The 53,058-nt window shown below is 71.9% G+C and carries 48 protein-coding genes and 4 pseudogenes; 31 read left to right on the top strand and 21 right to left on the bottom strand.

Going from position 1 to position 53,058, the window contains the following annotated elements:
* From HF519_RS32280 to HF519_RS09695, 4 genes are all read left to right on the top strand, one after another.
* Positions 1-269, top strand: a 269-nt coding sequence (locus tag HF519_RS32280) for a hypothetical protein (protein WP_211169798.1), incomplete at its 5' end; no start/stop codon positions are given.
* Between the two features lie 57 nt (positions 270-326).
* Positions 327-662 carry a YggT family protein gene (locus HF519_RS31180; RefSeq protein ID WP_312860018.1) on the top strand — a complete coding sequence of 112 codons (336 nt, stop codon included), beginning with the start codon at positions 327-329 and terminating at the stop codon, positions 660-662.
* A gap of 186 nt (positions 663-848) precedes the next feature.
* Positions 849-1,457 carry a transposase gene (locus tag HF519_RS32790; RefSeq protein ID WP_169412335.1) on the top strand — a complete coding sequence of 203 codons (609 nt, stop codon included), beginning with the start codon at positions 849-851 and terminating at the stop codon, positions 1,455-1,457.
* Positions 1,458-1,727: 270 nt separating this feature from the next.
* On the top strand, positions 1,728-3,008 hold the full coding sequence (locus tag HF519_RS09695; protein ID WP_169412337.1) for a serine hydrolase domain-containing protein: 1,281 nt from the start codon (positions 1,728-1,730) through the stop codon (positions 3,006-3,008).
* Positions 3,009-3,087: 79 nt separating this feature from the next.
* Here HF519_RS09695 and HF519_RS31190 read toward each other — a convergent pair.
* A pseudogene (locus HF519_RS31190) lies at positions 3,088-3,844 on the bottom strand (IS256 family transposase); the annotation flags it as partial.
* 320 nt (positions 3,845-4,164) lie between these two features.
* Between HF519_RS31190 and HF519_RS09705 the strand changes: the two are divergent.
* The 8 genes from HF519_RS09705 to HF519_RS09740 all read left to right on the top strand — a co-directional run bounded on the left by HF519_RS09705 (position 4,165) and on the right by HF519_RS09740 (position 9,924).
* A complete protein-coding gene (locus HF519_RS09705) occupies positions 4,165-4,920 on the top strand; it encodes an ATP-binding protein (RefSeq protein WP_211169800.1) in 756 nt (251 codons plus the stop codon).
* A gap of 7 nt (positions 4,921-4,927) precedes the next feature.
* Positions 4,928-6,295: an ATPase domain-containing protein gene (locus HF519_RS09710; protein ID WP_169412339.1), complete on the top strand. Its 1,368-nt coding sequence runs from the start codon at positions 4,928-4,930 to the stop codon at positions 6,293-6,295.
* The gene (locus HF519_RS09715) at positions 6,258-6,596 is read left to right on the top strand and encodes an STAS domain-containing protein (protein ID WP_498072982.1); all 339 of its coding nucleotides are present in this window, start codon (positions 6,258-6,260) and stop codon (positions 6,594-6,596) included. Before HF519_RS09710 ends, HF519_RS09715 begins: the two co-directional genes overlap by 38 nt.
* A gap of 541 nt (positions 6,597-7,137) precedes the next feature.
* Positions 7,138-7,998 (top strand): MEDS domain-containing protein, encoded by an 861-nt coding sequence (locus tag HF519_RS09720; RefSeq protein ID WP_312860019.1) that lies wholly within the window; start codon positions 7,138-7,140, stop codon positions 7,996-7,998.
* A gap of 77 nt (positions 7,999-8,075) precedes the next feature.
* On the top strand, positions 8,076-8,243 hold the full coding sequence (locus HF519_RS09725; RefSeq protein ID WP_169412342.1) for a hypothetical protein: 168 nt from the start codon (positions 8,076-8,078) through the stop codon (positions 8,241-8,243).
* A gap of 192 nt (positions 8,244-8,435) precedes the next feature.
* Positions 8,436-8,753, top strand: coding sequence for a CoA transferase (locus HF519_RS09730; protein ID WP_169412343.1), 318 nt, complete (start codon positions 8,436-8,438; stop codon positions 8,751-8,753).
* A gap of 8 nt (positions 8,754-8,761) precedes the next feature.
* Positions 8,762-9,277: a nucleoside hydrolase gene (locus tag HF519_RS09735; RefSeq protein WP_246242959.1), complete on the top strand. Its 516-nt coding sequence runs from the start codon at positions 8,762-8,764 to the stop codon at positions 9,275-9,277.
* Between the two features lie 59 nt (positions 9,278-9,336).
* Positions 9,337-9,924: an LOG family protein gene (locus HF519_RS09740; RefSeq protein ID WP_169412347.1), complete on the top strand. Its 588-nt coding sequence runs from the start codon at positions 9,337-9,339 to the stop codon at positions 9,922-9,924.
* Between the two features lie 147 nt (positions 9,925-10,071).
* Here the strand turns inward: HF519_RS09740 and HF519_RS31195 are convergent.
* Together HF519_RS31195 and HF519_RS09745 are read right to left on the bottom strand one after the other, a co-directional pair.
* Positions 10,072-10,209, bottom strand: a pseudogene (locus HF519_RS31195) (fumarylacetoacetate hydrolase family protein); the annotation flags it as partial.
* Between the two features lie 146 nt (positions 10,210-10,355).
* A pseudogene (locus tag HF519_RS09745) lies at positions 10,356-10,721 on the bottom strand (transposase); the annotation flags it as partial.
* 410 nt (positions 10,722-11,131) lie between these two features.
* Here HF519_RS09745 and HF519_RS09750 point away from each other — a divergent pair.
* The 4 genes and pseudogenes from HF519_RS09750 to HF519_RS09765 form a co-directional block, all read left to right on the top strand.
* Positions 11,132-11,479: pseudogene (locus HF519_RS09750) on the top strand (ATP-binding protein); the annotation flags it as partial.
* 189 nt (positions 11,480-11,668) lie between these two features.
* Positions 11,669-13,735, top strand: coding sequence for a DUF4236 domain-containing protein (locus HF519_RS09755; protein ID WP_281358476.1), 2,067 nt, complete (start codon positions 11,669-11,671; stop codon positions 13,733-13,735).
* A 269-nt stretch (positions 13,736-14,004) separates the two neighbouring features.
* Positions 14,005-14,649, top strand: a complete 645-nt coding sequence (locus HF519_RS09760; protein ID WP_169412351.1) for an ATP-binding protein — start codon at positions 14,005-14,007, stop codon at positions 14,647-14,649.
* Positions 14,650-14,799: 150 nt separating this feature from the next.
* The gene (locus HF519_RS09765) at positions 14,800-15,150 is read left to right on the top strand and encodes an IS110 family transposase (protein ID WP_169412353.1); all 351 of its coding nucleotides are present in this window, start codon (positions 14,800-14,802) and stop codon (positions 15,148-15,150) included.
* 329 nt (positions 15,151-15,479) lie between these two features.
* On the opposite strand, the gene HF519_RS09770 is transcribed toward HF519_RS09765, so the two are convergent.
* The 4 genes from HF519_RS09770 to HF519_RS09785 all read right to left on the bottom strand — a co-directional run bounded on the left by HF519_RS09770 (position 15,480) and on the right by HF519_RS09785 (position 21,090).
* Entirely contained in the window at positions 15,480-17,813 is a 2,334-nt protein-coding gene (locus HF519_RS09770; RefSeq protein WP_312860020.1) for a UvrD-helicase domain-containing protein, read from the bottom strand.
* Positions 17,814-18,207: 394 nt separating this feature from the next.
* A complete protein-coding gene (locus tag HF519_RS09775) occupies positions 18,208-19,548 on the bottom strand; it encodes a permease prefix domain 1-containing protein (protein WP_169412355.1) in 1,341 nt (446 codons plus the stop codon).
* Positions 19,549-19,551: 3 nt separating this feature from the next.
* The gene (locus HF519_RS09780) at positions 19,552-19,911 is read right to left on the bottom strand and encodes a PadR family transcriptional regulator (protein ID WP_169412356.1); all 360 of its coding nucleotides are present in this window, start codon (positions 19,909-19,911) and stop codon (positions 19,552-19,554) included.
* A 294-nt stretch (positions 19,912-20,205) separates the two neighbouring features.
* Positions 20,206-21,090 (bottom strand): endonuclease/exonuclease/phosphatase family protein, encoded by an 885-nt coding sequence (locus HF519_RS09785; protein ID WP_169412358.1) that lies wholly within the window; start codon positions 21,088-21,090, stop codon positions 20,206-20,208.
* Between the two features lie 640 nt (positions 21,091-21,730).
* On the opposite strand from HF519_RS09785, the gene HF519_RS32285 reads away from it, so the two are divergent.
* The 3 genes from HF519_RS32285 to HF519_RS09800 all read left to right on the top strand — a co-directional run bounded on the left by HF519_RS32285 (position 21,731) and on the right by HF519_RS09800 (position 24,385).
* The gene (locus HF519_RS32285) at positions 21,731-22,360 is read left to right on the top strand and encodes a D-alanyl-D-alanine carboxypeptidase (RefSeq protein WP_169412360.1); all 630 of its coding nucleotides are present in this window, start codon (positions 21,731-21,733) and stop codon (positions 22,358-22,360) included.
* Positions 22,324-23,325, top strand: a complete 1,002-nt coding sequence (locus HF519_RS09795; protein ID WP_169412362.1) for a D-alanyl-D-alanine carboxypeptidase — start codon at positions 22,324-22,326, stop codon at positions 23,323-23,325. Before HF519_RS32285 ends, HF519_RS09795 begins: the two co-directional genes overlap by 37 nt.
* Before the next feature lie 277 nt (positions 23,326-23,602).
* Positions 23,603-24,385: an FkbM family methyltransferase gene (locus tag HF519_RS09800; RefSeq protein ID WP_211169803.1), complete on the top strand. Its 783-nt coding sequence runs from the start codon at positions 23,603-23,605 to the stop codon at positions 24,383-24,385.
* Here the strand turns inward: HF519_RS09800 and HF519_RS09805 are convergent.
* From HF519_RS09805 to HF519_RS09835, 7 genes are all read right to left on the bottom strand, one after another.
* Positions 24,339-25,670, bottom strand: coding sequence for a dihydrofolate reductase family protein (locus HF519_RS09805; protein WP_169412366.1), 1,332 nt, complete (start codon positions 25,668-25,670; stop codon positions 24,339-24,341). The genes HF519_RS09800 and HF519_RS09805 overlap by 47 nt on opposite strands.
* Positions 25,671-25,791: 121 nt before the next feature.
* Positions 25,792-26,409: a histidine phosphatase family protein gene (locus HF519_RS09810; RefSeq protein WP_169412368.1), complete on the bottom strand. Its 618-nt coding sequence runs from the start codon at positions 26,407-26,409 to the stop codon at positions 25,792-25,794.
* 69 nt (positions 26,410-26,478) lie between these two features.
* Positions 26,479-27,408 carry a lysylphosphatidylglycerol synthase transmembrane domain-containing protein gene (locus HF519_RS09815; protein WP_211169804.1) on the bottom strand — a complete coding sequence of 310 codons (930 nt, stop codon included), beginning with the start codon at positions 27,406-27,408 and terminating at the stop codon, positions 26,479-26,481.
* 38 nt (positions 27,409-27,446) lie between these two features.
* On the bottom strand, positions 27,447-28,304 hold the full coding sequence (locus HF519_RS09820; RefSeq protein ID WP_312860021.1) for a class I SAM-dependent methyltransferase: 858 nt from the start codon (positions 28,302-28,304) through the stop codon (positions 27,447-27,449).
* A gap of 41 nt (positions 28,305-28,345) precedes the next feature.
* Positions 28,346-29,431 carry a glycosyltransferase family 4 protein gene (locus tag HF519_RS09825; RefSeq protein ID WP_211169806.1) on the bottom strand — a complete coding sequence of 362 codons (1,086 nt, stop codon included), beginning with the start codon at positions 29,429-29,431 and terminating at the stop codon, positions 28,346-28,348.
* A gap of 23 nt (positions 29,432-29,454) precedes the next feature.
* Positions 29,455-29,853 (bottom strand): 6-pyruvoyl trahydropterin synthase family protein, encoded by a 399-nt coding sequence (locus tag HF519_RS09830; protein ID WP_169412370.1) that lies wholly within the window; start codon positions 29,851-29,853, stop codon positions 29,455-29,457.
* A gap of 20 nt (positions 29,854-29,873) precedes the next feature.
* Positions 29,874-30,854: a zinc-dependent alcohol dehydrogenase gene (locus tag HF519_RS09835; protein ID WP_169412372.1), complete on the bottom strand. Its 981-nt coding sequence runs from the start codon at positions 30,852-30,854 to the stop codon at positions 29,874-29,876.
* Positions 30,855-30,923: 69 nt separating this feature from the next.
* On the opposite strand from HF519_RS09835, the gene HF519_RS09840 reads away from it, so the two are divergent.
* The 3 genes from HF519_RS09840 (at position 30,924) to HF519_RS32290 (ending at position 33,711) form a co-directional block, all read left to right on the top strand.
* The gene (locus HF519_RS09840) at positions 30,924-31,676 is read left to right on the top strand and encodes a CDP-alcohol phosphatidyltransferase family protein (RefSeq protein WP_169412374.1); all 753 of its coding nucleotides are present in this window, start codon (positions 30,924-30,926) and stop codon (positions 31,674-31,676) included.
* Positions 31,677-31,717: 41 nt separating this feature from the next.
* On the top strand, positions 31,718-33,439 hold the full coding sequence (locus HF519_RS09845) for an alkaline phosphatase family protein (RefSeq protein WP_246242961.1): 1,722 nt from the start codon (positions 31,718-31,720) through the stop codon (positions 33,437-33,439).
* A 146-nt stretch (positions 33,440-33,585) separates the two neighbouring features.
* Positions 33,586-33,711 carry a hypothetical protein gene (locus HF519_RS32290; protein ID WP_281358477.1) on the top strand — a complete coding sequence of 42 codons (126 nt, stop codon included), beginning with the start codon at positions 33,586-33,588 and terminating at the stop codon, positions 33,709-33,711.
* A 134-nt stretch (positions 33,712-33,845) separates the two neighbouring features.
* Here HF519_RS32290 and HF519_RS09850 read toward each other — a convergent pair whose 3' ends face one another.
* The gene (locus HF519_RS09850; protein WP_169412376.1) at positions 33,846-34,790 is read right to left on the bottom strand and encodes a LysR family transcriptional regulator; all 945 of its coding nucleotides are present in this window, start codon (positions 34,788-34,790) and stop codon (positions 33,846-33,848) included.
* 102 nt (positions 34,791-34,892) lie between these two features.
* Between HF519_RS09850 and HF519_RS09855 the strand changes: the two genes are divergently transcribed.
* From HF519_RS09855 to HF519_RS09870, 4 genes are all read left to right on the top strand, one after another.
* The gene (locus HF519_RS09855; RefSeq protein ID WP_169412378.1) at positions 34,893-35,993 is read left to right on the top strand and encodes a maleylacetate reductase; all 1,101 of its coding nucleotides are present in this window, start codon (positions 34,893-34,895) and stop codon (positions 35,991-35,993) included.
* The gene (locus tag HF519_RS09860; RefSeq protein WP_169412380.1) at positions 35,990-36,901 is read left to right on the top strand and encodes a dioxygenase family protein; all 912 of its coding nucleotides are present in this window, start codon (positions 35,990-35,992) and stop codon (positions 36,899-36,901) included. The genes HF519_RS09855 and HF519_RS09860 overlap by 4 nt, the downstream gene beginning before the upstream one ends.
* Positions 36,898-38,736, top strand: coding sequence for an FAD-dependent oxidoreductase (locus tag HF519_RS09865; protein WP_312860022.1), 1,839 nt, complete (start codon positions 36,898-36,900; stop codon positions 38,734-38,736). The genes HF519_RS09860 and HF519_RS09865 overlap by 4 nt, the downstream gene beginning before the upstream one ends.
* A 467-nt stretch (positions 38,737-39,203) precedes the next feature.
* On the top strand, positions 39,204-40,010 hold the full coding sequence (locus HF519_RS09870; protein ID WP_169412382.1) for a VldE C-terminal domain-containing protein: 807 nt from the start codon (positions 39,204-39,206) through the stop codon (positions 40,008-40,010).
* Here HF519_RS09870 and HF519_RS09875 read toward each other — a convergent pair.
* Positions 40,007-40,822, bottom strand: a complete 816-nt coding sequence (locus tag HF519_RS09875; protein ID WP_169412384.1) for a shikimate 5-dehydrogenase — start codon at positions 40,820-40,822, stop codon at positions 40,007-40,009. The two genes, HF519_RS09870 and HF519_RS09875, sit on opposite strands and share 4 nt — an antisense overlap.
* A 14-nt stretch (positions 40,823-40,836) precedes the next feature.
* Here HF519_RS09875 and HF519_RS09880 point away from each other — a divergent pair, with 14 nt between their 5' ends.
* Positions 40,837-41,904 carry a DUF3616 domain-containing protein gene (locus HF519_RS09880; protein ID WP_169412386.1) on the top strand — a complete coding sequence of 356 codons (1,068 nt, stop codon included), beginning with the start codon at positions 40,837-40,839 and terminating at the stop codon, positions 41,902-41,904.
* 335 nt (positions 41,905-42,239) lie between these two features.
* Positions 42,240-42,962: a VldE C-terminal domain-containing protein gene (locus HF519_RS09885; protein ID WP_169412388.1), complete on the top strand. Its 723-nt coding sequence runs from the start codon at positions 42,240-42,242 to the stop codon at positions 42,960-42,962.
* A 31-nt stretch (positions 42,963-42,993) separates the two neighbouring features.
* Here the strand turns inward: HF519_RS09885 and HF519_RS09890 are convergent, their stop codons facing one another.
* Positions 42,994-45,075 carry a PhoX family protein gene (locus tag HF519_RS09890; protein WP_312860023.1) on the bottom strand — a complete coding sequence of 694 codons (2,082 nt, stop codon included), beginning with the start codon at positions 45,073-45,075 and terminating at the stop codon, positions 42,994-42,996.
* Positions 45,076-45,193: 118 nt separating this feature from the next.
* On the bottom strand, positions 45,194-45,634 hold the full coding sequence (locus tag HF519_RS09895) for a hypothetical protein (RefSeq protein WP_312860024.1): 441 nt from the start codon (positions 45,632-45,634) through the stop codon (positions 45,194-45,196).
* Positions 45,635-45,775: 141 nt separating this feature from the next.
* On the opposite strand from HF519_RS09895, the gene HF519_RS09900 reads away from it, so the two are divergent.
* Together HF519_RS09900 and HF519_RS09905 are read left to right on the top strand one after the other, a co-directional pair.
* Positions 45,776-47,119: a calcium:cation antiporter family protein gene (locus tag HF519_RS09900; RefSeq protein ID WP_169412390.1), complete on the top strand. Its 1,344-nt coding sequence runs from the start codon at positions 45,776-45,778 to the stop codon at positions 47,117-47,119.
* 89 nt (positions 47,120-47,208) lie between these two features.
* On the top strand, positions 47,209-48,234 hold the full coding sequence (locus HF519_RS09905; protein ID WP_169412392.1) for a 6-phosphofructokinase: 1,026 nt from the start codon (positions 47,209-47,211) through the stop codon (positions 48,232-48,234).
* 383 nt (positions 48,235-48,617) lie between these two features.
* Here the strand turns inward: HF519_RS09905 and HF519_RS09910 are convergent, their stop codons facing one another.
* The 3 genes from HF519_RS09910 to HF519_RS09920 all read right to left on the bottom strand — a co-directional run bounded on the left by HF519_RS09910 (position 48,618) and on the right by HF519_RS09920 (position 51,059).
* Positions 48,618-49,577: an AIR synthase related protein gene (locus HF519_RS09910; protein ID WP_169412395.1), complete on the bottom strand. Its 960-nt coding sequence runs from the start codon at positions 49,575-49,577 to the stop codon at positions 48,618-48,620.
* A gap of 20 nt (positions 49,578-49,597) precedes the next feature.
* On the bottom strand, positions 49,598-50,224 hold the full coding sequence (locus HF519_RS09915) for a cupin domain-containing protein (protein ID WP_169412397.1): 627 nt from the start codon (positions 50,222-50,224) through the stop codon (positions 49,598-49,600).
* A 124-nt stretch (positions 50,225-50,348) separates the two neighbouring features.
* Positions 50,349-51,059 (bottom strand): LuxR C-terminal-related transcriptional regulator, encoded by a 711-nt coding sequence (locus tag HF519_RS09920; protein ID WP_169412399.1) that lies wholly within the window; start codon positions 51,057-51,059, stop codon positions 50,349-50,351.
* Positions 51,060-51,243: 184 nt separating this feature from the next.
* Between HF519_RS09920 and HF519_RS09925 the strand changes: the two genes are divergently transcribed.
* The gene (locus tag HF519_RS09925) at positions 51,244-52,725 is read left to right on the top strand and encodes a helix-turn-helix domain-containing protein (protein ID WP_169412401.1); all 1,482 of its coding nucleotides are present in this window, start codon (positions 51,244-51,246) and stop codon (positions 52,723-52,725) included.
* The last annotated feature ends 333 nt before the right edge of the window (positions 52,726-53,058 follow it).

Below are 53,058 nucleotides of genomic sequence, written 5' to 3' on the forward strand. Positions count from 1 at the left end.
ACCAGGACCCGCTCTCCGACGAGCAGCTGGCCGTCGGCCGTGCGACGCCCGAGGACGTCGACGGGTCACTCCGGCCGGGGCCGGTCTTCGACGGTCGCCCCAAAAAGCTGAGCGCGATGACCTCGGCGTGCCGTACGAGCCGCTCGATCACGGCCGCGGCGCCGATCGCGTCGCCGAGAGAAGCAGCGACGCGTTCGTTGCGGGCCGAGACGAGTCGGAAGAACAGCCCGGCCGCTCCCGGGTTCGAAGGGGATGTGCTGGGCGGCTGACCTCGTCGACAATCAGCCGGGGTAGCGGCCCGTTCTCAGATGCCGCTCAGGTACGGGGTGGACGATGGGGGCATCGGGGTCGACCAGCCCGGAAGCCGCCGGCGGAGGAGGCCCGATGTCCGCGATCGGCTCGCTGCTGGGCCTGTACTGCTGCTGTTCGGGCTGGTCATGCTGGCCCGGCTCATCGGCGACTGGGCAGGGGTCTTCGGTGATCCGCGCGCCGGCTGGCTGAGCGGCGTGCGACGGGTTACGCACGGCCTCACCGAGCCGGTCATCGCGCCGGTCCGGTGGGTGCTCAGGCCGGTCCGGGTCGGGTCGGTGTCGATCGACCTGGCCTTCACGGTGGTGTTCGTCGCCGTCTGGATCCTGCGGTCGGTCGCGCTCTCGCTCTGACCTCAGCGGCTGCGGCCGGGGCCGGACCGCGGTCGATTCACGACTGCGGAGGGGGCGGCCGGGACGGCCCGGCTGACTTGTCGCCGTGGGCGGGTTCCTTGCTCGAGGCCGCGCCCGGTTCTCGATCACCGCCCGGCTCACCCCGACGGTGGTCGCCCGATCACCGGCATCGACGAGCAGGCGTGGGTGCCGATCCGGTATCCGAACGCAATCTACGACGAGCACGAGCAGCGGTGGGTCTCCGACGCCGAGGTCGCCGAGACCACCCTCACCGCGTTCCCCGGCCGCCGCCGCCGCGAGCAGGTCACCGCCCGGTTGATCGTGCGCCGGGTCCGCCGCCTCAACCCCGCGACCGTGCCGGCCGGGCAAACCGGCAAGCAGGGTGAGCTGTTCGCGGTCTACCGCTACCACGCGGTGTTCACCGACAGCGCCGAGCCGATGCTGGCCGCCGAGGCCACCCACCGCGACCACGCGATCGTCGAGCAGGCCATCGCCGAGCCCGAGAACGGCCCCCTGGCGCACCTGCCGTCGGGGGTGTTCACCGCGAACGCGGCCTGGCTGGTCTGTGCGGCGATGGCGCACAACCTCACCCGCGCCGCCGACGCACTGGCCGGTGGCCGCCACGCCCGTACCCGGACCGGCACCATCCGCGCCCAGCTGATCCACACCCCGGCCCGGCTCGCGCACTCCGCGCACCGGCAGGTCCTGCACCTACCCCGGGACTGGCCGTGGGAGCCCGGGCTCGACGAACTGTTCCGCCGCGCCCTGCACGACCCCCTCGCCACCGCCGCCTGACCGTCGCCATCACGGGCCCGACCGGAGATCACCAGTGGAACGGCCGGGTAGACCGGCAGCTCACCTACGCCCGCTGCCGGCGCCCGACAGACAGAGATCAATCACACCCCGACGCATCATCAACGGTGGATCCAGGCTGAGCCGAGACCATGGCTGTGATCAGCACGCTTCGTGTCGCCCGCGCAGCTCCCAGCTTCAGAACGAAGAGCCCGCAAAAAATGCTCGACGGCAACATTCTGATCGAGCGTGTGCCGTAACAGCATTGACCGCATGAACTTGATTCGACCCTTCGCCATCGTAGCTCTGAGCATCGGAATGCTCGCAAGCTGTACATCGGCGACCAACACCCCGGCTCAGTCGTCCCCACCGAGCGCACATCCGACCACGACGGCCGCGTCGGCTGACCCCGCGCAGGCGGCGGCGGTCGACAAGGTCGTGCAGGACGCGATGAAGGCACGACACCTGCGGGCAGTCATCGTGCGGGTGACCACCGACGGCAAGGAGATCATCACGAAGGCCTACGGCGAGTCGATGACGGGTGTGCCCGCGACGATCGACATGCATTTCCGGAACGGCGCCATTGCCATCTCCTACGTCTCCACCCTGCTCCTCATCCTGGTTGACGAGAAGAAGGTGAGCCTCGACGACAAGATCTCGACATGGGTTCCGGAGATCCCGCACAGCGATGAGGTCACACTCGGTCAGCTCGCACACATGACCAGCGGCTACACCGATTACGTGATCGGGAACGAGGAAGTCGACGTCATGCTCTACACCGACCCGTTCCGCCAGTGGGCGCCCGAGGAACTCCTGAAGACAGTGACGTCGAAGCCTCTCCTGTATCCGCCGGGCACGAACTGGAACTACGCCCACACCAACTATCTGATCCTCGGGTTGGCGCTAGAAAGGTTGACCGGGAAGAGGATGTCGGACCTCATGCAGGAGAAGGTGCTGGGTCCGCTGAGATTGACGAACACCACCGATCCCGGTCCCGGAACGCCCGCCATCCCTGAGCCAGCGCTCCACGCCTTCACGTCCGAACGTCGATCTCAGTTGGGCATCCCAGCGGGCACACGCTTCTACGAGGAATCCACCTATTGGAATCCCTCGTGGACGATCACCCGGGGCGCCATCCAGACGACGGACATCTTCGATGTGAACGAGACAGCGGTCGCGATGGGAACCGGCAGACTGCTGTCTCAGGAGTCGTACAGAAAGATGATCTCGACTGACCTGCGCGGCGCGACGACGGCCCTACCCGGGTGCGCGACCTGCTTCCCCCAGAGCGAGGCCTATAGCTATGGGCTCGGCATCGTCACGACCGGCAACTGGCTCATGCAGAACCCGCTGTTCTCCGGCGAGGCCGGGGCCTTCGCATACCTGCCCTCGAAGAAGGTCGCGATCGCCCTCGCGCTCACCTTCGCCGAGGATGCGTTCGCTCCGGACGGGAGCTACAAGAGTGAAGTTGGCAGCAACGCGGTCGATCCGGTCTGGCGGGAGATAGCCACCGTTGTCGCGCCGGACGACCCGCCGCCTCCAATGACGTCGTAGCTTCAGCTCATCAGGCAGGCGTGCGCGTGGGATCCAATCCGGCGCCACCCGACCTTGCTGGTCCGACGCCGAGGACGCCCAGGAAGAACACATCCCGCACGCCGCGGTTGGGCAGGTCGGTCAGCACGCTCACCCAGAACTTGGCGCCTTCCCCGCCCGTGCCCGCCCACAGGCCCAGGACGTCCTTGCGGCCGTCGATGGTGACCCCGATGGCGGCGTAGACGGGTCGGTTGGCGACCTACCTGTCCCGGACCTTGACCATGATGGCGTCGATGAACACCGCCACGTAGACACCGTCCAACGGGCGGCACGCTCACTCCGCCATCTCACCCAGGACCGTGTCGGTGATCCGGGAGACGGTCTCCTTCGACACCGACGCCCCATAGATCTCGGCGAAGTGCGCGGAGATCTCCCCGGTGGTCAACCCCTTCGCACACAACGACAACATAATCTCGCCCACATCGGTGAGCCAACGTTGCCGCTTGCGCACGATCTGCGGAGTGAACGTGCCCTCCCGATCCCGCGGCGCCTCGATGACCACCTCGCCCGCCGCATCCGAGATCACCGTCTTCGGCCGCGACCCATTCCGCACATTCGTCGACCCGCGACCCGACTCGGCACGATTCTTCTCGTGCCCGAGATGCTCGGTCAACTCCTCGTTCAACGCCGTTTCCAGCACACGCTTGGTAAACAGCTTCAAACAGCCCGTTCGGACCGCTCAGTTCCAGCCCGCGCTGGCGGGCCTCGGCCACCATCGCCGCCGCGGCCGCCTGCTCCGGCGACAGCGCCGGCCGGACCCCTGCTCACCCTCGCGGACTCACAAACTCGGATGTCATCGCTCACAGTTCCCATCCCGCCGGGCCCCAGTCTCGGGCCGGAAACACCGTTTGATCGACAGTCCCGACAGTCACGACAGTCACGACAGTCCCGACAGTCACGGCAATCTCGGCAGCCCCGGCAATCCCGGCAGTCCCGACGAGCCCGGCGAACGGCGCGGGATCATGCCTCCCGGCGCTCCTGCGGCACGGCTGGTGAACCGCGCGGGAGCGGGGACCGCGGGTACCGGTGGCTGTCTCGGGCTCGGCCAGCGGGCTAGCCTGGGGAGTGACCGAAAGGGTTCGCGGTGATGACGTCCGCATCGACTGGCCCGGTGCCGATGAGCGTGACCGAACAGGTGTTCCCGGCGAAGCCGGTGATGCTGCGGGACATCCGCGCCTTCGTCGCCCGGCTGGCGAGCGCGGCCGGGATCCGGGATGTGGAGCTGCACCAGATCGTGCTGGCCGCGAACGAGGCGGCGACGAACGCGATCGAGCACAGCGGCAGCGATGTGGTGCGCGTGGGGTGGGAGCACGGCGACCATGGCGTGTGGATCTCTGTGGCGGACGAGGGCGTGTTCAAAGCCATCGGTGGCACAGCCGAGGGCGGTGGGTGGGGCATGAATGTGGTGCTCGCGCTGGCCGAGGAGGTGACGGTGCGGGCGGGCCGGCCCGGCGAGCGCGGCACCCTCGTCCGGTTCCACGTCCGTAGCCGGCCGCCGGTGGGCGGTGGGCCGGTTCGGGTGCGGCTGCTCGTCGTCGACGGTGACCGGTTCTCCGGCCGGTCGTTGTCCGCGTTTCTGACGGCCGAGGGGTACGAGGTCTCCCTCGCCGCGTCGGTGCCGGCTGGCCGGGAGGCCCTGGCGGGCCGGCCCGGCCTGGTGATCGTTGATGTGATGACCTCGAATGGGTTGGCCGCGGGGCTGTGCGAGGAGATCACGCGGACGGAGGTCCCGGTGCTGGCGCTGTCGGTCCTCCCACCGCCTGCGGCGTTGCGGTCGGACCGGTTTGTGCGCAAGCCGGCGCATCCCCTAGAGGTGTTGGCCGTTGTCCGGCAGCTGCTTGCGGACGTCGCGTCGGACCCGGTCCGTGCCTAGCCGAAGGTTGGCGAGCGGGCAGCCGCGACTCGACGCGATCCTGGGCGGCGGGCTCATTGATCCCTCGATTGCCCTGGTCGCGGGGCTGCCGGGCAGTGGCAAGACCGTGCTCGCGCAGCAGTACGCGTTCGCGAACGGCACCGATGAGCGGCCGGCGGTGTATCTGAGTACCGTCGCGGAACCGCTGAGCAAGATCCTCTACTTTGCTGAGGGTCTGTCCTTTTTCGACGCCGGCCGCATCGGCCACTCGGTGGTGTTCGACGACCTCGGCGGTAGCCTGGACGCCGAGGGTCTTGCTGGCGTGCTCACCCGGATCACCGAGCTCGTTGAGCGGCAGCCCTGTTCGGTGCTGGTCATCGACAGTTTCCGGGCGCTGCGGTATCAGTCGCGCAACGCGGGCGAGTTCGAGGGCTTCATCCATGAGCTGGCCGGGCGTCTGACCGCGATGGGCACGATGGCGCTGTGGCTGGGCGAGTACAGCCAGGACGAGTTGGCGTCGCGTCCGGAGTTCGCCATCGCCGACGCCGCGATCGTGTTGGCGACCGAGGAAAACGGGCAGCGGGAGAGCCGCGCCCTGCGGGTGCTGAAACTGCGCGGCAGCGGTTTCCGCTCCGGCGCACACGCCTACCGGATCGGCGTCGACGGCGTCGAGGTGTTCCCCCGGCTCAGCGACGTCGACGACACCCGGTACGAGTTGGGCCGACAGCGCGCGAGTTCAGCCATCCCCGCGCTCGACCAGTTGCTCGGCGACGGATACTGGCCTGGTTCGGCGACCCTGGTCATCGGCCCGGCCGGGTGCGGGAAGACCGTGATGGGGTTGCAGTTCATCTTCGGCGGGGCCCGTGCGGGGGAGCCCGGAGTGTTCGCCTCGTTGCAGGAGAACCGCGTCCAGGTCGAACGGATGATCCACGGATTCGGATGGAATCCCGACGACCCGGGCGCGGTGGTGCTGTGCGACTCATCGAACGACATCTACGTCGACCAATGGTTCTACCGGCTGCTCGACACCCTGGAATCCGTCCGGGCTCGCCGGGTGGTGATCGACAGCCTGGGTGAGCTCGCGGCGGCCTGCCCCGATGACAAGCGGTTCCGCGAGTTCGTCTACTCGCTGCTCAACCGCTGCTCGCGCGCGGGTGTCAGCGTCCTGGTCACCGTCGAGTCGCCGGAGCTGTACGGCCAGACGAGACTGTCCGAGCGCGGCGTGTCTCACCTGTCCGACAATGTGATCCTGCTTCAGTACCTGCGCAAGGACAGCACTCTGTCCCGGGCGTTGACCGTCCTGAAGACGCGAGCGAGCGATCATCTGCCGCAGACACACGAATACGAGATCACCCGCGATGGCATCAGCATCGGAAAGCCGGTCAACCCGGTTTGAGGCCTACTGGAACCAGGGTGACCCACCATCGGTGCACCTGAGCGGCGAGGTCGACTTGAGCACCCACGACCGGCTCGCGGCGGTCCTCGACGGGGCTGCCACGCCCGGGCGCGACCTCGTCATCGACTGCACGAACCTCACGTTCATCGATGTGCGGGGGATTTCGATCATGGTGCGGACCGCGCGGGTGATCGGCGACGCGCAGCTGCGAGTCAAGGGCGTACACGGTGCCGTCGCCGTCCTCATCGATGTCCTCGACCTCACCAGAGCCGTGCCAAACCTGCGGCAAGACCCCATATAGCCGGCGATTGTGAGGACCCGACCGAGCACGTCAACGTTGGCTTTCAGCGGCATGTCGCGGCGACTTCGATCGCACACGAGCCAAGCCGAGCGGACGTCGTTGGCCACCGTACGTTTCTCCAGCACTCGCGAAGTAGGCTGTATGGGGTCACGGCTTCGAGAGCTGGCATCGACACGCCGCTCGCCAAATACTCTCCCAGCGTTCCTATCTGTCGTCGGCGTCAGTTATCCGACGACGCGACGGTCGGCGGAACGAGGACGTCGAGCCCGAGATGCAGGCAGGGGTTTGAGCTCTGGTTGCGCGACGAGCCGTACTCGGTTGTCGAGGGCAAAGTGACCGATCCGGCTGGACCCCGCTCAGCTGGACCTGTTGGTCGTGCACACCTGCCGAAGGGAAGGACCCCGCCGACGTGGCAACCGGCTTCGGGGGACTTGATGACGGTCCACTGCACCCGCGGGTGGTCGTCTCCCCTGTAGGCGCCCGACAGGGTCGTCTGCCCGTCTCCGGTTGCGGGGTGCGCGGGCGGGCGTAGCGTGGCCGCGTGCGCCGGTTCGGTGCCGCCCGCCCTGCTCTAAGTCCGGGCTCACGGCGTCACGCGTGGTGTTTGCACGGCGACGTGGCGGAGTACCGCCGCTGCCTGGCGGAGTTCTCCGCCGAAGGCCTGGAGGACGGGCTGCGCGTGGCGTACGTCTGCTCCGACGGTGCGGAGGCGGCGCGGGAGGATCTCGCGGATCTGAGCGGCCGGGACCGGCTGCTGGCCGCCGGCGCGCTCCACGTCTTGTCGGCGCGGGACGCGTACGGCACCGGTGGGCCGGTAGATCCGGAACGAGTGGTGGCCTTCTTCGCGGCCGCGACCGAGCAGGCCCTGGCCGACGGGTTCGGCGGGCTGGCGGTGAGCGCGGACGCCACCAAGCTGGTCGGCACACCCGCGGCGCAGGACGCGTTCGCCCGGTACGAGTTCCTGGTGGACCGCTACATGGCCAGTCATCCCCTGTGGGCGCTGTGCGGCTACGGGCTCGAGCTGGGCAACGACACCGTGACCGAGTTCGCGTTGCTGCACGCGCCCGGGCCGCCGAACGAGGCGCCGGCCCGAATGTTCGGCTGTGCCGACGGGGCGATCGGCCTCGCCGGCCAGTTCGACCCGGGCGGCGTCGCGGCGCTCGGACGGGTGCTGCCCCGCCTGCGGACGGCGGACGGCGTGACGCTCGTCGTCGACATGGCCGACGTCGAGTACCTCGACCATCGGTTGCTGCTGATGCTCGACGGCTACGCCCGCAGAAGCAGGGTGGCAGTGTCGCTGCGTTCAGCCCCGCCGTTCGCCAGCGCTTCTACGCCCGCCTGCCCCGCTGCCGGGCGATGTGCAACGGCCGCGCCCGCAACGGCCACGCCTGCTGCCCGCTGAGCAGCAGCACAACAAGGAAGATTCACCACATCATCCGCGGCGCCCTCGGGCGCGCTGTGCGCTGGCAGCACCTCGGCGTGAACAAGGCCGCGATGGCCGTCGCCCCGTCCCCGGAGCGCACCGAACCCGACCCACCCAGCGCCGGCGAGGCCGCCCGGCTCCTCAACGCCGCCTGGGACGACCCGGAGTGGGGCCTGCTCCTCTGCAACCCGAAGAGGTTGCGAGGGGCCACTTGCAGATATTGACAGTGATTCGGATCACGATGATAGAAACGTATCTTGCGGTACGGTCTCGATCAAGGCCTCGACGCACGTTCTTCATCAAGGTCACAGCTAGCACATCGTGCGACCTTCGGCCGGGGCCCAGGTTTGGGCTGTCCAAGCGGCAGGGCTGCGTTTTTGAAACGGTTCACCCCTGGACGGAGGCATCCCACGGTCATGGTTCCGCCGCCGAGTGCACTCGCACCTCTGCGCGTCGAACTCCTCGCCACCCGCCCCGCAGCGGAGTGGGCCACGGCCTGCATGGCGGCCGGGGCGCCGGCCGGAGTACTCGACGATGTCGCCGGCGTCCTCCAGCCGGCCACCGATCTCGGCCTGGAGCCCGTGGGCACGCTCCCCCGCGCCGACGGGTCCACAATTCGCCTCCCACGCAACCCCATCAGGCTCTCCGCGACGCCGCTGACCTACCGCTGCGCGCCGCCCCGACTCGGCTACCCGCGCGGTCATGACAGCAAGCCAGACGGAGACAGCCGATGACAGCGCCGATGCCGTTGATCATCGACACGGACCCCGGCGTGGACGACACGTTCGCGCTGATACTGGCGCTGCTCAGCCCGGAGATCGACGTCCGCGCCGTCACCGTCACGTTCGGCAACGTCAGCCGGGAGAAGACCTTCGCCAATGCGCGCCGCGTGCTCGCGCTCGCCGGGCGGACCGACGTACCGGTCGCCGCGGGGGCGGTCCGCCCGCTGGTGCATGCGCAGGGGGAACTGGCCGCCGACTGGCACGGCGCCGACGGGCTCGGCTTGCGCTCGGCTGAGTTCCCGGAGCCCGGCCCCGCCGACCCGCGCCCGGCCATCACCCTCATGGCCGATGTGCTGAGCGCATCCCCCCGATGTTCCCGCGGTCCTCTCCGAAACCCTGTGCCGGCTCATCACCCTCGGCTGACTCGGCGCGCCTCCCCCGCACGCCTGCGGGTGCCAGGCCCTGGCACCTACGAGGATGCCGCGTCTGCCGTCGCCGGGCTCTTGCTCCCCTCGACCGCCCGCCACAACGATTAGCAACCCGGATTTCGACACCGCGCGCCCAACGAGTTGGGCCCGAGAGAGAGGTTCTGCAGATGAGGTCCTTGTGCGTGTTCTGCGGCTCTAGCCGGGGTCGCCGACCCGCCTATCTGCACGCCGTCCGTGAACTGGCGGGGATTCTCGCCTCCGACGGGATTCGGCTCGTCTACGGCGGTAACTCGACGGGGACGATGGGGGCGTTGGCCGACAGCGTCCTGGAAGCCGGCGGTCAGGTCGTCGGCGTCATCCCCGAATACGACTTCGGCCAGGGGTGGGCGCACGAGGGCCTGACCGAGCTGCATGTCGTCGACTCGATGCACGAGCGCAAGGCGCGCATGGCCGAGCTCTCCGACGGCTTCATCGCCCTGCCCGGCGGGCTCGGAACCCTCGACGAGTTCGCCGAGGCGATCACCTGGTTGCAGCTGGGGCTGCACCACAAGCCGACCGGGCTGTTGAACACCGCCGGGTACTACGAGGCGCTGCTCCGGTTCTTCGACCACGCCGTGGCGGAGCGCTTCCTCCGAGAGGAGGACCGAGCGCTGATCCTGGCCGAGACCGAGGTACGCCCGCTGCTGGACCTCATGCGGGCCTGGACACCCCGACAGGATCAGGGCTGGGTGCCTGCGGACGGCCCCGCTGCGTGACCATGACCGACGCTCTCCCCGATCCGTATGCGCCGCGACTCCCCCTTCCGAGGCGGCGTTGCGGCGCGTGCGGGACGGGTGCCTCACTGCTCACCGGGGGCCGTGAGGGATGACGCGGCCATCAGGCCGTACCAGCCTTGTCGAGGGCTACCGCCCCTTCAACGCTTGGCGTTGCCGTCCCAGAAGGTCGATCTCGCACTCCATGACGCCACCACCGGCGAGGTAGGGGAACCTGCCCGAGAGCGCGACCCCCTCCGGGGCCCCGGTACTGATCAGGTCGCCCGGGTTCGAGAACCACGTACTAGTAGGGCTTGGTTAGGTCGGGGTTCGTTCGGCGTGTCTGAGTTTGCGCCAGGTTCTGCGGCAGGTTGGGCGCCGTCCGGTCCATCTGGCGAGCAGGACCTGTAGCCCGGCCACGACCTGGTAGGTCGTCAGGCCGTGGCCGGGGCTGGTGGGCACAGGCGCTGCAGGGTGCAGAACGCCTGGGCCACCGAGGCCAGGGTGAGGTAGCGGTGGAAGCCGTTCCAGGTACGGCCCTCGAAGTGGTCCAGCCCCAGGGCGGTCTTCAGCTCGCGATAGTCGTGCTCGACCCGCCAGCGGATCTTCGCCAGCCGGACCAGCCGGCGCAGCGGAATGTCCGCCTGCAGGGTGGACAGCCAGTACTTGGTCGGCTGGTTCTCGCCGGCGGGCCATTCGGCCAGCAGCCAGCACACCGGCAGGTCTTCGTCCCGGAGCGCCCGACGCAGGCGCACCCCGGCCGAGCGCACCCGCAGCGCGGGGAACCGCGACCGCAGCGGACACGTCGGGCGGACCCTGGGCCCTGGCAGGACCCCTGCGATCACCACGGATCGGTCGGTTGACCGGCCTCCGGAAGCGGGAGCGCAGGTTCGAATCCTGCCGGGGGCACCACGGGTGCCTACAGCGAAAACGGTCCCTCACCTGCTGGACAGGGTGAGGGACCGATCTTTCGTGTCCGGGCGCGTCCGGCTGGCACCGGGCTTCCATGGGCATCTGTGCCCATTGTGTGCCCAAGTCCCCGAGACCGTGGCCTCGACCGCCCCGCGTACGGCGGGGGGCGGTCAAGCGCGCGCGTACCGCTAGACGATCGCGGTGACGACCAGCAGCACGATCACGGAGATGAGGCCCGCGAGGACAGCGACCGCGATCACCGCTCTGATCATCGGCACCCAGCTCGTCACGGAGTGGGGCCCGCCTCGAGGCCCACCACGCCGGGCGGCTGCAGCAGAAACTGGTCAAGCTGGGTCGTGTCCCGCTGCTGATCATCGACGAGGTCGGCTAATCCCGTTCGAGGCCGAAGCGGCGAACCTGTTCTTCCAACTCGTCTCGTCCCGCTATGAGCGCGCCGGCCTGATCCTCACCTCGAACAGGCCCTTCGGCCGCTGGGGTGAGGTGTTCGGCGACGATGTCGTCGCCGCCGCGATGATCGACCGCCTCGTCCACCACGCCGAGGTCATCTCACTCAAGGGCGACAGCTACCCGACTCAAGGACCGGGACCTGGGCCGCGTCCCCGCCGCCACCCAGACCAACGACTGATCACAACCAACCAGAGGGGGTCCGTTTTCAGCCGCCGTTGACGCTGTCGCACCGCCCGGATCCGTCATTACCCCGCCTCGTCAGATCTGACGACCTCCACAGCCTCAGCGCTGCCGTTGAAGATGCAGCCGCCTCATGGATTCTGATGAGTCGCGATCGCTGTAGCTAACGGCCTGACCTCGATCTCCGATGAGGAGGCAGTCGCTTCGAGCCGGGAGTACGGACGTGTCGTTCTACCTGCGATCCAGCATCAAAGTGGGCCCATTTCGATGTGGTCTGTCCCGCTCCGGGCTGAGCGTCTCGACCGGTGTGCCGGGACTTCGGGTGGGCGCCGGGCCGCGCGGGGCGTTCGTCCGTGTCGGAGCCGCAGGCGTCCACAGCTACCTGACCGTTCCCTCGCGTCGGCAGCCGACGGCGGCCCGGCGGAACCCGCCGGCCAGCCCGACCTTCACCGGAAGCGCGGGGATCGAACTCGAGGACATCACGGGCGTCGGAGCGGCCCAGCTGCTGCCGGCGACGCCGAGCGAACTCGTCGAGAGCCTCAACACCGCCGCGAGCCGTCACAGCATCTGGCCGTGGGTCCTGGCAGTGACCGTCGTCCTCACGTTCGCGGTGTCCCCGCTGATGCTGATCCTGGGTGTGCCCGCGCTGGTCGCGGCCGTGTGGAGCGACCGAGTACGGCGCACTGTCGTCATGTTCTACGAGGTCGACGGTGCCCCTGCCGCCCAGTACCAGGACCTTCTCACGCACTTCGCCGCCGCCATCGCGACGAAGAAGGCGTGGCACACGGTCGCCCAGGGCGCTCTACGCACGACCCACCAGCGGAAGGTGAACGCCGGCGCCTCCGCACTCGTGCGCCGCGAAGCACTCGCCAGGTCGCTGGCCGGCCCGCCGCAGCTCGCGTCCAACATCGCCATCCCGACCCTGCAGTCGTCCAGCCGCTCGATCTACCTCCTCCCCGACCGGGCCCTCGTTCGCGACGGCTCTCGATACGCCGACGTCAGCTACGACGAACTGCGGGCCGCTGCCGGACCGGACCGGTTCATCGAGACGGGGACCGTCCCCTCGGACGCGACCGTCGTCGACACGACCTGGGAGTACGTCAACAAGAAGGGCGGTCCCGACAAGCGGTTCAAGAACAACCGCCGCCTTCCCGTGGTCCTCTACGGCGAGGTGACCCTGTCCACCCGCACGGGGATGAGCACCGTCCTGTCCTTCTCCCGCTACGACGCCGCACCGGTGCTCGCGTCCGCGATCGAGAGCATGAAGGCACCCGCACCGTCGCTCCCCGTGCAGCACCCGGCTTCCGAGCCGGTCACCCAGCTCAGGCAGGCACCGCGGACCCCGGCCCGCGAGTTGCCCTCCCGGCTCCCCCATCCGGTGCGGCCCGACGCCACGCCTGCCTCCAGCCAGGACGCCCGGTCCGGGAGCCATCGAGTTCCGGTCACCCACGCCGCGGTAGGTGCGACCGTGACCCCGATCCCGGCCCCTGCGGCTCCCCCGGTGCCCGTCGAGTTCGTGCCCGTCTCCTCGGACGGTCGGCTGCAGGTGGTCGGCGAATCGCACTACCAACCTGCGCTGGCCCGGGCTGCCCGTGGCCGTACCGCGGAGTACGAGGTGGCCTCCCACATCCCGGCGCAGGCCGTCCTGGTTCCGGAGCCGTCGAACCCGTACGACCGCCACGCCGTCCGCGTCGATGTGCTCGGGGACGGCGATCCGGCGACGGTCGGCTACATCTCGCGGGACCTGGCACCCGCCTATCACGCAGTACTCGGCACGCTCGCTCCCGGCACGTTCGCGACATGCCCGGCACGGATCACCGGCGGCGGCCCCAAGTACTACGGCATCTACCTGCACCTTGCCGATGCAGCAGATCTCGGGCTCTCCTCACCGGGCCGGACGACCGCGGCTCACAGTGTCTCGCTGGCCCCGGAGACGTCGTGCACCGTGACCGGCGAGGAGAACCATCAGGACTATCTGCGCACCTGCCTCCGGGATGCCCGAGGAGCGACCCGCGTCGTCACCGAACTCGGCTGGTGCCCGATCAGATCCGGCAAGTACTCCGGGCAGACGGCCATCGAAGTTCGCATCAACGGGGCACGCGTCGGGCAGCTCACCTACGCGATGACCCAGCGCTACGCGGAGTCAATCCGCTCCGTCGAGCAGAGCGGCCGGACACCGACGGCCGAAGCGCTGCTGGCCGACGGTCCGCGCGGCATTCAGGTGGAGCTGAGACTCCCCCGGACCACATCCTGACCCAGCTCCAGCACGTTGCTCGCCAGAGCTCCGCGCCGTAGGCGAAGCGGTCACCGTTGTGCCGCTCGCAGCTCCGATGGTGGCCCTGCTCCATGTCGTCGTGTCCGGTCAGCTCCCGGTGCGAGGACCTGATCCGGCTCAACGTGATGCCAACGGTGTGCCGATCGAGGGCGACCGTGCGCGGCAGCGGTGGCCGGCTGCCCCTGGAACTCGACCCGTCCGGGCGACACAATCGAGCACCGGCCAGGCTGCGGGAGGGGGTACCGCACATGACCGCTCGACCGGGCCTGGTCGGTCGCGGCGACCAGTGGCTCGAACTCGAGCGCGCGCTGGGCCGGAGCGCGGCGGGCCGGTTCGGCTGCGTTCTGCTGGTCGGCGACCCGGGCGTGGGCAAGTCCCGGCTCGCGGCGCAGTTCGCGGCCGAGCACGGCGGTAGACGCACGGTCCTGACGGCTCGGGCCTACCACCTCGGCGCCACCACCGCGTTCGGCGTCTGGGCCGAGGCGCTCGACGGCGCGCTCCGCGCTCGGCCCCCCGAGGAGGTACGGCGGCTGTGTGCAGGCGCCGAGGACGAACTCGCGGCCCTGCTGCGCAGCGTGGCGGCGCTCGGGGACCGCGCACCGCGGCCCGACCCGCAGTGCCCGAAGCTGCTCGCCGCCCTCGCCGTGCTGCTGCGGGAACTGGCCGCGGAACGGCCGGTTCTGCTCGTCCTCGACGACCTGCACCTGGCCGACGCCTCGTCCCAGGAGGCCCTGCACTACCTGGCCCACCATTGCGCCGACCAGCCGGTGCTGGTGATCGGCACCGCGCGACCGGTCGAGCTGGCCGAGCACGCGGTGGCCCTACGGTTCCGTCCCGGGTTGAACTGGCCAGTTCGTATGGCCGTGAGGCCCAGGGGCGCGGGGTATGGCTGACGCGGTGGTGCCGCTGATGGCTCGGACGGCTTGGCCACCCGGCGCTCCACGACGGCCACGACTGCTGAATTGGGAACCGCGAAATCGATCGCCGTGTAGGGCAACGACAGCGAGGCCGTCTACGAGAATTATCCGGAGACGGGAGAGCCTGTGGATCACATCTGGGCAGGAATCGATATCGGTAAGGAGCATCACCACTGTGTCGTGATCAACTCCGATGGCAAACGTCTGTTGTCACGACGGATCGCCAACGACGAAACCGAGTTGCTGGCGCTTGTCGCCGACGTCTGCGCCCTCGGCAACGACGTGACCTGGACAGTCGATGTCGTCGATGGCGGGGCCGCGCTGATGCTGGCCATCCTGCTCGGTCACGACCAGGGCGTGCTCTCCTTGTCCGGCCGGGCCGTCCACCGCGCCGCGGCCGGCTACCGCGGCGAAGGCAAGTCGGACGCCCGCGATGCGGCGATCATCGCCGACCTCCCGGCGGCCCGCATCGCATGAGCCTCGTCGTCCTCGACACCGACGTCGCCTCCGCGATCCTGGAGCGACAGCGACCCGTCGACCTCGCCGGCTCACCGGAACGCAGCTCGCGACCATCGCGGCCTGCCGCCTCGTCTGCGAGCTGCCGCTCAGCACGTTCACCATCAAGGACTACGCCGACTCCGCAAGCACGAAGACCTCGGCCTCGTCCCCGAGTGCAGTCGACGTGGAATGTGTCGTGGAACGAAACACGGCACACAGTAGGCCGCCACGGACCCGAAGCCCGAACAAGAGGCCCTGGTAGAACGCCAGTAGGCGTCGCTGATCACGGCTTCTACCGGCGTGCCGCCTCAGCGCTCGACGTCCAGCAGCCCGAGCCGCCGGGTGGCGCGGGTCATCGAGACGTAGAGATCGGCGGGGTTGTGTGCCCGGATCCGCTCCGGGTCGACGATCACGACGGCGTCGAACTCGAGACCTTTTACCGACACCGGGGTGTGCAGCTGCGCGGGAAGACCGGCAAGGCCGTCCAGTTCTTTCACCCGAGGATTCCCGCCTTGCTCCGCGGCGGCGTTGATCCCCAGGACATGCGTCGGGTCGGCGGCGATCACCGCCAGCGTCCCGCGGCCCAGCTGCGCCACCTCCGCCTCGACGGCCTTGCGCACCTCGGCTGCGAGGTCGGCCGCGGGCACGGTGCGCTGCCACGGATCCTGGCCCGTCGCCCGCACCGATTCGGGCGGCTGCCGGTCGGGTGCGAACTCGGCCAGCACGGCAGCGGCCGGCGCCATGATCTCGGCGGGCGTCCGGTAGTTCACCGTGAGCGTCCGGTAGGTCCACCGGGAACCGAGGTGCGGGGCGAGCACGTCCGCCCATTCCTGCGCTCCCGCGGGGGCGCTGCGCTGCGCGAGGTCGCCCACCGCGGTGATCGAACCGGAAGGGCAGCGCCGCAGCAGGACGTGCCAGTCCATGGCGGAGAGCTCCTGCGCCTCGTCGACGACGAGATGCCCGTACCGCCAGTCCCGGTCGGCGGCCGCCCGCTCGGCGACGCTCATGAGGTGCTCGGGCACCTGCCGGGCGGCGAGCACGTCCGCGGTGACGAAGTCGGTCGGGCGCAGCTCGTCGGGATCCTCCCCGACGAGCCGGCGGTCGGCCGACTCCAGGATGCTCAGCACCTCCGCGGCGTAGGCCCGTTGATCAGCACTGTCGGGCTCGCGCTCCGGCCCGCCCCGCCCACCCGGCGGGCCGGGCGGGGGACCGAGCAGCTCGGCCAGCTCGTCGAGCAGCGGCGCGTCCGCCACCGTCCACGCGGAGCCCTCGGCGCGGTACAGCCCGGAGAGGTCGATCCCGCCGCCTGCCGAGGCCAGCCGGTCCGGCGATGCGAAGAGCTCGGCGAGGAGCTGCTCCGGGGTCAGCACCGGCCAGAGCCGCTCGACCGCCGCGTGGAAGCCGAGGTCCGAGCGCAGGTCGTCGCGCAGCTCGTGGCGCAGCTCTGCCGACACCTGCGCCGCGCCCGCCGGCGCGATCTCCGGGAGGTCGCCGAGCTCGCGGAGGATGACGGCGAGCTCGGGCGGGTCCTCCAGGGCCTGGTCGAGCCGCTCGACGCCCTGCTGGACGAGCAGGCTGCCGAGCGTGTCGCGGAACGTCGTCCGGGCAGCGTTGTGGGGCAGGCCGGTGGCCCGGGCGCGCCTCCTGGCTTCTGCCGCCGTCGCACGGTCGATCTCGACGGTGACGTCGTCGAGATCGATCGCGATCGGCGGCCCGGGCAGCTCCTGCCGGTCGGCGACGGCGCGGCGCAGTACGTCCAGCATCGCCAGCCCGCCCTTCGTGCGGGCCGCCTCGTCCTGATCGACGGCGGTCGCGACGACGCCGTGCGCCAGCCGGCCGGGGGTGGTGAACACCACCGCCGACTCGCCCAGCGCGGGGAGCACGCCTCCGACGTACCGGATGAACCCGGCGCTGGGGCCGACGACCAGCACGCCGCTGCGGGCCAGCCGCTCGCGATGGGTGTAGAGCAGGTAGGCGACGCGGTGCAGCGCAACCGCGGTCTTCCCGGTCCCCGGGCCGCCCTCGATCACGACGACGCCGGAGAGCGGCAGCCGGATGATCGCGTCCTGCTCGGCCTGGATCGTCGTCACGATGTCGCGCATCGTCGACCCGCGCGGCGCCTTCAGCGCGGCGAGCAGCGCCGGATCGGAAGCGGATTCGGGATCGGCGTGCGCGAGGGCCGCCCGGTCCAGCACGTCGTCGTGGAAAGTGGCGACCCGCTCGTCGGGCACCGTTCCGGCGAGCTGGAAATGCCGTCGCCGGGTCACGCCGAGCGGCGTGGCCGTAGTTGCGCAGTAGAACGGCTGGGCGGCGGGCGCCCGCCAGTCGATGAGCGCGCTTTCCCCGTCAGCGGGATCGGTGAGCCCGATGCGGCCGATGTAGCTCGTCGACCCGTCGGTGTGGTCGAGCCGGCCGAAGCACAACCCCGAGCGGGCGGCGGTCAGCGCGCCCACCCGCTCCGACCAGCGGTGCACGGAGACGTCGCGCTCCCAGCGGGCGCTGAGCTCCCCGCCCGTCGGCGCGACCAGCATGCCCCTCGCCTGGGCCGTGGCGGCCGCGAGCTCGGTGGCGAGCAGCGCATGCAGCCGGCGGATCCGCCCGGTCTCCGCCTCCAACTCCTGCTCGAAAAGGGGCCTGTCCACACCCTCTCCACCCATGCTATTATTAAGTCGCGCAGCTACGAATTCATTCTCTGATCGCACCCATCAGAATAGCTTTTCCGCATATTGCTGTGCAAAGTGGCATCGGGTGAATCGCATGAGTGCGCACTGCGGGACGGCCGGCGCGTCCCGCGCCTGACTGCGTGCCGTCCCCGATCTGCACGGCGTCAGCCGGCGCAGTCCGTCGGTATCGCCGTGCCCAGATCGGCCATCGCCTCGTCGGCCTCGCGGAGCATGCCGGCGAACACGAGGCGGTCGGGCCACATGCCGGGTCGCGGCGGCACGTGATCTTGCCTCCGGCCTTCTCGACGGCGTGACGAGCGCGTTCGTGTCGCCGAGCAGCTGTTGATCCGGTCCGACCTGCTCTCCTTCGCTGTCAGGTGAAGGCGAAGAGCGGGGGGAGAACGGCGACGACGGTCGCTGCCCAGAGGGCGAAGATGGGGAGGTAGGAGGTCTGCCATCGCTCGAGGCGGTGGAAGGCGATCCGCCCCGTGAGAAACCGCGACGAAAGCCAGGCGGCCCCGGCCAGGTTCACGAGCAGGACGAGGTTGAGGCCGAGCGCTGCCACCCGGTTCGGGGTGAGCCCGAGATCGCCGATCCGGGCCAGCATCGCACCGAGCACCATCACGTCGAGCACCAGGGCGCTCGCGACAGCGAGCAGTTGGACGCGGTCCATCAGCCCGGCTGGTCGGGACGGCTCCCTCGCGGACATCGCGTAGAGGACGAGTCCCAGCACGACGACCAGGAGGGCGTCGAAGACGCTGAGCAGCTCGCGATCGAACGCGCCGGCGACCCCGGACACGGCGTAAGTGGCCGCAGCGACGGTCAGCATCACGGCGAACAGCGGGGTGAAGAGCATGGTGAGCACCGGCGCCATGTTCTCCACCACATGCTGCTTGGACTCCACGAGCCACGCCGCCACGATCACGGCACCGGTCGCGCCCGACGGCAGCACCCACTCGGCGACCCGGTCGAGGTCGATCCCGATCGGCTGGAGTATCAGCCCGGTGAGCAGGAGCAACACGCCGCCACCGAGCGCGATGAGCACGTAGTAGATGATCCACTCGCCGGTGAAGCGGACGAAGTCCATGCGCCGTTCGTGCGATCGGATCGTGCCGCCCATGTACGGGTAGGCGACCGCGAACCACAGCACGACAGGCAGATGGAGCGCGACGAGGAGCTCGGTGGCCGAGCCCGCACGGTACGGGTAGAGGTTGACCACGAGCGCGACGAGCACGAACGGCGCGGCCGTCAGCACCCATCCCCGGGTGTCGAGCTGCCGTCGGCGGGCGAAGTACCCGGCGAGGAACGGCAACACGAACAGGCCGATGTTCCGCAGCAACCATCCTGGTTGCTCTTGAGGGAACTGAGCGGCGAGGCGTGCGACCTGGATCGCGAAGGCCGCAGCCAGGGCGAAGACGAGCGCCTCGGACCACCCGCCGGACGGGCGCGCCGGCTCGTCCTCGCCCCTCAGGACGAGCTGCTTCCACAGTCGGCCGCTGTGCTCGCGTGCGAACTCCCGGGACAGGGTGTCGAGGTCCCCCATCCGCTTCACGGCAACGAGGAACGCCTCATCGGCTATGAGGCCGGCTGCGTCCAGCTCGGCGATCTGGTCGCGAAGATGAGCCTCTAGCTCGTCGACGTCCCGGCCGTTGACGGCCGGGGCCTTCGCGACATAGGCCCGCCACTCGGCGATCTGTGACTCCACGCCATCCATAGGTCACGCCTCACCGAGTGCCGTCAGCAGCCCACCGGAGCCTCGCCAGACGTCACCCAACGCACGCGTGACGGTCACCCACTGCCGTTGCTGCTCCGCGAGCGCTGCTCGCCCGTCGTCGGTGATCGCGTAGTACCTGCGGCGACGCCCTTCGGGCGGCGTCCGCCACTCCGTCGTCACGTACCCGAGCCGGCGGAGGCGATGGAGCAGCGGATAGAGCATCCCGTCGGTCCACTCGAGCTCACCCCCGGAAAGCTCACGCACCCGCTTCAGGACTGCATAGCCGTAGCTCTCGCCCTCGGCCAGGATCGCGAGCACGAGCGGCGTCGCCGATGCCGCAACCAGGTCCTTGTCGATGTGCACAGCCGCCCTCCCATGGCTCGAAGCCTTATGCATAGAAGCACAAGTTATGAGCGGACACCAGCCGGGACGGCCAGGTCGAGGCACACGACGACCGCCGTCACGACCGGGTCCGGACCGGTGCAGGCCGAGTTGCGGCCGATCGCCACCTGGTAGCCCGTCGGGTCCCTCGGGTCGCTCCGAGGCTGATGAAGACCGCCGGGTTGCCGGGACGACGACCTCGCCGCCCACGATGTCGTCGCAAACGGCCGCCGCCTCGGGGCGGTAGGGCTGTCCCCGCCGCGCGCGACCGCCGAGCTACGGCGTTCGACGGCCCACCTGGGGAGCGAGCGTGACGAGCAGGCCCGGGTGGTCGGTGGTGCCGCGCAGGTCGATCGTCCGGGAGCTGTCGACGACGAACTCGGGCGTCGCCACGACGTGCTGCTCGCCGCCGTCGTCGGCGAGCGCGGAACCGGCCGGGAGGCAGGACTCGAGGTCCGGGCTGTCGCCGGATCCGAGGTTCAGGTCACCACCCAGCACCAGCGGCGCCGCCCCGTCCCGCGCGCGCACCTCCGCGATGACCGTGCCGAACAGGTACCTGCACTGGGCACCCGCGACCTCCCGCTCGGTGTAGGCCAGGTGCGTGGTGCAGACGGCGACGGCGGGGGTGGCGGCGACGTCCATGCACAGCCACGCCCGCTCCTCGGGGTCTTCCCTGTCCTGGGTCGGGTAGATCCCGCCGCCTGCGGAGGACCCGGGCACCGACGGCCACCGCGAGACCATGCCGATTCCGTATCGCTGGCCGTTGCGGCAGCGGTACGCGTCCCCGGTACGCCCGTCGCGCGCCGCCTGGAACGCGGACACGACCGCGCCACCGGGCACGACATCGGCGAGCGCCCGCTGGAGGGTCGCCACGTCGTCCTGACAAACCTCGTTCAGGGTGACCAGGTCGGGCGTCTCGGCGCGGATCACCGCGGCGGCCTCGGCCGCCGACCGGCCGGTGTAGCAGGCGGCGATGCCGCTGCTGCACAGGTTCAGCTGCAGCACCTGCACCGGTGCGGCCGGCACGCCGGCCTGAGTCGGCGGACCAGCCGGGGGTCCGGCCGCGTTCGACCCGGTCGCCGTGGTGGTGCACCCGACCAGACACGCGACCAGGCAGCCGAGGACCGCCGCCCACAGCCCTCGGAACGATCGGCCGGCCATGCCCCGCCTCCCCCTCACATGTGCCCGTTCGCCCGGGCCGTCCGACCCTACGGTTCCGGATCGGGCCGAACACCGCACGTCGTCACGGAGCCGCCTGCAGCACCGCGGGCCCCAGCGTGTTGCGGAAGAACGGGACGGCGTCGGCCATCGGCTTGCCGGCGATCTTCTCCGGTACCCGTCCGAGGATCACGTAGCAGGTCCTTGATCGTGACGCGATCCGCGCTCGGCAGCTCGGGCATCCAGGTGGAGCGCTTGTCGTCGAGACTCACCTTCTTCTGGTGCCGAGTGCGGAGCCGGCGGGCCGGTCGGCTCCGCACTCGTGGTGCACGCCGACGTCGTGCCCAGCATGACCACCCGCGACGACGGCAGCGGGCCAACGCGCCACCGACCCGCCCTGCGTCCGGTCTCCCGAGCGCACGGCAGCTCCTCCCGTCGTAGGTCGTCGCACGGTGCTGCAGGGCCGGACAACGCCCATACCCTTCGGATCCGTACGTCTAGGGCTGGCCTGAACTGCACCTTTTGTGACAGTGTCGTCCCCTTCCGTTACCGGCGGGCCGGATCGTCCTCGGGGGCGTGATCTCGCGGCAACGGGCGGCCACGACTCGCGAGCGCAGCACCAGGATCACGAGAGGACCTCAGCATGCGCGGCCACCGTGTGACCTCGACCCGGCGCGCCTTCCTGACCACGTCGGCCGGTGGCGCCCTCGCGGTCACGGGCGTGGGTGGGTGCACGGCCGGGGCCTCGGACCCGGCACCGCCGGCAGGAGGGTTGCCCGCGACGGCGCTGGAAGTCATGCGGCGACCGCGGTACGCGACCAGCCGGTGGTTCGCCTACGCCGCGGACCGCGCGACGGGCGAGACGATCCACGACGTGAGCGCCGACGACCTCGTCCTGCCGGCGTCGACGACCAAGCTGTGGGCCACCGCGGCGGCCCTCGACACCTTCGGCCCGGACTTCCGCTTCGACACCCCGGTGTACCGGCGGGGGACGGTGCAGGGCGGCACGCTGCAGGGCGACCTCGTGATGGTCGCCTCGGGCGACCTCACCATGGGCGGGCGCGACACACCGCAGGGCACGATCGCCTTCACCTCCCTCGACCACGCGGAGGCCAACTCGATCCCCGGCGCGACCGTGACCGCGCAGGACCCGCTCGCCGGCCTCGACGACCTCGCGTCCCAGGTGGCAGCGGCCGGCATCCGGCAGGTGAGCGGGGACGTCCTCGTCGACGCCGGATGTTCGACCAGACGCCGAAGGACGACTACGTCCTGACCCCGATCATGATCAACGACAACCTCGTCGACCTGACCATCGACCCGGGAGCTCCCGGTGGACCCGCCACCGTCGTCCCGCGCCCCGTCACGGCCGCCTACGAGGTGCGGTCGACGGTGACGACGGTCGCCGCGGGCCAGCCCGCGGAACTGGCCGTGACCACGCCACAGCCAGGCGTCATCGCGGTGGAGGGACAGGTGCCGACGGGCGCGCCTCTCCTGCGCACGGCGCAGGTCGCCGACCCGCAGTCCTTCGCCCGCACGCTGTTCGTGGAGGCGCTCGGCCGCGCCGGCGTGACGGTGGCCGCGGCGCCCACCGGGCCCAACCGCGTCGAGGCGCTCCCTGCCGCGGGCTCCTATATCGAGGCCGATCGCGTCGCCCTGCACCGCTCGTTGCCGTTCTCCGAGAACCTCAAGCTGATCAACAAGGTCAGCATGAACGTCCAGGCCGACACCCTGATCATGTTGATCGCCGCGAAGGCCGGGCAGCGGACGCTCGAGGAGGGCATGGCGCTCGTGCAGCCGTTCATCCGCAAGGCCGGCATCGATCCGGCGACGATGTTCCTGAGCGACGGCCGCGGCAACGAGTACACGGATCTGTTCACTCCGCGGACGGTCGGCGCGCTGCTGCGCTACATGGCGACCCGGCCGGACTTCCCGGCGTACTTCGCCTCCCTGCCCGTGTTCGGCGTCGACGGGACCGAGACGTCCGTCGTCCCGGGGGACGCGCCGGTCGCGGGAAAGGTGGCCGCCAAGAGCGGCACGACCGTGGCGGGCGACCTGATGAACCAGCGCGCGGTGGTCATGACCCGCGGGAACGCCGGGTACATGACGACGAGGAGCGGGCGTGAGGCCGTGGTCGCGGTGTACGTGATGCACACCCCCATCGCGGGGATCGAGGAGTTGTTCGAGATCGCCGGGGACGTCGCCGCCGTCGTCACGGCCCTCTGGAACGACGTGGCGTGATCGTGACGGCACGGATTCCACACCGGCGCCGACCGGGCCGAGGCGTCCGCTCGGAGGATGGGGCAGGACAACAGCGCCGAGATCAGCCGAGCCCTGCCCTGGTCACACGACCAGCCGGTCGCACGAACAGATGGCCGCTCTCGTCGCCTGTCTCGACCGGGCACGCCACAGCGCCTGATCCGTGCCACGCGCGATAGGGTCATGCATGCTCGGCCGGGCCTGGGGGATCGGACGGTCCCTGGTCATGTACCACGGCGTACCGGGAAAGCACCGACGGATGTTGCGGTTCTACCGCGAATTCCTCGGGCCGGGGGATCTCGGCTTCGACATCGGCGCCCACGTCGGGAGCCGGGTGCGCGCCTGGCGGCAGCTGGGGGCGCGGGTGATCGCGGTCGAGCCTCAGCCCGACTGCCTGCGCATCCTGCGTCTGTTCTTCGGTCGTGACCAGGGCGTCACCATCGTGCCGCGTGCCGCTGGGGCCCAGGCCGGGCGGGCGCGTCTGGGCCTGTCCACCGCGACGCCGACGGTCTCGTCGATGTCGCCCGACTGGATCGAGTCGGTCACGGCGGACCGCAGCTTCGCCCGCGTGCGGTGGGACCGCTCCGTCGAGGTGGAGGTGACGACCCTCGACCACCTCATCGCCGTCCACGGCCTGCCGGACTTCTGCAAGATCGACGTCGAGGGCTTCGAGATCGAGGTGCTGGCAGGGCTCACCCGACCCCTGCGGGCGCTGTCCTTCGAGTACCTGCCGCCGGCGCACGACGCCGCCCTCACCGCGCTGGGTCTCGTGGAACGGCTCGGCGCGGCGGCGGGTGGCTATCGCTACAACTACTCGCCCATCGAGACGATGCGGCTCGCCAGCGACCGCTGGCTGGACGCGGCCGACCTGGTCCGGCTGCTCGAGCGGTTCCGCCCGCTGGGCCGCTCCGGCGACGTCTACGCCCGCCTCACCCGACCGGACCGCGAAGCGACGCCGGACCACCAGGCCGGCCTGCGCCCGGCGGAGCCGGCGCTCATCCCGAGCGAATCCGACGGGGCCCGCAGACGTCCCAGGCGGTGACGATGTCGTCCGCGGTGAGGTGCACATACCGGTTGCGCAGCGATATTCCCTCCGCCACCCGTGCGACCCCGAGATCGCCCACCGCCTCCTTCCCGGCGCCGATGATCTTCGCTGCGGTGCCGACGACGATGCGGTCGACCAGTCCTGCACTCAGCAGTGACGTGATCACCCGAGCGCCCCCCTCGACCAGCAGGCTCCTCACCCCGCACTCGCGCAGCACCCGCAGCCCGGCCACGAGGTCCACGCCGCCCGGTCCGGTCGGCAGCACCCGGACTCCCGCGCCCGTCTCGCGCATCCGCTTCCGATCGTCCTCGGCGGCGCGGTCGGTGGTGAGCACGACGGTCACGGGGTTCCCGTCGAGCAGCAGGGCGCTCGACGGGGTCCGCAGCGTGGAGTCGAGGACGACCCGCAGCGGTGACGCTCCGGGGACGAGACGGACGGTCAGCCGGGGATCGTCGCGGAGCACCGTTCCCACGCCGACCATCACCGCGTCGCAGGCCGCCCGCAGCGCGTGCGACACAGCGCGCTCCTCCTCACCACTGATCCATTTCGAGTCACCGTCGGCGGTGGCTATCCGGCCGTCGAGGGTCTGGGCGTACTTCAGGACGACGTAGGGACGATCGGCCGGTGGGTCGACGTCGCCGAGCAGCCGGATCGCGTCCGGTTGCGGGGACGGCGCCGCTTCCAGTTCCTCCCCGGCCGTGTCGAGGTGGCCGAGCCGTCGCTCCTGGGTGCGGGGAATGCCGCCGTCGCGGCTGTGCGCCGCCGTCCCCAGCGGTTCCGTCCCCTCCACCGTGATCCCTGCCGCGCGGAGGCCGCGCTCCTCGTCCGGGTTGTTCGTCAGCAACCGCACCGAGCCGATGCCGAGTGCGTGCAGGACCGCGGCGGCCGCGTCGTAGCAGTGGCCGTCGCCCGGCCGCCCGAGCCGTGGGCCGGCCTCGACGGTGTCGGCGCCGTCGTCCTGCTCGAGGGAGGCGCGCAGCTCGTCGACCAGCTCCACGCCGCGCCCCTCCTGCCCGGTGGCGTAGAGCAGCAGGCCCAGTCCGTCGGCCGCGATCCGGCGCAGCGCGAGGCGGAGCTGGGCAGCGCACTCGCAGCACAACGAACCGGGCGCGTCACCGGTCGGGCACTGCGGGTGCAACCTGGTCAGCGCGCCCCCGCCCACCAGTTCGCCCTTGGCCAGCGCGAGATGCACCAGCCCGGTGCGGGCTTCGAATGCCGTCACCTCGAACTCACCGAACTGCGTCGGCAACACCACACGGACCAGCTCGCGCACGTCGTTCACCCGAGCCCCCTCTCCGAGCTCCAGGTGGACTCGCTCCCGAGTAAACCCAGGGCTAGCGACCGTGGGCAAGGGGAGACGGGATCGACGGCATGCTCGGATGCCGCACGATCCCGGTCCCGGGTCAGCGGTCCGGCCGATCGCTCCCGTCGACGGGGCGCGCGTCGTTGAAGGCGAGCAGCAGCGGCGCCGGGCCGCTGGTGTCGATCCGGCACACCGCGGCGTCGCCCAGGAACATCCGCCAGCCCACCTCGTCGCCGACCCCCAACGCCCAGGTGACCGCGGCCTTGATGGGGGAGACGTGGCTGACCACCACCACGTCGCCGCGCGCGGCGTCGTCGGCCAGTTCGAGGCAGGCCTCGCGCACCCGCGAACAGACCGCCGCGAGAGATTCACCGCCGGCCGGCACGAAGTCCGGGTCGTGGCGCCACCTGTGCCACGACCCCTCGTCCAGTGTCGTCGCAGGCCTGCCGTCCAGGTCGCCGTAGTCCATCTCGATCCACCGCGGGTCCACCTCCACGTCCGCGGCTTCCGTGGCGCCCCGGGCGGCGCCGGCGAGCACAGCGGCGGTGTGGCGCGCGCGCGTCAGCGGGCTGGACACGATGCGGGTCGCCCGCGGAAGTGCCGCGGCCAGGGCACGCGCCTGGCGAAGACCGGTCTCGTTCAGCGGCGGGTCGGCCCGGCCGAGCAGCAGTCCGCGGGCGTTGGCGTCCGTCTGCCCGTGCCGGACGAGGATCAGCACCCCCGCCACGCTAGTCGCCGGCGGCGGGACATCGGCCGGCATGAGTGCCCGCCGTGGGTTCCGGAGGGGTCACGGCACCTCCCGGGCGGACGCACGGACCTGCTGTTCGGGGCGCCGCAGCAGCAGCACCCCGACGCCGGGGAGGCAGGCGATCAGGCTGAGCACCCCGTACACCACGGAGGCGGTGAGCCCTTGCGTCGCGCCGAACCCCACCGTCCCGAACGCGACCGTGGCGACGGCCTCCCGGGGCCCCCAGCCACCGATGTTGAACGGCAGTGCCATCGCGAGCAGGGACAGCATGAGCAGCGGGAGCAGCTCGCCGAGCGTGGCCTGGGCCCCCGCGGTCCGCGCGGCGACGACGAAGAGCGCGAGGTACGCGGCCAGCGCGGCCACGGACAGCAGCACCACCCCCGGCCAGGTTCCGCGGGCCAGCACGCCGGTGCGGGCGTCCGCGAGGCCCGTCCGCAGCGCGTTGCGGATTCTCGACGCGCGCGCCCCGAGCACCGTCCAGGCACCGAACGCGATGACGGCGGCGAGGACGGCGAGCATCCCGACGGTGACCCCGCGGCCGGGGGCCAGGTCCCGGGCGGCGGCCGTGAACAGGGCCGGCTGGGCGAGCAGCACGCCCACCCCGACGACGACCACAACCACCTGACCGGCGATCCGTTCGAGCACCACCGCGCGGACGCCCCGTCCGGCGTCGCCGGCCTGCCGGCCGTGGCACACCGCACGGTGCACATCGCCGAGCACGCCCGCCGGCAGCACCGAGTTGAGGAACAGCGCCCGGTAGCAGTCCGCCACCGCCACCGCCAACGGCAACCGCAGACCGAGACCGCGCGCCACGAGGCACCATCGCCACGCGTTGAACACCGTGGTCAGCAGGCCGATACCGAGCGCGGCGAGCACCGACCCGGCGCCGATCGCCCGCAGCCCGTCGACGAAGGCGCCGGTGCCGAGGCGCGCCACGAGCGCGGCCAGGATGCCGACGCCGACGAGCACCCGCAGCAAGGGCCCCGGAGAGGGCCGCAGCCTGCGCATCACGACGCGGCCGCCGGCAGCGCGAGCACGTCGACGTGGCCGACGACCACCCGCAGCTCACCGGCCGCGCAGGCGTCGGATCTGCGGCGCAGGTAGGCGCCCGCATGCCGCACGAGGTCCGGCTGCTGCGCGCACGCGGCGTCGATCCAGCCCCGCAGCCACTCCTCCGCCAGCTCGGCCCCGCCGGCTCGGCCGGCACCGTCGGTCCCGCCGGTGTTGAGACGCCACGGGCTGGGCCGGCTCTGCACCGTCGCTCCCCGCTCGGTGAACGCGTCGACGGCGGCGGGACCCGCATCCGGCCCGAGCAGCCGCCGGCCGCCCGTGCACCGCCGTTGATGGGCGTCGAACGCGGCCGCGAACTCGACATCGAGCGGATCGGCAGGAGTGATCTCGACGCGTCCGATGACCGTCAGCGTCAGCAGCGCAGCGCATCCGGCCTCGACGCACGCGGCGGCGAGCCCGTCCACCTCCTCGCGGGTGAGCAGGTCCAGCACGGCGGATGCGGTCACCAGCGACGTCCCGGCGAGTTCGGCCGCGCGCAGATCGGCGAGGTCCCCCTCCAGCGTCTGCGCGGTGACCGGAGCGCCGTCGGCGGCCACGCTCGGCATGCCGGTGGCCGCGCGGGCGAGCAACCCGGGATCGCGGTCCTGCAGGATCCAGTGCTGCGGGCCGGGCAGCCGTCCGGCGAGCCAGCGTCCCATCGAGCCGGTGCCGCAGCCGACGTCCCTGATCACCGCCGGTGTGCCGGCCTCCAGGTGGGCGCGGCCCCTCTCGACCAGCTCAGGCGCCCGGGCCGCGGCGTCGGCGCTCTCCCGCAACTCCAGCCAGTCCGGCGCGCACACCGGCGATCCGGGCACGCTCAGTCTGGCGCTCCATGGTGCTGGGCGCTCCGTTGCCGCTATGCGCCGGGCAGCCGCTCCAGCACGCCGGCCAGGCATCGTGACGTCACCTCCCACCCGTGCAGCCTGCTGCGCCGCGCCCGCGCGGCCCGGCGCAGTCCGTCCCGCAGCGCCGGCTCGCCGAACCAGCGGCGCAGGGCTGCGGCGAGTGCCGGGACGTCGTCCGGGGGCACCAGGATCCCGGGCACGGAGGCGTCGTGGCCGTGGCCGAGGGTCTCCGGCACCCCGCCCACGGCCGCCGCGAGGACAGGGATCCCACGAGCCAGCGCTTCGGTCACCACCATCCCGTAGGACTCGACACGGGACGGCAGCACCAGGAGGTCGGTCGTGGCGTAGGCCCTGGCGAGCTGTGTACCCGCCTGCGGGCCGGTCAGCCGTACTCGTTCGCTCAGCCCGTGGCGCTCGATCGCGCACCCGACCGCGTCCGCGTGCGCGCGATCGCGGTGCAGCGGCCCGACGAGATCGCAACGCAGGCGCCGGCCGGCCGTGTCGTTCACGGTGGCGAGGGCCTCGACGAGCAGGTCCTGACCCTTGGTCGGGGTGACCGACCCGACGCACAGCAGCCGGCTCGCGCCGTCGGTGCCGGGGGCGAGCGGCGCGGGATCGGTGCCCGGCGCGGCCACGTGTACCCGGTCGGTGCCGAGCCCGTGCTGCGCCACCAGCCGGCGCGCCGCCCACGGGCTGGTGGCGACGACCGCGCTCGCGGCGTGCAGGGTCTCCCGCTCGAGGGCGGCCAGTTCCGCCGCGGGCGCGGGCCCCGCCCCCACCTCGTCGCCCAGGGGCAGGTGCACCAGGACGACGAGCCTCAGCCGGCGCGCCGCCGGGACGACCACGTCCGGAACTCCACAGGCCACGAGCCCGTCGACGAGCACGACGGCGCCGTCGGGCACGGTGGCGAGGGCGCGGGCCAGCGCCGCTCGGGCGGTGGTGTCGGGTCGGGGCCATGCACCGGCGACGGCGAGCTCGTGCACCGACCAGCCGGTGGCCGGCAAGCCGCGGCAGACGCGGCGGTCGTATGCGTTGCCGCCGCTCGGCACGGTGGCGTCGTCGATGTCATCCGGCACGACGACGTGCACCGAGCGCAGGCCTGCCGGGCGGGTGGCGGGCCTCACAGCGTGCGCTCGTAGCTCGCCCAGGCGACATGCGACTCGTGCAGCGTGACGGCGATCCCGGCCAGGTCGCGGGCCCCTTCGCCCAGCGCGCCCGCGTGCACCTTCTCGGCGAGCCGATCGGCGATGGCCTTGGCGAGGAACTCGGTGGACGTGTTGACGCCGGCGAAGGCGGGCTCGTCGTCGAGGTTGCGGTAGTTGAGGTCGGCCAGCACGGCGCCGAGTTCCTGGGTGGCCAGGCCGATGTCGACGACGATGCCGTCGGCGTCGAGATCGGCACGGCGGAACGTCGCGTCCACCAGGTACGTCGCACCGTGCAGCCGCTGCGCCGGGCCGAAGACCTCTCCCCGGAAACTGTGGGCGATCATGACGTGATCGCGAACGGTGATGCTGAACAAGACCGGCCTCCCGTCGACACCTATCCCTGCTCGTAGACGACTCGGACGCACAAGGCGGAAAGTTCACCGTCGGTGAGACGGGGCATGAGGCCGGGCAGGTCCTCGAAGCGGATCTCGTCGGTGATCAGCGCGTCGAACACCGGGTCGGCGAGCAGGCGCAGGGCCAGCGCCAACCGGTCGCCGAAGCTGCGACGCGTGCGCCGGGCCGGTGCGACCGCGCCCACCTGGCTGCTGCGCACCGCCAGGCGGCGGGAGTGGAAGGACTCGCCGAGCGGCACGCGCACCGGGCGGTCGCCGTACCAGCTCAGCTCGATGACCTCGCCCTCGTCGGCGAGCAGTTCGAGGGATCGCGCGAGACCCGCCTCCGTCGCGCTGGCGTGCACCACCAGATCGCACTCCCCCGCGGCCTCCTCGGGTGCGGCGAACCGGACGCCGAGCGCCTCGGCGACGGCTGCGCGGGCGGGATCGACGTCGACCAGTTCGACCCTGACCCCGGGGAAGCGGGCGAGCACCGCCGCGACGCTGCAGCCGACCATCCCGGCTCCGACGACGGCGATCCGGTCGCCGACCCGCGGGGCCGCATCCCACAACGCGTTCACCGCGGTCTCCACGGTCCCGGCGAGCACCGCGCGCTCAGGAGGCACACCGTCGGGGAGCGGTGTCACCGCGGCGGCCGGGACGACGTAGCGGGTCTGATGGGGGTAGAGGCAGAACACGGCACGGCCGAGCAGCTCCGGTGGCCCGTGCTCGACCACGCCGGTGTTGAGATAGCCGTACTTGACCGGGCCGGGGAACTCGCCGTCCTGGAAGGGCGCCCGCATCGCCGTGAACTGACTCTCCGGCACACCCCCGCGGAACACGAGGGTCTCGGTGCCGCGACTCACCCCCGAGCAGAGCGTGCGGACCTCCACCTCGTCGGGGCCGGGCCGGGGTACCGATACCGGACGGATCTCGCCCTCACCCGGAGCGCGGAGCCAGAAGGCGCGCGCGACGCGATCCACGTCATCCCTCCCACTCGCGGTGAACGCCCGCGGCGTCGGATCCGTGCTGAAAACGGGTATAGAGGCTCGATGACCACCGTAGTCGGGATGCGGGCCCAGCAGCAGCAGGCCGCCGGGGCCGGTGTCCAGGTCGCCCTGCTCGCCGCGCTGTCGGCCGGCGCCGGTCTCGGCCCGGTGGGCTGGCTGGCCGGTATCGCGTACGCCCTGGGCCTCTGGACCCTCCTGACCACAGCCGTCCGGCGGGCCCGGGTCACCACGCTCGGGCCGGCCGGCCTCGTCACGCTGATGAGGGCGGTGCTCGTCGGGTGCGTCACCGCACTCGTCCTGGACGGGCTCTGGAACGGCGACACCGCCGTGGCACCCCTCGTCGTCATCGCCGCGGTGGCGCTGGCCCTCGACGCGGTCGACGGCCGGGTAGCCCGGCGCAGCGGGACGGCGTCCGCGCTGGGCGCCCGCTTCGACATGGAGGTCGACGCGTTCCTCGTCCTCGTGCTGAGCGTCCACGTCGCCCCGGCGGTGGGCCCGTGGGTGCTGACCATCGGCGCCATGCGCTACGCCTTCGTCGCGGCGAGCTGGGCGGCGTCGTGGATGCGGTCGGCACTGCCGACGAGGTACTCCGCCAAGGCCGTGGCCGCGCTGCAGGGGATCGTCCTCGTGGTGGCCGCATCCGAGGTCCTGCCACGCCCGATCACGGTCGCGCTGGTGGGAACGGCGCTGGCGCTGCTGTCCTGGTCCTTCGGTCGTGACGTGGCGTGGCTGTGGTGCCACGCTCACCCTTGCCGACCGGCACGGGCACCTCGAACCGTCCGTCCGTCTCCGTAGCAGTCCAGCCAGCGTCGGGCCTCGAACGGAAGGAGTTCGGGTTGTCGTTCTCCAGTCGCTCCCGTCCGCCGCCGCGTCAGCGACGGGCCACCGCGGTGGACGCCGACAGCCGCCGTGAGGACCACGTGGCGGTCGAGGAGGAACGCGGAGCGGGCCGCCGTGCCGCGGCGCGAGCGACGACCGTCCTGGCCGGTCTGCTCGTGCTCTTCGGCCTCGTCGCTCCGAACGAGATCGGTGGCCTGACGCCCGGCGCGTTCGTGCGCATCCCGGTGGAGGGGCTCCTCGGCGTCGCCCTCCTCCTGGTCCTGCCGACGAGGGCGCGGCGGGTGGCGACGGTGCTCGCCGGGGTCGCCCTCGGCCTGCTGACCATCCTGAAGATCATCGACATGGGCTTCTTCGCCGTGCTCGCCCGGCCGTTCGACCCGGTGACCGACTGGGCCCTGTCCGACGCCGCCATGGACTTCCTCACCGGCTCGATCGGCCGGGTCGGCGCGACCGGCTCCGTGGTCGCGGTCGCGGTTCTCGCCACCGCGGTGCTCATCCTCATGACGCTGTCGGTCGTTCGGCTGACCCGGCTGGTGGTCCGCCGCAGGACCGCTGCGACCCGCGTCGTCACGGTGCTCGGAGCCGCTTGGGTCATCTGCACCCTGCTCGGCGCGCAGCTCGTCCCGGGCGTGCCGGTCGCCGCCGACAGCGCAGCGACCCTCGTCCACGACCGCGCGGTCCAGGTACGTGCGGGTCTGCTGGACCACCAGGCGTTCGCCGCGGAGGCCGCTGTCGACGCCTTCCGGGACAGGCCGGGCGAGGAACTGCTGACCGCCCTACGAGGCAAGGACGTCGTCCTCGCCTTCGTCGAGAGCTACGGGCGCGACGCGGTCGAGGATCCGGCGTTCGCGCCCCAGGTCGGCGCGGTCCTCGACGCCGGGAGCCGACGGCTGGATGCGGCCGGATTCGCCTCCCGCAGCGCCTTCCTCACCTCGCCGACGGCGGGCGGCTCCAGCTGGCTGGCCCACGCCACGTTCCTCTCCGGCCTGTGGATCGACAACCAGCAGCGCTACCGCACCCTCGTCTCGAGCGACCGCCTGACCCTCACCGGCGCCTTCCGGCGCGCGAGCTGGCGGACCGTTGCCGTCATGCCGGGCACCACCGGGGACTGGCCGGAGGCAGCGTTCTACGGTCACGACCGGGTCTACGACTTCCGGAACCTCGGGTATCGCGGACCGGATCTGGGCTGGGCCACCATGCCCGACCAGTACACCCTGTCGGCCTTCGAACGCTTCGAGCGCGGACAGCCGGACCGCAGCCCGGTGATGGCGGAGATCGCCCTCGTCTCGAGCCACGCGCCGTGGGCGCTCATCCCCCGGCTCGTCGACTGGGGCGGCGTCGGTGACGGCTCGGTCTTCGACGCCATGGCCCGGCGGGACGATCCACCGGACGCCATCTGGACGAAGGGCCCCACCCTCATCCGCGCGGAGTACCGGCGGTCGATCGAGTACTCGCTGAACAGCCTCATCTCCTACGTCGAGACCCACGGCGACGACGATCTCGTGCTCATCTTCCTCGGCGACCACCAGCCCGCCCCGTTGATCACCGGCGACCACGCCGGCCACGACGTACCGATCACGATCATCGCCCGCGACCGGGCCGTCCTGGACCGGATCGCCGAGTGGGGCTGGCAGGACGGCTTGAAGCCCGGTCCGCAGGCCCCGGCCTGGCGGATGGACACCTTCCGCAACCGGTTCCTGAGCGCATTCGGACCGTAGGCCGAGCCACTCGGCCGGGACGGACGAACCCGCGATGGTCCATCTGCGCATCACGGCTGCCGCGGCTGCAGGTCAGCGCCGACGGCCCGTGGACGGTGACGATCGGCGGCCTGGATCTGGCGAGGCCGTACAACGGGACCGGCCCGGTGAGCGGGACCGGTGACGACGTCATCCTGTTCCGCCCGGCGCCCGACACGGTGACGCTGACACACCAGGGCGAGAGCAACTTCTCCGTGTCGCTGATGGCGGACAGCTTCTCGGCCCGGATCTGATCGTGAACGAGATCGGCGGCTACCAGGGCACGGTGCTGTTCGACGTGAACGGCACCGACGCCGGTCTCGTGGAGATCACCGCCGACGGCGCGTGGACGATGACGCCCCGGGCCTGAATCTCCACGGCCGGCTGGTCAGGCGCCCGATCGGGGACGTGCCACGGCGGGCCCCAGGACGTCCGGCTCCGGGGTGGCCAGGGCCAGCCGCAGAAAGTGGGCGACCAGCGGTGAGGGCGCATCGGCGCGCCGGCGCAGCAGCGCGGTCTCGACGACGGGCACGGGCCGGCTCAGCGGCAGCGCCACGACCTGCGGCCCGCACACCAGCCGGGCCGACGCGGGCAGCACCGACACCCCGAGTCCCGCCGCGACCAGCGACACCACGGTGTGCGCCAGCGCGACCTCACGCAGTACCGGCTCGACACCGGCCGACCGGCACGCGTTGAGCAGGTGCGACGCCAGTCCTCCCCATCCCGCACGGGCCGGGCTCAGGAAGACCTCCCCGGCCAGCTCGGCCAGGTCCACCCGCTCGGCGAACCGGGACGCGAGTGCGCGCGGCAACACCGCGACGAGGGGCTCGCGCTGGACCACCGCGACGTCGAGATCGGGCTCGGGCCGGGCGCCGGCACCGGGCGGCGGCAGGTGCAGCAACCCCAGGTCGGCGCGCCGCGCCCGGACGTGCTCGAGCACCCCGTCCGGGCCGTCCTCCAGGAAGTCGAGTACGACGTCGGGCCGCTCGTCGTGGTAGCGGCGCAGCAGCGGGGGAAGCACCGACCACGCCGTCGCGGAGACGAACGCCAGCGCCATCCGCCCGCTGCGGCCCTCGCCGAGGCGTCGCACCGAGTCGGCCGCGGCGTCGACGTCGGCGAGCAACCGCCGGGCGTGGGCGAGCAGGTGCCGGCCCGCCTCGGTGAGGTCGACCCCGCGCCGGTGCCGGATCAGCAGCGGCACCCCGAGCTCGTGCTCCAGGCGGGCGAGCTGCGCGCTCAGCGGCGGCTGGGTCAGGTGCAGCCGGGCCGCCGCCCGGGTGACCGAACGCTCCTCGGCGACGGCCAGGAAGTACCGCAACTGGCGCAGGTCCATAGCTCAACCTATGGCTGTGCGTCGAGATCGGTATTGGACATATGACTGACGGGTGGGTGAGGGTGAGCACCAGCCGTCGTCGAGGACGCCGTTGGAGGCCCGGTGCGGGAGTTCGAGTACCAGGCACTACCCGGCCGGGTGGTGTTCGGTGCCGGTGCGGCCCGCACCCGGCTGGCCGCGGAGGTCGAGCGGCTGGGCGCCTCCCGGGTCCTGCTCGTGGCCGGTGAGCGCGACGCCGCCCTGGTGCGCGAGCTCGTCGCACCGTTCGCGGACCGCGTCGCCGGCACGTTCAGCGGGATCCGCCAGCACGTCCCGCTGGCCGTCGCCGAGCAGGCCCGCGGGCTCGCCGGGTCGGTGGCCGCGGACGCGGTGCTGAGCGTCGGCGGCGGGTCGACCACCGGCACCGCGAAGGCGATCGCGCTGTCCACCGGGCTCCCGGTGATCGCGGTGCCCACCACGTACTCGGGCTCGGAGGTCACGCCGATCTGGGGGCTCACCGAGAACGACCGCAAGACGACCGGGACCGACCCCGTGGTCCTCCCCCGGTCCGTGGTCTACGACCCGGAGCTCACCGTCTCGCTGCCGGCCGACCTGTCGGCGGCCAGCGGGCTCAACGCGATGGCGCACTGCGTCGAGGCGTTCTGGGCGCCCCGGCGCAACCCGATCAGCGCCCTGATCGCGGAGGAGGGCATCCGGGCGCTGGCGAGCGGGCTGCCCGGAGTGGTCGCCGACGGTGGCGACCTGGACGGCCGCGCCGAACTGCTCTACGGCAGCTACCTGGCCGGCGCGGCACTCGCCGTCGCGGGCACCGGCCTGCACCACAAGATCTGCCATGTCCTCGGCGGCGCCTACGACCTGCCACACGCGCAGACGCACGCCGTAATGCTCCCGCACGTCCTCGCATTCAACGCTCCCGGCGCCCCGGACGCCGCCCGCCGGATCGGCCGCGCGCTGGGGGCGGCCGACGACCCGGCGGGGGCGCTGCACGCGCTGGCCTCACGGCTCCCCGTTCCCCGGAGCCTGCGCGAGCTGGGCCTGCGCGACGATCGACTCGACGATGCCGCCGCCCTGATCCACGGCATCGTCCCGGCCGACAACCCGACTCCGGTCGACGCCGCGTCGCTGCGGGCACTGCTGCAGGCGGCGTGGACCGGCGCACCGCTGGACGGCCCGTGCGAGACGACCCAGGAGGCAGCATCGTGACCCTCGATCCCGACCAGCAGGCCAAGGAGCAGGCCGCCCGCGAACAGGCGGTCACCGACGAGGCGGTCGCGAGCTTCGCCGGTGCCGGCTCCGACCGCTACCGCGAGATCATGCAGAGCCTGGTCCGGCACCTGCACGCCTTCGCCCGCGACGTCCGGCTCACCCACGACGAGTGGGAGCGCGGCATCGAGTTCCTCACCCGCGTCGGGCACATCACCGACGACCGTCGGCAGGAGTTCATCCTGCTCTCCGACGTCCTCGGACTGTCCATGCTCACCGTCGGCATCAACGCCCCGGCCTCGGCGGGCGCCACCGAGTCCACCGTGTTCGGCCCGTTCTTCGTCGAGGGGGCGCCCGAGGTGGCGTTGGACGGCGACATCGCCGGCGGCGCGAAGGGCACGCCCTGCTACGTCACCGGGACGGTGCGCTCGACCGACGGGAGGCCGCTCCCGGGCGCCCGGATCGAGGTCTGGGAAGCCGACGAGGACGGCCTCTACGACGTGCAGTACCCCGGCGCCCGCACGGCGGGCCGCGGCCGGCTGCGCGCCGGCGACTCCGGCGAGTACCGGTTCTGGTCGGTGCTGCCCTCGTGCTACGGGATCCCGGACGACGGCCCGGTGGGCGAGATGCTCGCCGCGGCGGGCCGCGGAACGATGCGGCCCGCGCACCTGCACTTCAAGGTCGACGCGCCCGGCCACCGGACGCTGATCACCCACATCTTCGTGGCCGGCGACGAGCACCTCGACCGTGACGCCGTCTTCGGTGTCAAGGACAGCCTGGTCCACGAGTTCGTCCCCGAACCCCCGGGACGGGCGCCCGACGGCTCGCAGCGCGACGAGCCGTGGAGCCGCGTCGATTTCGACATCGTGCTCGCCCCGGCGCAGGGCCACCGGGGGGTCTCCGCGTGACCAGCAGCGCCGACGCCGCCTCGGGTGCGGACCTCGAGAACGCCCCGACCGCCGAGCTGGGCGCCACGGCCGAGGGCGACCTCGAGACCGACGTCCTGGTCATCGGCAGTGGCCCGGCCGGCGGCGCCGCCGCGCTGGCGCTGGCCACCCTCGGCGTGCAGCACATGGTGATCACCAAGTACCGCTGGACCGCCAACACCCCGCGCGCGCACATCACCAACCAGCGCACGATCGAGATCTTCCGCGACCTCGGCATCGAGGCCGACGTGCTCGCGCAGGGCACCCCGCACGACCTCATGGGCGAGACGGTGTTCTGCACCAGCCTCGCCGGCGACGAGATCGGCCGGGTGCGCACCTGGGGCACCCACCCCGCGCGCGAGGCCGACTACGTGCAGGCCAGCCCGTCGCCGAACTGCGACATTCCGCAGACGCTGCTCGAACCGATCATCGTGGGGCACGCCGCGTCGCGCGGCAGCCGGATCCGCTTCGACACCGAGTACATCGGCCTCGCCCAGGACGCGGACGGCGTCACCGTGCAGGTGCGCGACCGGGTCACCGGGGCCGAGTTCCGCATCCGGGCCAGGTACGTGATCGGCGCCGACGGCGGCCGCAGCGCCGTCGCGGCCGATGTCGGGCTGCCGTTCGAGGGCGAGATGGACCTCGCCGGCAGCATGAACATCGTCTTCCACGCGGATCTGTCGAAGTACGTGGAACACCGGCCGAGCGTCCTGTACTGGGTGCTGCAGCCCGGCGCGGACATCGGCGGGATCGGCATGGGCGTGGTTCGGATGGTCCGGCCGTGGAACGAGTGGCTGGTCATCTGGGGCTACGACATCGACCAGCCGCCGCCGGAGATGGACGACGAGATCGCCACCCGGATCGTCCACGAACTCGTCGGTGACGACACGATCCCGGTGACGATCCGGTCGACGTCGCTGTGGGGCAACAACAAGATGTACGCGACGCGCTACCGCGCGGGCCGGGTGTTCTGCATGGGCGACGCGGTGCACCGGCACCCGCCGTCGAACGGGCTGGGCTCGAACACGTCCATCCAGGACGCGTACAACCTGGCCTGGAAGCTGGCCTACGTGCTGCGGGGTGCGGCCGGCGAGGGGCTGCTCGACTCCTACGACGCCGAGCGCGCGCCGGTGGGCCGGCAGATCGTGCTGCGGGCCAACAAGAGCATCGAGGAGTTCGGACCGATCTTCGAGGCGCTGGGGCTCACCGACGCCGCGGAACCGGACGAGATGCGCAGGCGGATCGCCGCCCGTGCGGACAACACGCCGGCGGCCGCGGAACAGCGCGCGAAGCTGCGCGTCGCCCTGGAGCTGAAGAACTACGAGTTCAACACCCACGGCGTCGAACTGGGGCAGCGCTACCCCGCGGACGTCTCGAAAGCCGTCGTCGGCGACGGCACGCCAGAGCCGGCGTACACCCGCGACCCCGAGCTCTACTACCACCCCACGACGTGGCCGGGCGCCCGCCTGCCGCACGTGTGGCTGGGTCGCGACGGGCACCGGGTCTCCACCCACGACCTGGCCGGCAAGGGCCGGTTCTGCCTGCTCACCGGCATCGCCGGGGAGGCCTGGGCGGACGCCGCGGTCACCGTCGGGCACAAGCTCGGCATCGAGATCGCCGCGCACGTCATCGGGCCGGGCCGCGAGCACATCGACCTGTACGACGACTGGGCCCGGGCCCGCGAGGTCGGCGAGGACGGCTGCGTGCTGGTCCGTCCTGACGCGCACGTCGCCTGGCGCTGCGCGGGGCTCGCCGGCGATCCGGCCGTCGAGTTGCACCGGGTGCTGGCCGCCGTACTCGCCCTCCCCGCGCCGTGACGTCCCGGCTCGGCGTTCGGCGCTGATCGGCTCGAGCGTGCGCTGGGAGCTCTCCGGACGACTCTCGGCGCACGTTCGAGGGCGCCGGCCGGGCCGGTACACCGCTCACCGCCGCGCGGTCGGTCCTCGCCGAACCGCGACCGGTGCGCCGCGGTTCATCCGGAATTCCCCGGAGCCACTCATCGCGCCGTGCCACACGGTCGTCTCACGGAACGTGACGACTCCTGTCATCCGATCGTGTCTCGCTTAGGTTGCCTTACGGATCAATGACGGCACGGTCACGAAACGGACACGGATTCCCCCGATCCGCCGGACCCCGACCGGACGTCCTGCCGGGCCGTCGATCCGGAAGGTAGATCGTGGCTCGGCATCGCTCCCCCCGAAGCCGCCGCGTGACCGAGGACCTGCCGGTGTCGGCTCCGACACCGGCGGCCCCCCGGACGCCGCGGCCGGTCCCCGCTCCCCGCGTGGCACGCCCCGGCGTGCCCACGCCCGTCCGGCGCGGCGTGGCCGTCGTCGCCGTCGCCGGCGGGGCGCTGTCCCTGGTCGGTGCCGCCGCCCCCGGGCCCGGCGCCGTCACCGGGACCCCACAGGCCGATCCCGGCCCCGGCGCGCAGCCGGCGGCGCTGCTGCTCACCACCGGCACCGCGAGCTCCGACGCGACAGCGGCGGCCCCGGCGCTGGTCGAGCAGCGCACCCTGGCTCCGGTCGCCCCGGAGACCGAGATCCTCGACGCCTCGGCCCTGGTCAAGGCCGTGCAACTGGCCGAGGACCAGGCCGCGGAAGCGGAACGGAAGGCAGCCGAGGCGAAGGCCGAGGCCGAGCGGAAGGCAGCCGAGGCGAAGAAGGCCGCCGAGGTACGGGCGGTCTCGGCCACCACCACGGCGGCGACCGGCGCGCTGGGCTGCGGACTGAGCACCGCGAGCCTCGGCGACGTCAAGCCGTGGGTCGAGCAGGCGGCGGAGTTCCTGGGCTGCCTGTTCGGCAAGCCGACGATGATCGGCCAGGCGAGCCGCGGCAACGCGTCGGACCACCCGTCCGGTCTCGCGCTCGACTTCATGATGCGCGGCGCCACCGGTGACCGCCTCGCCGAATGCGCGGTGCGCAACAAGGACGCGCTGGGCATCACCTACGTGATCTGGAAGCAACGGATCAACTTCGGCAGCGGCTGGCAACCCATGGAGGACCGCGGTAGCGACACCGCCAACCACTTCGACCACGTGCACGTCTCGTTCGAGAAGAGCGCGCCGGGCGGGCGGCCGACGGGCTGCTAGGAGCGCGAGTACTCCGAGGCCCGGCGCACCTGCTCGTCGGTCGGCCGCACCCCGGTGTAGAGCACGAACTGCTCCAGCGCCTGCAGCGCGATGACCTCGGTACCGGTGATGACCCGCCGGCCGCGCTCGCGGGCACGCCGCACCAGCGGGGTGTCCTCGGGCACCGCGACGACCTCGAACACGATCTCCGCCGCGTCCACCACCTCGGGTGCGACCGGCAGGTCGTCGGCTGCCGGCCCGCCCGCCATCCCGACCGGCGTCGCGTTCACCAGCAGCCGCGGCCGGGCGGCACCCAGCTCGGCCTGCCAGGGGTAGCCGTACTGCTCGGCCAGCGCCCGCCCGGTGCGCTCGTTGCGCGCGACGACGACGCCGTTACCGAATCCGCTGTCGCGCAGCGCAGCGACCACCGCCTTGGCCATCCCGCCGCTGCCCAGCACCGCGAAATCGGCGTCGGCCGGGACGTCGTGCGCGGCCAGCAACGCGACGATCGCCAGATAGTCGGTGTTGTAGGCGCGCAGGTGGCCGCCGTCGTTGACGATCGTGTTCACCGACCCGATCACGCTCGCCGACGGGTCCAGCTCGTCGACGAGCGGGATGCAGTCCTCCTTGTAGGGCATCGAGACCCCGCAGCCGCGGATGCCCAGTGCGCGGATCCCGCCGATGGCGGCGGCGAGGTCGGTCGTCGTGAACGCCTTGTAGACGAAGTCCAGGCCCAGCTCCGCGTAGAGGTGGTTGTGGAACCGCGTCCCGATGTTGCTCGGCCGGGCGGCGAGCGACATGCACAGCTGGGTGTCCTTGGATATCGACGGCACAGTAGAACGGTGCCATGACCGTCCTCGGGCAGGTAGAGCTGCACTTCCACGGGGACGTGGTGAGCTCGGGCAACCACGTCAACCTCTCCGCCGTCCGCCTCGAGGGGGACGTCATCTGGCTCGCCGGCGACGAGACGGCCACCGTGGAGCAACTGGTCCTCGACTCCCCGACCGCCCCGACCCGGGCCGAGGCCCAGCGCAGCATCCGCCTCGCCGATCTCGTCGAGCTGCCCGGAGGTCCTGACGACGAGGCCGACATCGAGGGCATCGCCCGCTCCGGCGGCGACCTGTGGCTCGTCGGCTCGCACAGCGTGGTGCGCAAGCGGATCAAGCCGGGGAACTCCGAGACCAAGGCGCTGCGTCGGCTGGGCACCGTGCGGCGGGACCCGAACCGCTTCGTCATCGTCCGGTTGGCCGTCGAGCCCGGACCCGACGGCCGCCCCGTGCCGGTCCGCGTCAGCCGCGACGGCCGGGTCAGCGCGCTGGTCGGCGCGGCCGGAGCCGAGAACCTCACCGACGTGCTCACCGGCGACGAGCATCTGGGACCGTTCCTGACGATCCCGTCGAAGGACAACGGCCTCGACGTCGAGGGGCTGGCGGTGCACGGCGACTCGCTGTACGTCGGGCTGCGCGGCCCGGTGCTTCGCGGCTGGGCCGTGGTGCTGGAGGTGCGCCCGGTCGGGGATCCGGACGACCCGGGGCGGCTGCGGCTGGGGGCGTTCCCCGACGGCACCCGCTACCGCAAGCACGTCCTGGATCTGAAGGGTCTGGGTGTGCGCGACCTGTGCCCGCACGGTGACGACCTGCTGGTGCTGGCCGGGCCCACGATGTCCCTGAGCGGACCCGTGCGGGTCCACCGGTGGCACGGCGCGGCGCACACCGAGGCCCACCGGGTGGTCCGCGGCGACGAGCTCACGCTGGAGGCCGAGCTGCCGCACGGCGACGGGGTGGACCATCCGGAGGGGATCGCGCTGCTCCCGGGCGAACCGCCGCGGCTGCTGGTGGTCCACGACAGCCCGTCACCTGCCCGCCGCCCCACGCCGCACATGATCCTGGCCGACGTCGTGGCCCTGCGCTCCTGATCCCCTGTTCGTCGCCCTGCCGCTCGTCGCGCGGAGCGTGACGGTCGACTCACCAGGAGTGACGCTGCCCGTCCGGTTCGTGACCGATCCGCTACATTCGCCCCGGATCACGAGGGCTCGGCTCCCCGACGGACACGGATTCCCCCGATCCACCGGCGACCCCGCCGATGTCCGCCCGGGCCCGACGATCCGGAAGGCAGGTCGTGACCCGGCACCGCTCCCCCGGCGGCCGGCGCACCCCGCTCAGCACGGCCCCGGTGCCCCCCAGCCGGCCGGCCACGAGACGCGGTACGCCGCCGCTCACGCCATCGGCGCAGTCGGCGTTCCGCAACGGCATGGCCGCCGCGGCGGTCGCCGGCGGTTCGCTCACCTTGATCGGGCCGGTCGCCACGCTCGCGACCGCCGGCTCGGAAACCGACACCGCGGCCGTGGTGGCGCTCGCCTCCGACAAGAGCCGTACCACCTCGGCCGGCGGCGACGGCGTGGCCGCCGTGCCCGCCGGCTACGCGAGCACCCCCGCGGACGATCTCCGGGTGATCGCCGGCATCGAGCCCGTCGCCCACCTCGCCGAGCCCGAGCCGGACCAGGTCGACGCGGCCGCGCTGCTCAAGGCCGTCGGTCTCGCCGACGTGGTGCGCAGGGCCGAGGAGGAGCGCGCGGCCCGCGAGGCCGCCGCCCGCTGCGACATCGATCTCGACGGTCTCGGCCGGGTCAAGCCCTGGGTCTCCGCCGCCGCACAGTTCCTGGGCTGCCTCTACGGGCAGCCGGATCTGATCGGCGTGGCCGGCCGGGGCCGGGTGTCCGACCATCCGTCCGGCCACGCCCTGGATTTCATGGTCCGCGGCGAGCAGGGCGACCGGATCGCCGAGTGCGCGCTGCGCAACCAGAAGGCCCTCGGCATCACCTACGTGATCTGGGAACAGAGGATCAACTACGGCGACGGCTGGCAGCGGATGGAGGATCGCGGCGGCGACACCGAGAACCACGTCGACCACGTGCACATCTCGTTCGCCAAGAGCCCGCCGGCCGGTACCCCCAGCGTCGAGCTCTGCGGCTGAGACCATCCGCGCACGAGGGCGGGCACCACGGCTACTGCCCGATCCGGCTCGGCCGGCCGCCCGGGCCCACCCGCCGGATGCCGACCACCGACGGCCGCGGCTGGCTGCCCGGGCCGTCCGGCCACGCCGACGCCGGGGCCTCCGGCGAGGCGCCGTCCAGGTCACCGGGGTGCTGGACCGAGATCAGCACGAAGTCGTCGGTGACCACCGGGCCGCAGCACTCCGCCCCCTTCGGGACGCCGGCGAACAGCGTGGTCCGGCCACGGGTCGGACCCTCCAACGAGACCCCGTAGAGACCGTCGTTGATCTTCAGCGCCCCAGCGGAGTCGGTGGAGATCCACAGGTTGCCGTAGGTGTCGAAGGCCAGGTTGTCCGGTGAGGTGATCGGGCTGACCTGGCTCTTGTCGTAGCCACCGAAGTACGTGCTCGGATCGGCCGCGTCCCCGCAGACCAGCAGGATCGACCAGCCGAACGTCGTCGCCGCCGCGTCCCGGCCCTGCTCGACCAGTTCGATGACGTGGCCGTGCTTGTTGCCGTTGCGGGGGTTGGCCTCGTCCGCCCCGGCCTGGCCCGCCTTGCCGCGGTCGGAGTTGTTGGTCAGCGCCAGGTAGACACTGCCGGTCCGCGGGTGGGGCTCGACGTCCTCGGGCCGGTCCATCTTCGTGGCGCCCACCGTGTCGGCGGCCTGCCGGGTGAAGACGTACACCTCCTCGGCGCTCATCCCGTCGACGAACGACGTGGCCCCCCGCGCGAGCTTGATCCACTCGCCGGAGCCGTCGAACGCGCCGTCGGCCGGAAGCTTCCGGGTGCCGTCGATCTCCGCGGCCGGACTGTCCCCGGTGAACCGCGCGACGTAGAGCGTGCCCTCGGTGAGCAACGTGCGGTTGTGCTCGCGGGCGCGCCGGCTCTCCCCGTGCATCATCGGCTCGTCGGAGACGTACTTGTAGACGTAGTCGAAGCGCTCGTCGTCGCCCATGTAGGCCACCGCGCGCCCGTCCCGGGTCAGCCCGATCGTGGCGCCCTCGTGCTTGAACCGGCCCAGCGCGGTGTGCTTGACCGGCGGAGCCTCCGGGTCCAGCGGGTCGACCTCGACGACCCAGCCGAAGCGGTTGGCCTCGTTCGGCTCCTTCGCCAGGTCGAAGCGCGGTTCCAGGCGCTCCCACTTGCGCTCCGAGGCACCCGCGGCGAAGCCGTAGCGCTTCAGCCGGGCGTCCGCCGGGTCGGCGTTGGCGAAGTACTGGTTGATGTTCTCCTCGCCGCTCAGGAACGTGCCCCAGGGCGTCACCCCGCCCGAGCAGTTGTTCAGCGTGCCGAGGACCTTCGTCCCCGTGGGGTCGGCGGAGGTCTTCAGCAGCGCGGAGCCCGCGGCCGGGCCGTCGAGCACGAACTCCGACGACGCGGTGTAGCGGCGGTTGTAGCGCTCGTCGAGGACCGCCGTCATCCGGCCGGTCCGGCGGTCCCGTTCGACCACCACGACCGACAGCCCGTGCGCGGCCATCCCGATCCGGATCTGCGCGTCGGCGGGGTTCGCCGGGTCGTAGCCGCGGAACATCAGCGGCTCGATCGTGTACTCGTGGTTGCTGAACATCACGAAGCGGCCGCCGCCACCGGGGAGGGCGACGAGGCCGCAGAAGTCGTTGTTGTAGCCGAACTGGCCGGCCTGCGCCTCGGGCGTCTGGCCGTCGAAGTCGAACGCCGGCGCCCCCGGCACGACGGGATCGCCCCAGCGGATCACGATGTTCTGGTCGTAGCCCGGGGGCAGCGTGACGGTGTCGGCGGTGTTCGGCGCGACGGCCGGGTAGTCCAGCCCGCGAGGCGGACGGACGTCCGGGGCAGCGGGCGCGCCGGTCGCCGCCGCCGCGGTGCCCGTCAGCGCGCCGGTCGCACCGGTCGCGACCGCGAGCACGGCCCCGGCCCGCAGCACCCCGCGGCGGCTCGCTGCGCGGGACAGCACCGCGCCGAAGTACTCGTTGTCCGACGTGTTGGGCGCTTCCTGCGAGCACGCGTTCCCGCAGCGGTACAGGCAGGTCAGGCCCTGGCGCCCGGAGGGGTGCCGGGGGAGCAGGGGCAGTGCGACGGGCCGTCGTTCGTCGTCCGGGCAGGGCTGCGCCACGGTCGTCCTCCAGGTGGGATGTCGGGAACCGGACGAACCGTAGGTAGTCGACCCGAGGCGCCGATGGCTCCCAGATGACCACCGGGTGAACCGATCAAATACCCCGTGGGGGACGGTGTCAGGGCGTGGCCTCGTGCCGCGGCTGTCCGGGGGTCCGGCGACGCTCCTTCATCTCGGCCTCGAAGACGTGCCGGCGCCCGGCCATGGTGTCGTCCCGCACCTCCCGCTCCAGGCCCTTGAACACGTCGTAGTAGCCGTCCTCGAACTCCTCGACGATCTGGAACGTCCACCGGCCGGGCAGGACGTTGCGCCCGATCAGCTCGGTCTGGATCCGGTCCGCCCAATGGTTCCGGCCGGCCTTGCGCAACTGCTCGACGACGTCGTCGAGCATGGCGTCGGCCCCACCTATCAGCTGGTGGAACTCGAACAGCGCGCCGCGCGCCCGCTCGAGCCGTTCCAGCGCCTCGGAGAACTTCCCGACGGCCGAGACCAGGTCATCGGAGGCGCCGTCCGGGCGCGCGTGGGCCTCGTCCACCGACCGTGCATCCTTGTCGCTCACGGGCGACGCGATACCCGGCGGCGATCAACGGCCAAACCCGGGCCCGATCCGGCACCGCCGGCCGGGCCCGAGGACGGCCTGGCTGATCACATGGCCGGGTCGTGACCGTTTGCCGTTTCCGGGGCCCGGGAACCCGGCCCGGTGCCCGAGAGCCCGCGGCGTCCGCCGCTGCCGCTTCCGCTCGCCGTCCTCGTCGCCTTGCCCGGTGCGTCCTTCGGCGCAGCCACCTACCTGGGCCTCCCGCACCCCGACCTCGCCCCACCACTGGCCGCCCTGATCTACGGCCTCGCCATCATCGGCGCGGCGTTCATCCTCGCCTGGGCCGCCGAAGCCGCTCAGGTCGACATCAGTGGCGGGCTCGCCCTGGCGGTGCTGGCGCTGCTCGCGGTGCTGCCCGAGTACGCCGTCGACTTCGTGTTCAGCTTCCGCGCCGGGCAGGTCTACGAGGAGACGGGGACGTGCCAGCCCGGGCCGGACGGAGCCAGCCCGTGCTCACTCGCCCTGGCCAACATGACCGGGGCCAACCGGGTCCTCGTCGGCGTCGGCTGGCCGCTGGTGGTACTGGCGGCCACGCTCGCCGTGCTGCGGTCCCGCCGAAAAGGCGGTGACGGCAGCGCGTCGACCCACGTCGGTTGCGTCCAGATGCCCCGGAAGATGGCCCCCGAGGTCGTCTTCCTCGGCCTCGCCACGCTGTACTCGCTGACCCTGCCGCTACGCCACACGCTGACCCTCGTCGACGCCGCGGTCCTCGTCTCGATCTTCGTGGGCTACGCGTGGCGGCTGGCCCAGGCGCCGACGGACAAGCCCGATCTGCTCGGCACGGCGAAGTGGGTCGGCACGATGAGCAGGGCGCCACGACGATGGACCGTCAGCGGCATGTTCGTGATCGCCGCGCTGGTCATCCTGGCCGCCGCGGAGCACTTCGCGGAGGGCCTGGTGGCCACCGGCAGCGAGCTGGGGGTGAACCCGTTCATCCTGGTCCAGTGGGTCGCGCCGCTGGCCAGCGAATCACCCGAACTGATCGTCGCGTGCCTGTACGCGTGGCGGCTCAAGGCCGGCGACTCGCTGGGCACGCTGCTGTCGAGCAAGGTCAACCAGTGGACCCTGCTCGTGGGCACGATCCCGATCGTCTTCGCGTCGGCCGGAAGCACCACCGACGGCCTACCCCTCGACGAGCAGCAGCGCTACGAACTGCTGCTGACCGCGGCGCAGTCGTTGTTCGCGGTGAGCATCCTGGTCTCGCTGGCGCTGACCGTGCGCGGTGCGGTGGCCCTGTTGGTGCTGTTCCTGGTGCAGTTCGTCTCCAGCCTCACGCTGTCTGCGGCGGCCGACCGCGTCATCGTGGTGGCGCTGTCCGTGCTCTACGGCCTGCTCGCGATCGTGCGGCTCGTCCGGCACCGCCGGGAGTTCGTCCAGCTCACCCGCGACGGGCTCGTCGCCCCCTTCGAGGAGCTCACGAAGACCGGCCAGCGGAAGGCCGGTTGACCGGGCGGCTCCCGGGCGCCGAACCTCGACGACGCCGCTAGCGTTGAAGCCGTGCGGGTATCTGCATCGATGGAGAGGACTCGAACCTCATGCGCGTGGGCGTGCTCACCGGGGGCGGCGACTGCCCCGGACTGAATGCGGTCATCCGGGCCATCGTCCGCAAGGGCATCCCGGAGTACGGCTTCTCCTTCCTCGGCTTCCGGGACGGCTGGCGCGGTCCGCTCGACGGGCTGACGAGACCCCTCGACATCCCCGCGGTCCGCGGGCTGCTACCCCGCGGCGGCACCATCCTCGGCTCGTCGCGGACGAACCCGTTCGCCATCGAGGACGGGGTCGAGCGGATCCGCAGGAACCTGATGAACTTCGGCGTCGAGGCGCTGATCGCGATCGGCGGCGAGGACACCCTCGGCGTGGCGGCGAAGCTGCACGAGGTCGGCGTCAACGTCGTCGGCGTGCCGAAGACGATCGACAACGACCTGGCGGGCACCGACTACACCTTCGGCTTCGACACCGCCGTCAACATCGCGACCGAGGCGATCGACCGCCTGCACACGACGGCCGAGTCCCACCACCGCGTGCTGATCGTCGAGGTGATGGGCCGCCACGCCGGCTGGATCGCGCTGCACTCCGGAATGGCCGGCGGCGCGAACGCGATCCTCATCCCCGAGGTCCGGTTCGACATCGAGCAGGTCTGCAAGTGGGTGGAGAGCCGGTTCCGGCTCGACTACGCCCCGATCATCGTCGTCGCCGAGGGCGCGAAGCCCAAGGAGGGCGACGAGGTGCTGGTGACCGGCGAGAAGGACGCCTTCGGCCACGTCCGGCTCGGTGGCATCGGCGACCACCTCGCCCGCGAGATCGAGGCGCGCACCGGCAAGGAGGCCCGCACCACGGTGCTCGGGCACGTGCAGCGCGGCGGGACACCGAGCGCGCGCGACCGCTGGCTCGCCACCCGCTTCGGCCTGCACGCGATCGACGCGGTGCACGAGGGCAACTGGGGCACGATGATGGCCCTGCGCGGGACCGACATCATCGCGGTGCCGCTGTCGGAGGCGACCAAGGAGCTCAAGCTCGTGGACCCGGCGCTGTACGCCGAGGCGGAGGTCTTCTTCGGGTGACGGCCGGCCTGCCGGCGTCGGTTACCGGACCGAGCCCCCGCCCTGCGCGCCCACCACGACCGCTTGCTGCTGGTCGAGACCGACGCGATGCTGGAGCTCTTCGCGCTCGCGGTGACCTGGAACGAAGCCGGAGTATCCGACCGATGCCACGGTCGCGCCGCCGGACTGGATCCGGTGCGCCGAGGCGCACCGATGGCGGGACCGGGATCGGGCGGAGCGGGTCTTCGGGTTGGCCACCGACGTGGCGCTGCGGGGGCGCCGCGCGAGCGGGTTGGGCATGGCCGCGGGAGACGGGCCGGCTCCCGGCAGCGGGCCCGCCGTCCCGGGGCGCCCACCCTGGCTCCGCATCGCCACCCCCGGAGCCGGGCGCCGCGACTGCGGCGTCAGCGCGGCAGGCCGGTGACCTGGAACTCGTCGAGCCGCAGCACCGTCGCGCGGTCGTCGCCGGAGCGCAGGGCGAGCTCTCCGCTGTCGTCGAGGCGGCCGACCACCGCGGCCGCGAGGTCGCGCTCGGCGAACGCGGCGAGGCACGCCTCCTCCCGGCCGTGCGGGACGCACAGCAGGAACCCGTAGCTCGGGAAGCAGTTGAACCACTTCGTCAGCGGGACGCCCGCCGGGGCCGGGACGGCGTCGACGTCCACGGTCACCCCGTGCCCGCCCGGCTCCAGCAGCATCGCCAGGGAGCCGACGAGCCCGGCCATGCTGATGTCCTTCGCCGCCACGACCAGGCCCTCGCGGGCGAGCCTGGCCAGCAGCCGGACGTCGCCTGCGCAGCGGTTGCCGCGTGCCGGGAAGGCCGGGAAGAACGGGAAGTCGGGGCGCATCTCACCGTCGAGCGCCGCCGCCACGACGAGTGACTGACCGGCCTCGGCCCGGGTGACCGACAGCGGTGCCGGGGTGCTGCCGACGCCGAACGCCGAGAGCGCGGGCGGCCCGTCGTGGATCGTCAGGTGGCCGCCGATGATCGGGACCTCGAACAGCTCCGACGCCGCTCGCATGCCGGCCAGCGCCTCGCGGGCGACCTCCTCGGTGGCGACGACCGTGTCGACGATGCCGAGCGGCTCCGCGCCCATCGCGGCCAGGTCGTTGATGTTGGTCAGCACCGCGGCGAACCCGGCGCCGCGCGGGTCTGCCTTCACGAACGGCGGGAACAGAGCTTCGCCGCAGGCGACGACGCCCGTCCCGCCGGCCTCGACCACGGCCCCGTCGTCACCCGGCCCGCCGAGCCAGTCCGTTCCACCGAGCACCTCGCCGACGAGACCGATCTCGGCCTTCGCCCGAAGCCCCGGGTTGGCCAGCACGGAGTCGACGAGCTCTCCGAGCGAGACGGCCACCTGCGTCATTGCGTTCCCTTCGACACCGCTCAACAGCGCAACATCCACCACACGGCACGCGCCGGCTCCGGGCCGGGGTTGCGCCACTCGTGCGGCCGGTCCGTCGGGTAGTGCAGGGTGTCGCCGGCCCGCACGAGGTAGCGCTCGCCGGCCACCTCCACCTGCAGCTCCCCCTCCAGGACCATCATCATTTCCTCGCCGGGCCGCAGCGGGCGGGTGTCCCCGCTCGTGCCGTGCGGCTCGACGACGGCCAGCACCGCACCGCCGCGCAGCAGCTCGCTCGGCTCCGCGATCCCCTCGGCGGTCACACCCTCCGCGGAGGACGCCCAGTCCGCGGGCGGTGCGGGCCGGTCGGCCGCTCGCACGTGCACCGCGACCGGCGCCGAGTGCCCGGCGTCGTCGACGAAGTAGGCGATCGGGCGTCCGAGGGCCCCCGACAGCTTGAGCAGCGTCGTGATCGTCGGGACCATGTCACCCCGCTCGACCTTGTGGATCGCGGCGGCCGACACGTCGGACCGGGCCGCCAGCTGCTGCAACGAGAGCCCGAGCTGCTGGCGCACCTCGCGCACCTTCGGCCCGATCGCGCCGACGATCGGCTCCCAGCCGGCCGGGTCCCGGTGTGGGCCGCCGTCGGCCGTGCGCTCTGGCACCGTCATCGGGCGGCCTCCTCGCTGGTTCCGCGCACGTCCCGGACGTCCAGCATCATAAATGGCCTTCACCTATCGTGGACACTCTTGACAGGTGTCCACGGACACGGCTCCGCCAGGTCCCGCTGAGCTGCTAGACCATGCCCTGCCGGGTCGCGGTGTAGACGATCTCGGTCCGGCGCCGGACGTCCAGCTTGTCCCGCAGGTTGCGCACGTGGAACTTGACGGTCGCCTCGGAGATGAGCAGCCGCACGCCGATCTCACGGTTGCTCATCCCGGTGGCCAGCAGCTTGAGGACCTGGTTCTCGCGCTCGGTGAGCATCTGCCCACGAGGTCGGTCACCGGGTTCGTCGGCGCGGATCATGTCCATCACCACGGCGGTGGTCCGCGAGTCGAAGACGCTCTCGCCGCGCAGTACGGCGTGCACCGCGCGGACGATGTCCGCGGTGTCCGCACCCTTGCGCAGGTAGCCGTGCACCCCGAGCCGGACGGTGCGCAGCATCACCTCGCGGTCGCGGCAACTGGTCAGCACCAGCACCCGCACGCCCCGGCGCCGCTCCAGCAGCGTCCGCGCGACGTCGACGCCCACGGTGTCGCCGTGGCCCAGGTCGACGTCGAGAACGACGATGTCGGGTGCGGCCCGGTCGGCGATCAGCAGCGCGTCGCGGGCCGTTGCCGCCTCCCCCACCACGGTCAGTTCCGGCTCGGCGGCGAGCAGCTGACGCAGTCCGAACCGGACGATGGCCTGCCCGTCGACCAGGAGGACGCGAGCGGTGCGGCGCAGGATCGCGGGTTCCTGCCCCGTCCCGTACCGGCGGTGATCGAGCACGGCGTCGACCGACATCGTCAGGGCTCTCCCCTCGCTGGGCGGTGGTACGAAACCGACGGTAGGAAACGCCACGTTGCGCGTTCGTTGCACTGTGCAGTAGGCATGCCGCGCTCCGTCCCGAATGCGCAGTTAGAGTTGCCGGCGACACCGGCGAGGCCAGGACCGGTGCTCGCCCAGCGCCGGTGCTCGGGGGTGTGAGATGTCGACGGAGTCCGACCCCCTCGCGCACTTCCGGCTGCTGTCGCAGGTGTTCGACGCCGTGCTGGGCGGCGACGAGCGCAGCGGCGGGCCGCGCCCGATCGTCTCGGAGTCCTGGCAGCGCAGCCTCGCGGCGGACATCGATCCCGAGAGCCGCACGCCACCCGTGGTCTACCGCTCGGCCGACCTGCCCGACATCCGCGAGGCGCACCCGCTCAACTCGGTGATGCCGCTGCTGCGCAACACCCTGGTGAGCATCGCCGACGAGGCCATGCACGTGATGCTGGTGACCGACGCCGAGGGGCACATCCTGTGGCGCGACGGAGCGGCCAAGCTGCTCGCCGATGCCGACGGGGTCGGCCTGTTCCCCGGCACCCAGTGGAGCGAGGACGCGATCGGCACCAACGCCATGGGCACCACGCTGGCGGTGGACGCCCCGGTGCAGATCCACTCCGCCGAGCACCTGGTCCGGACCTACCACACCTGGACGTGCGTCGCGGCCCCCGTGCACGACCCGGACACCGGCGGGATCCTCGGCGCGATCGACATCAGCGGCCCGCTGCACACGGCGCACCCCGCGCTCGTCCAGTTGGTCGCGGCGACCGCACAGCTCGCGGAGAACCAGCTCCGGGTCCAGTTGGCCATCGCCGACGAGCGGCTGCGGGTGCGGAACATGCCGCACCTGGCGAGCCTGCGCGGCGGGGCGGGCGCGCTGGTCACTCCCACGGGACGGATCCTCGCCGGCGAGCCCTACGGCTGGTGGCCGGAGCGCATCACCCTGCACGAGGGGTCGGACCGGGTGGTGCTGGCGAACGGCCGGGAGATCCTCGTCGAGCCCCTCGCCGAGGGGTACCTGCTGCGCGCGCCCGGGCCGTCGACGTCCGCACCTGCGCAACGGCCGGACACCGCACTGACGCTGCGCTTCCTCGGCGACGGCGCCCCGAGCGTGCTGCTCAACGGCCGGTCGATCCCGCTGACGCTGCGCCCGGCCGAGATCCTGACCGCGCTCGCCCTGCATCCCGAGGGGCTGACCGCCGAGCGGCTCGCGCTGCTGCTCTACGGCGACGACGGCAACCAGACCACCGTCCGCGGCGAGATCCACCGGCTCCGGGCGCTGATCGGTGCCGACGTGCTGCAGACCCGGCCGTACCGGCTGGCGGCCACCGTGGACAGCGACTTCGGCACCGTCCGGCGCGCACTGCGGGCCGGGCGGGTCGAGGCGGCGCTGCGCGCCTGCACCGGCCCCCTGCTGCCGAGATCGGACGCGCCGGAGATCCGCGACGTGCGCGAGGAACTGGCGGTCGGCCTGCGTCGCGCGGTCCTCGACACCGAGGACGTGGACCTGTTGTACGCCTTCGCGGGTCACCCGCTGGGGATCACCGACCTGGAGGTGCACGACCGTCTGACGGATCGGCTGCCGCTGGGCGATCGCCGCCGGCCCGTGGTGGCCTCCCGCCGTACCCGCCTGCTCGCCGAGCACTGATCACGGTCACCCGCAGCACGCCCCGGCACCGAGTGCGGTGAGCCATAGTTGGAGTGCGCTGGTTGACATCCCGACACGTACAGGTCTCCTATAGGAGACGTTCAGTTACTCAAGTGAACGTCACCTCGGGGGTGGATGAACGATGACCGTGGTCGACGATGGCCGGTCGACGGGCACGGGTGCGGGTTCGGAGGCAGTGGCCTCCTTGATCATGGATCTGCAGGCGGTCGGCCTGCGGATCGAGACCGACCTGGCCACCACCCGCACCGGCGGCGCCGGCCCCTCCGACTCCGGCATGCTCTGGATCGAAGGCGTCCCGGTCACCGTCCCCCC

Source organism: Pseudonocardia bannensis (assembly GCF_012911875.1).
GTDB classification, from domain to species: domain Bacteria; phylum Actinomycetota; class Actinomycetes; order Mycobacteriales; family Pseudonocardiaceae; genus Pseudonocardia; species Pseudonocardia bannensis.

Excerpts from the sequence above, each read along its gene's own strand:
- HF519_RS09740 (WP_169412347.1), top strand. The coding sequence starts at position 9,337 with ATGAGGTCCTTGTGCGTGTTCTGCGGCTCTAGCCGGGGTCGCCGACCC.
- HF519_RS09880 (WP_169412386.1), top strand. The coding sequence starts at position 40,837 with ATGACCGTCCTCGGGCAGGTAGAGCTGCACTTCCACGGGGACGTGGTG.
- HF519_RS09705 (WP_211169800.1), top strand. The coding sequence starts at position 4,165 with ATGAGCGTGACCGAACAGGTGTTCCCGGCGAAGCCGGTGATGCTGCGG.
- HF519_RS09910 (WP_169412395.1), bottom strand. The coding sequence starts at position 49,577 with ATGACGCAGGTGGCCGTCTCGCTCGGAGAGCTCGTCGACTCCGTGCTG.
- HF519_RS09885 (WP_169412388.1), top strand. The coding sequence starts at position 42,240 with ATGGCCGCCGCGGCGGTCGCCGGCGGTTCGCTCACCTTGATCGGGCCG.
- HF519_RS09695 (WP_169412337.1), top strand. The coding sequence starts at position 1,728 with ATGAACTTGATTCGACCCTTCGCCATCGTAGCTCTGAGCATCGGAATG.
- HF519_RS09925 (WP_169412401.1), top strand. The coding sequence starts at position 51,244 with ATGTCGACGGAGTCCGACCCCCTCGCGCACTTCCGGCTGCTGTCGCAG.
- HF519_RS09730 (WP_169412343.1), top strand. The coding sequence starts at position 8,436 with ATGGTTCCGCCGCCGAGTGCACTCGCACCTCTGCGCGTCGAACTCCTC.
- HF519_RS09775 (WP_169412355.1), bottom strand. The coding sequence starts at position 19,548 with ATGGATGGCGTGGAGTCACAGATCGCCGAGTGGCGGGCCTATGTCGCG.
- HF519_RS09840 (WP_169412374.1), top strand. The coding sequence starts at position 30,924 with ATGACCACCGTAGTCGGGATGCGGGCCCAGCAGCAGCAGGCCGCCGGG.
- HF519_RS09735 (WP_246242959.1), top strand. The coding sequence starts at position 8,762 with ATGCCGTTGATCATCGACACGGACCCCGGCGTGGACGACACGTTCGCG.
- HF519_RS09905 (WP_169412392.1), top strand. The coding sequence starts at position 47,209 with ATGCGCGTGGGCGTGCTCACCGGGGGCGGCGACTGCCCCGGACTGAAT.
- HF519_RS09760 (WP_169412351.1), top strand. The coding sequence starts at position 14,005 with ATGACCGCTCGACCGGGCCTGGTCGGTCGCGGCGACCAGTGGCTCGAA.
- HF519_RS09920 (WP_169412399.1), bottom strand. The coding sequence starts at position 51,059 with ATGTCGGTCGACGCCGTGCTCGATCACCGCCGGTACGGGACGGGGCAG.
- HF519_RS09800 (WP_211169803.1), top strand. The coding sequence starts at position 23,603 with ATGTTGCGGTTCTACCGCGAATTCCTCGGGCCGGGGGATCTCGGCTTC.
- HF519_RS09795 (WP_169412362.1), top strand. The coding sequence starts at position 22,324 with ATGTTCGACCAGACGCCGAAGGACGACTACGTCCTGACCCCGATCATG.
- HF519_RS32285 (WP_169412360.1), top strand. The coding sequence starts at position 21,731 with ATGCGCGGCCACCGTGTGACCTCGACCCGGCGCGCCTTCCTGACCACG.
- HF519_RS09785 (WP_169412358.1), bottom strand. The coding sequence starts at position 21,090 with ATGGCCGGCCGATCGTTCCGAGGGCTGTGGGCGGCGGTCCTCGGCTGC.
- HF519_RS09850 (WP_169412376.1), bottom strand. The coding sequence starts at position 34,790 with ATGGACCTGCGCCAGTTGCGGTACTTCCTGGCCGTCGCCGAGGAGCGT.
- HF519_RS09915 (WP_169412397.1), bottom strand. The coding sequence starts at position 50,224 with ATGACGGTGCCAGAGCGCACGGCCGACGGCGGCCCACACCGGGACCCG.
- HF519_RS09715 (WP_498072982.1), top strand. The coding sequence starts at position 6,258 with ATGGCATCAGCATCGGAAAGCCGGTCAACCCGGTTTGAGGCCTACTGG.
- HF519_RS09755 (WP_281358476.1), top strand. The coding sequence starts at position 11,669 with ATGAGGAGGCAGTCGCTTCGAGCCGGGAGTACGGACGTGTCGTTCTAC.